Below are 57671 nucleotides of genomic sequence, written 5' to 3' on the forward strand. Positions count from 1 at the left end.
TCGGCCTCCGGCCCGCAGGTGGTGGTCATCGTGACGCCGCCGATGCGGTCGAGTAGTCCGTTGCCGGCGGTTCGGCCAGGGGGTCGAACCCGAACGGGATGCGATGACGTCCCAGCGCGGTGCGGATGCGGTAGCGCAGAAGTCCTGCGAGCACACGAGGGTTGGTCATCATGTCGCCCAGCGACTCGTCCAGGTTGAACACCTTGGCGAAGTGCTCGTCGACCACCGGGTACTCACGAGCTGCACCAACGATGAAGCTGAACGCCGGGCCGGACACCGCCGCGACGAGGCGGCGTTTCCACTCGCTCACCTTCTCGGTGCCTCCGGCGCACGCGTAGCCTCGATCCCTGGCCAGTGCCAGGCGCCACGGCACGGTCAGCAAATTCCTTTGCGCCGCAAGGAACTGCGCGGAGAAAGCCGCGTCGACCCGCTCGGCACGGGAGAGGTGCTCGCGCAGCAACAACGCCGAGCTCGCGGCGGAACTGATGCCCTGTGCGTAGAACGGGTTGAACGCGCAGATCGAGTCACCGACGAACACCAGCCGCCCTGGCGGTGTCGCCCACCGGTCGTAGCGCCGCCACTTGTTGCCGGTCGACCGGGTCAGGTGCACCTCGGAGACGGGAGTGCATCGGTCCATCGCCGCTGCGAACAACGGTGTCCGCACCCGGCGGGCCGATCTGGCGAACGTCTCGGCGGTGCGCGGCATCTCGTGCCCCCACGAGCCCATGCAGGCGATGGCGCGGTTGCCCTCGATGGGGAAGAAGTTGACCAGGAACTCGTGCTCGGCGGGATGCTCGCCCTTGTGCTGCGTCGGCATGATCACCAGGTGCCGCCACCACCACGACGCGGGTGGCTTCTCGGGAAGTTCGTACCAGCGCGAGGTGTAGGTGACCTTGGCGTCGAGCGTCTGCACCTGCGGCTCTGGCCATCCTGCGGCCACCAGCCAGCTGGCGACCGGTGAGCCCCTCCCCATCGCGTCCACGACGAGGTCGGCCTCGACGTGCTCGTCACCGGTGGCTGAGGTGAAGCTGACACCGTTGATCCCGCCGTCACGAGCACTCAGGCCGTTGACCGACACGCCTTCGCGGACGACCACGTTGGCCAGCTTCCGCACCTGGTCGCGCAGCACCCGCTCGATGAGCAGCCGCGAGCCGTAGATCATCGTCATCGAGCCGCGCTTGCGCGCCGACCAACCCTCCCCGTCGAGGTAGGCGGCGTCCATGGACGGCATCAGATGCAACCCGCCCGCGGCGATGAGCTCGTCCTCGAAACCGGGGAACAGCTCCCCGATCGCACGACGCCCCGAGTTCAGCAGGAAGTGCGGGTGCTTGCTCTGCGGCACGCCGCGCCGGTGCTCGGCGTTGGCAGGCAGCTCGTCGCGTTCCAGCACCACCACCTGGTCGAAGTGAGGGGAGAGCGCTCCCGCAGCGCACAGCCCTGCTGCGCTGCCGCCGAGGACGACGGCGGTGGTGCCGAGCCGCATGCCGGCTACCTCTCTCGATCATACAAAGTTGCTTCAAATGTATGATTGGCTGATGCGGGGGTCAAGAAGCCGGATGGTCCCCTGAGGGCTGGCGGTTCGTGCGGCGGCGAGTCGGCGATCGCAGCCGCGTGGGGTTCGATGCGGCCGCGTTGGACTTGCCCCTAAAGCCCGACAACTGACCACAGGGCCCTGGTGGCGCTAACAGGGTCGACACGTTCAGCGTTCGGAGTTCCGGAAGTTCCACTCCAGCCGGACTTCTTTGGAGCGGCGAGACCAACATGATCAGGAGCGCTAGGCTGATCGCCTTCGTTTGGACGGCGACGATCGGAGCAGGTGTTGGGGCTGAAAGCGGACGTCACGCGGGCAGTCCTGCTGGCCGTGTGCCGGTAGCGGGACTGGAGTGCTGGCCTCGGTTACGTGGATGGCGTTGGCCGCCATGAAGTGCTGATCCACCAGGCGATCGCGCGGATGTCGCTCGGTGCCGCCATTGATCGTGGGCACGGGAGCGGGCTGCTGGCATTGATGCTCCTGACCGACGCGCGCCGGGAGGCTGGGCCGACGGCACCGGCCCGGTCGGTCAGGACCAGCTGCAGGCGGCCGTCGACGCCGTGCACGACGAGGCCCCCCACCGCTGCCGCCACCGACTGGCCGCAGATCCTGGCCGTGTACGACGTGCTGGCCCAGGTCGCGCCGGGCCCGGTGGTCGCGCTCGGCCACGCGGTCGCCGTCGCCGAGGTGCACGGCCCACGCGCCGGACTCGCGGTGCTCGGGATGCTGGAGGCGGATGAGCGGATGGCGCACAGCCCCGGCTGGAAGCGGTCCGGGCGCACCTGTTCGAGCGAGCGGGAGATCTCGCTGCGGCCGTGGAGTCGTACGGGCGCGCGGCGAGGATGACGGCCAGCTTGCCCGAACAGCAATGCCTCATGTTGCGCGCGGCCGAGTTGCGCGCACACTGACCGGCCGCCGTCTCGGCGAACTTTCGTGTGTAACGCCTACCGGGTGCTCGGGAACTGAGCCGTCGTGAAAGCCGGACCAGCCCGAGGAGCTGACGAATGCCCAGAATCGTGACCAGCGCCGTGCTCGACGCGCCCGCCGACGAGGTGTGGGAGTTGCTGCGCGACTTCTCCGCCATCGGGTCGTGGCACCCGCACCTGCCGGAAGCGAAGATCGAAGGCGGTGACCCAGGAGACCGGGTGGGCGCGGTACGCGTGTTCCCCGCAGCGGGTGAGCACCGCGAACGGCTCATCGCGCTCGATGATGTCGATCGCAGTACCCGGTACGCGTTCGAGGACACCGCGGGACTGCCGGTGCGCGACTACGTTTCCGGCCTGCGCGTCACGCCCGCGTCACCCACCACGTCGTTGGTCGAGTGGACGGCCGACTTCGATTGCGACGCGACCGATGAACCCCAGGTGATCTACCAGGTCCGGGACGGGATCTTCCTGCCCGGCCTGGCCGCGTTGAAGGAGCGTTTCGCATGACCGGCTACAGCGATCTCCGAGCGATGTTCATCAACTGCACGCTGAAACGGTCGCCTGACCGCAGCAACACCGAAGGCTTGGTGGACGTCAGCCGGGCGATCATGGAGAAGCAGGACGTCCAGGTCGAGGTGGTGCGCGCGATCGACCACGACATCGCGATCGGTGTGTGGCCGGACATGAGAGAGCACGGCTGGGCGACCGACGCCTGGCCGGAGATCTACGAGCGGGTCATGGCCGCGGACATCCTTGTGATCGCGGGCCCGATCTGGCTGGGCGACAACAGTTCCGTGACCAAGCAGGTCATCGAACGGCTCTACGCCTGCTCGCACCTGCTCAACGACGCCGGCCAGTACGCCTACTACGGCCGCGTCGGCGGATGCCTGATCACCGGCAATGAGGACGGCGTCAAGCACTGCGCGATGAACATCCTCTACAGCCTGCAGCACCTGGGTTGCACGATCCCGCCGCAGGCCGATGCGGGCTGGATCGGTGAGGCGGGGCCGGGGCCGTCCTATCTGGACCCCGGATCGGGCGGGCCGGAGAACGACTTCACCAACCGCAACACCACGTTCATGACGTGGAACCTGTTGCACCTGGCCAGGATGCTCAAGGACGCGGGCGGGATCCCGGCGCACGGCAACCAGCGGTCCGGGTGGGACGCCGGCTGCCGGTACGACTTCGAGAACCCCGAGTACCGGTAGCTCAACCCGCCTTCCAGTCGCACCAGGCCCGGATCACGGCTTCCAGTTCGGCCCGCCCCGTCTCCAGGTCGTCAGAGGAGCGGAAGCGCATCGTGCGCGCCAGCTTTCCGTCGCCTTCGAGGCGCGGGTGGTCGCCGGGTATCTCGGCGCCGCGATGGAACAGCAGGCTGACGAAGTGCTTGGACGGATTGAAGCTCACGATGTTGCCCTTGAACGAGAACGTCGGCGTCTGCCATTTGATGGACTCGGTGACGCGGCTGGCCGGGCCCGGGATGCCCGCACGGACCTGGCGCATCAGCGCATCGAGCGGGTGGGCCTTGTCGATGAACCACTGGTCGACCTCGTTCACGGCACCATGGTGCGCCGGGTCGGCGGAACGCGCTCGGGGAGGTAGATTCCGCGAGGTGCTGCCCGCTGACAAGGTGCTGGTCGCTGGACTCCGCTCCGGCGACGAGGCCACATTCGTCTCGCTGCTGGATGCCTGGTCGGGGTCGATGATCCGGCTGGCGCGCGGTTTCGTGTCCACCGACGCCTCGGCCGAGGAGGTCGTGCAGGACACCTGGCTTGCCGTCATCCGCGGCATCGACGGCTTTCGCGGCACTGCGTCGCTGCGCACGTGGGTGTACCGGATCCTGGTCAACACAGCGAAGAAGCGCGGCGTCAAAGAGAAACGCACGGTTCCGTGGACGAGCGTCGATCCCGATGGCGGGCCGACGGTGGACCCGTCCCGGTTCCGGGGCGCGGACGAGGGTTTCCCCGGCCATTGGCGCGAGTTCCCAGAGCCGTGGGTGCTTGACGGCGAGCTCCGGCAGGTGGTGGGACGGGCGCTCGACGACCTGCCGGAACGGCAGCGCGTGGTCGTTGTGCTGCGTGACGTGGAGGGCCACACGTCCGAGGAGGTGTGCGCGATGCTGGAGATCTCACCGGCGAACCAGCGGGTGCTGCTGCACCGCGGTCGTGCGGCGGTCCGGGCTTGCCTGGAGACCTATTTCGCGACGTCAGGAGGAACGGCATGACGTGCGAGGAGTTCGTCGAACTCGTGACGGCGTTCCTGGAGGGAGCACTGGACGAGGCGGCCGAACGCGCTTTCGTCGAGCACCTCGCCGAGTGCCAAGGCTGCGAGCGCTACCTCGACCAGTTCCGTGCGACCATCGCCGAGCTCGGCGAGCTGCCGCCGGAGTCGCTGCCGGACGAGACGCGCGAACGGCTGCTGGACGCGTTCCGGACGTGGGGCCACGCCACTGACGGCCCCGCAGGTCCGCCGGAGCATCACCGCTGATTTCAGACGAACGACGGTTCACACGAGGCGTCCTCTCCTCCTACCTTCGGTAACTGATCGGAAACCCCTGCACCCGTCCGCCCCGGCGGACGGGATTCCGTGAGGAGCCCAACTTCATGAAACCCCTGCGCATGGGGGTGCTCGCCGTGCTCACCGCATCGGCGGTCGCCCTCACGATGTCGGGCGCGTCCGCGCACGATCCCGACACCCCTGAAGGACAGGCGGCGGCCAGAGCGTTCATGGCCGACTACCGGCCGGCCGAACGGCACGCCGTCACCGGCACCGCGGCCGGTGTGCCGTGCGTCAACGGCAAGGCCGACATCTACCCCTGCAAGAACGTCGATCTGCTCAGCGTCTTGCCGCTGGCCCAGATGGGTGGCGGCAACGGCAACGACATCTGGGGCTGGACCGACCCGTCCTCCGGCAAGGAGTACGCGATCGTCGGGCGCACCAATGGCACCGCGTTCGTCGACGTCAGTACTCCCACCGCGCCGAAGTACCTGGGCAACCTGCCGTCCAACGGCGGCAGCAGCACGTGGCGCGACATGAAGGTCTACAAGGACCACGCGTTCATCGTCGCGGACTTCATCAGCGGCCACGGGATGCAGGTGTTCGACCTGACCCGACTGCGCGCCATCACGACGCCGCAGACGCTGACCGCGGACGCGCTCTACAAGGAGTTCGGCCCGGCGCACAACATCGCCATCAACGAGGAAACCGGCTACGCCTACGCGATCGGCTCCAACACCTGCCGCGGCGGCCCTCACATGGTCGACATCCGCACGCCGAAGTCGCCGAAGAACGCGGGCTGCGTATCGCAGGACGGCTACACGCACGACAACCAGTGCGTGATCTACCGCGGGCCCGACGTGGCCTACCGGGGCAAGGAGATCTGCTTCAACTCCAACGAGGACACGCTGACGATCGTCGACGTGACCGACAAGGCGAACCCGGTCCAGATCTCGCGCAAGGGCTACTCGGGCGCGCAGTACTCGCACCAGGGCTGGCTCACCGAGGACCAGCGGTACTTCCTGCTCGACGACGAGTTGGACGAGTCGCGCGGCACCGACAAGCGCACCAAGACCTACATTTGGGACCTCGCGAGCCTCGCCAACCCGGTCCACACGGGCGTCTACAACTCGCCCGCGACGGCGATCGACCACAACCAGTACATCAAGGGCAAGTACTCCTACCAGGCCAACTACCAGGCAGGCCTGCGCATCCTGGACGTCAGCAACGTCGCCTCGGCGCAGCTGACCGAGGCCGGGTTCTTCGACATCTACCCGGCCGCCGACGAAGCGAAGTTCAACGGGGCGTGGAGCAACTACCCGTACTTCGCGAGCGGCATCGTCCTGGTCAACGGCATCGAGCAGGGCCTGGTCGTGGTCAAGCCCAACCTCGGCGCGGTGGAACCACCGCCGGGAGGGAAGTTCGAGAACACCACCGACGTGTCCATTCCGGACGCGGGCGCGGCGGTGACGTCCTCGGTGGCCGTGTCCGGGCTGAGCGGCAAGGCACCGGCGACGCTCAAGGTGAACGTCGACATCAAGCACCCCTACCGAGGTGACCTGGTGATCGACCTGGTGGCGCCCGACGGCACGGCCTACCGGCTCAAGGGTTCGAGCAACGACGGTGGCGACAACGTGATCGCCACCTACGACGTGAACGCCTCCGCCGAGGATGCCGTGGGCACTTGGCTGCTCAAGGTGCAGGACGTCTACCGCTCCGACGTCGGCTACATCGACGCCTGGAGCCTGCAGTTCTGAGGTGAGGTGCCCCGGCCTCGGCCGGGGCATCCCCGCTTGGGGGTGGATCATGCGCAAGCTGGGTTTCATCGACTGGGTGTTCGCACTGCTGGCCGTGGCGATCGTGGCCGGCGGCGGGATCATGCTGTTCCGTCCATCGGCCGCTTCGCCGCACTCGGTGCACCAGCAAGCGACTCAGGACGTCGTACCGGCGAGCCACAGCGACGGTCTGTCCGAGGTGGAGGGTGGATACCGCTTCGAACGCGTTGTTGTGCCGGAGAGCCGGGGAAGCGCGGTACCGGTGGCGTTCCGCATCCTCGGTGGCGATGGCAAGCCCGTGACCAGGTTCCTGGACAACCAGACCAAGCAGATGCACTTCTTCGTCGTTCGCGATGACATGCACGTGTTCCGGCACGTACATCCCACGCTTGACGGCGACACGTGGCGGATCACGATCGACCTGCCCGATGGCGGCGCATATCGCATGTTCGCCGAGTTCATCCCGTTGGACACCAAGGATCCGCGGCACCCCGTGGTGCTGGGCGTCCCGTTCAGTCTCGCGGGTGACACCGCGCTGATGCCGGTCCCCGCACCGGACGCGAGCACTCGAACCGCAACGGGTTACTCGGTCACACGGGTGGATGAGCCGGCCGCACTCCCGTTGCTGAACGAACGCAAGCTGCGATTCGCCATCCGGACCCCGGACGGCGCACCGGTCAAGACCCTGGAACCGCATCTCGGTGCCAACGGTCACATGACCGGTTTCCACACGATGCTGCTCTCCGCGACGCACTTGCACCCCGTCGAGCCGCTCGGTGCACCGGTGATCAACGGCGAGCTGACCTTCCGGTCGGTGTTCGCCGAGCGCGGTGAGTACCGGCTCTTCCTCGAGTTCTCGCACGGCGGACGGCTGCACACTGCGCCAATCACCGTTGCGGTCGAGTGACTGGCCGGCAGATCAGTCGTCCGGTGAACAACGGCTACCGGGTACGGGGCGCGGCGGAGCACGGCGTGGCTGATGGAACCGAGCACTGCCCGCCGTACAGCGCCGCGGCCATGGCGCGATCACGGTTCCAGACTCGATGCGGACCTGGTCCCAGTTGTAGCCACAGTGTTCGGCTCAGCGAGCGCCTCATCGGGATGTCGGACCACGCGTGAACCGCGAGCAGATCGCAATCGCGGCGCGGGGCGAAGTCGAACGCGAAGTCGATCGCCGCAGCGCTGGTGTCCGACCCGTCGACCCGGCCACAACGCGACCGGCGTTCGTTTTCCCACGTGTGCTTACGACCTCCCTACGATCCCACAGGCCTGGCGGAAGTTCGATTGCTCAGCGCAAAGATTGCACTGTCCGTGATGAACGACGGCGGAGATCGGAAGCCAGAACACGGTGAGCATCGGGCTCGCAGCAGGTGGTCGCCATCGACGCGGGCAGGTGGTTGGGCTGAGTGCGTCAGATCCAGCCGAGATCGGCTGAAGTCACCGCGGGTTCGCCGCCGGCCTTGGTGAACGCGGTGAGCGCTTCGACGAGGCCGCGTCGTTCGTCCTCGGACATCTTCGCCACGATCCGGCTGATCGCCGCGCGGCGCCGGCGCGTCACCCCACGTACGACATGGGTGCCTTCCTCGGTCAGTTCGACGATCACCTCCCGGCGTGTCGCCGGGTTGGGCTGGCGCGCGACCATCTCGGTCGCCACGAGCCGGTCGACCATGCGAGTCGCGGTGGACGGGTTGACGTCGAGCAGTTCAGCCAGCGAGCTGAGCCTCATCGCTCCTCTGCTGTCCAGAATCACGAGCATCCGGAACTGCGGCAGCGTGATGGTTTCCTCGACCGCCGCGAGCGACCGCGCGGACACGGCGACCAGCAGGCGCGACGCCGTGAGCACGGCGTCGGTCAGCGCCTCGGCGTGGTTTGCGCCGACCTTGGACCGGGTCATGCGACTGTTGTACCGCAACCGCGCGTTGTGATCACCGCACAGGTTGGTGCACTGCCTGTTTTGTCCTGCATTCGGAAGCAACGACCGTTTCCAGTGCGTTCAGTGCCGCCTCGATCCAGGCGTCGACCGACCTCGCCGATGCACCGGGCGGGCCGGTGAGCTGCACGCTGACCGCGCTGCGGTCGGCGGTGAGCCGCAGAACCCGCAGTGTGCCTGTGCAGCTCGTCGTGGTCTCGCTGCCCCAGGTGATGCGCAGCCGCTCCCAGTCGATGTCCACTTGACGCTCGACGTCGACTTCGGCGTGGAGACCTGGCAGCCACAGGCGGATGAGGTTGGGCCCGGACAGCTCGACCTCCACGGAGTCGGGCAGCCAGGTCGTCATGTTGTCGAGGTCGGAGACGACGTCGAAGACGGCCTCCGCGTCGGCGGGCATGGAACGGCTTCGGGTCAAAACGAGGTCCTTTCGGCGGGCTCCTCCATCCTGTCCGAGTTCGCGCGTCGGTGAACCTGACGAGTGGCTAACGATCGCCCACCGGGGTGGGAGTCGCCGCCGTCGAGACGGCCGGCGTGCTCGAACTGGACGCCGGTGTCGAATGCCGCCGCTGCGTCACAACGGGAGTGGGTGCTTCACCGGACATCGTCGGTGTGCCAAGAGGTTCCGGTTCGTCCTGTGTGGACACCCCGCAAGCGGTGGCCAGCAGGCACACCACGACGGTGATGACGGCCTTCACGCGGCGGCCTCCGGGAGTTCGACGACGAAACGAGCTCCGCCACCAGGTCGGTCCTCGACCCACACGCGGCCGTGGTGGCGGCGGACGTGCTCGGCGACGAGCGCCAGTCCGAGGCCGCTGCCGGTGTCGGTACCCCGGCTGCCCGCTCTGGCGCCGCGGGTGAAGCGTTCGAACACCTGGGTCCGCATTTTGGAAGGCACACCTGGACCCGCGTCGTCGACCTCCAGCCGCACGCGTCCACGGTGATGGAGCACCGCGAGCCGGACGGCGCCTCCCGCGTGCTGCTCGGCGTTCTCGATGAGGTTGCCGACCACGCGGTCCAGGCGGCGACGGTCACCGAGCACCACTGGTGGGGGAGACTCGATGATGATCTCGATGCCGGGGGCGAGCCGAAGCCCGGCGACACCGCGAACGATGCCGGCGACATCCAGCGGTTCGAAGTCGTCTCGGTCGCCGTCCTGGTCGGCACGACTGATCTCCATGAGGTCGACCACCATGCGCGCGAACCTGTCCACTTCGGAGGTGAGCAGCCCGAGAGCCTTGCCCGCGGTGCCGGGCAGCTCGGCCTGTCTGCGGCGGAGCACCGCGGCCGCGTTGACCATCGTCGTCAGCGGTGACCGCAGCTCATGGCTGACGTCGCCGGCGAACCTGGCATCGCGCAGCACTCGTTGTTCCAGCGTGTCGGCCGTGGAGTTGAACGTTCTCGCCAGCGGACCGAGGTCGGGATCATCCTGGTCGGGCAGCCGTGTTTTCAGATCACCGCCGGCGATGCGCGAGGCCGCGGCGGTCAGCTCCGTCAACGGCCGCAGCGCGCGTCTGCTGGCCCACGAGCCGAGTCCTACGCCGATCAGGCCGCTCAGCACCGTTCCAGCGATCAACAAGCCGCTGAGGAACCGGAACGTCCGGTCGAGCTGGACGAGCTGGAACAGCTCGACGTAGACACCTTGCCCGTCGGCGAGCGACTGGGCCACCGCGATCACCGGTATTCCGTCGGCGCGGAGCCGTTGTCTGGCCGGAGTGCCGTGGCGGGCCATGGCGAGAAGGTCGTCGGGTACGACGGCGGGGTCGACCTGCCGCCCGCTCGTCAGCACCTCGTTCGCGCGGAACAGCATGATCGTCGAGTCCGGATTGGTGGTCAGGCCGGTGAGCAGTTCGGTCAGCCCGTCCGAGTTCGTGCGGACGGCCTCCTCCACCAGCCGGAGATTGACCTCCGCTTGACGCGTTGTGGCCTGCACACGCTGCCGCAGCATGTAGTCCGATGCGAGATTCCAGGTGGCGACGGCGAGGAGACTGGTGACCAGCACCGAGCCGAGGCCGAGCGCGGCGGCCACTCTCCACCGCAGCGACGGGCGGCGGACCATCACCTCGGCGGGCCGATCTTGTAGCCGGAGCCGCGCACGGTCAGCACGAACACCGGGTCTTCGGAGTTGTGCTCGACCTTGGTTCGCAGACGGCGAATGTGCACGTCGAGCAGCCGGGTGTCGCCGTAGTAGTCATATCCCCAGACCCGCTGCAACAACTGTTCCCTGGTCACGATCCGGCCGCCCGCCGCCGCCAGTTCGGCGAGCAGGCGGAATTCCGTGCGGGTGAGCCGGATTTCCTCCCCGCCGCGGTGGACGACGCCCTCGTCCGGCCAGATTTCGAGGTCCTCGATGCGGTACGAGACGTTCTGCCGCGGGCCGCCACGCCTGCGCAGCAGCGCCCGGATGCGCGCGGCGAGCTCGCTCGCGACCAGAGGTTTGGTCACGTAGTCGTCCGCACCCGCCTCCAGACCCGCGATCACGTCAGGGGTGTCGGTGCGGGCGGTCACGATGATGATCGGCAGATCTCCTTGCGCGCGTAGCGTTCGGCAGACCTGCAGACCGTCCACTCCGGGCAGCATGAGATCGAGCAGTACGACGTCGAAAGAGTCGCTGTCGAGGCGGCTCAACGCGTCCTCGCCGGAGACGGCCTCGTCGACGTCGAAGCCCTCGTCGGCGAGCGCGAGTCCGAGTGCCTGGCGGATGCGCTCGTCGTCGTCCACGAGCAGCACGGAGAAATCCATGTCCTGCTTTTCCTCGTTGGTTTTCTGTGCTGCTTCTATCACATTGTCATGGTGACCGCATCTTGGCGGTAGTGCTTGCCTTCGGAAGGAGTTCGTAAGGTTGCACAGTGCACGCGTCGGGCATGCTTGTCCCTGCGGGTGAACGCCCGTAGTGGGCGCGTGCCTGCGCGCTTTCCGGGGAAGGCCAGGCGTCGGCCGTCGAGTTTGCGGCCGGCGCTTGCCGCGAGACGACGAAAGGTTGCCTCAAGCCGTGACGGGCATGCCCACCACCGATGAAGGCCTCGCGGGAACCATTCTCGTGTGCGACGGATGCGGGCGGTCTCGCCGAACGAGCGCAACCGGCCCCTTCGCGTGGGAGCTGCTCTGGCTGCAGGCCGACCAGGCGGGCTGGAGCGGCTCGGATCGCCCGTTGGGCCCGCACTACTGCACGGTCTGTGTTGGGTAACGAACACGCAACCATTGCACAGTGCAATAGTCTCAATTTCCCGAATCATCCGTATCCCTCCGTGTCAGCACATGTTCGCCGCTGTTCACGAAGGGAGATCCAACGTGCTCAAACGTCTCGCCCAGGTGGTGTCGGCGCTCGCGATCATCTGTTCGTTCGCGGTCCCGTCGGCCTCTGCGCAGCCCGACTTCGGATCCGAGTACACGCCGACCCAGTTCGGCCCGCTGGGCCCCGCGGGCCGGGACATGCTCGTGAAGGTGCGTCTCGCGGGGCTGTGGGAAGGACCCGCCGGGCGACTCGGACTGCAGAAGTCCTCCAACCCGCGGGTCAAGGAAGCCGGACAACACCTGATCGACGGGCACCGTGAGCTGGACGCCAAGGTCATCGAACTGGGCCGCACGCTGAACGTCCCGCTGCCCAGCGAGGCCAACGCCGACCAGCAGGGCTGGATCGCCGAGATGACGAACGCCCCGGCAGGGAGTGCGGAGTTCGACCGCATCTTCGCCAACCGCCTGCGTGCCGCCCACGGGGGCGTCTACAAGTTCCTCGCGGTCGTACGCACCGGCACCCGGAACACACTGATCCGCGACTTCGCGAAGCGCTGTATGGAGGTTGTGCTCGACCACATCCAGGTTCTCGAAGCCACCGGGATGGTGGATTTCAACGACACGCAGGCGATCCCGCTCGCCGCACTCGCGGCGCCCGCGCCCAGCCCGACACCTGCTGCGGTTCCCACGGTGCCGCAGGCGGCCCCGGTCGTTCCCAGGACGCAGAACATCGCCCAGCAGGACGCGAACGACGACTATTCCGACGGACTGCTCGGAGTCCTCGTGGTCGTGGCTGTGGCCGGCGGGATCTACCTGTGGAGCGGCGGACGGCCACGCCGGTCTTCACGGGAATGACACATCATCGAAAGGGCCTCGCAAGGTTGCACCGTGCGGATTTCCTGCAGACTGTCGGCGCGGACATCACCGGTCGGGGCGGATGTCCGCGCCAAACCACTCCGGGGAGACCGGGTACCGGCTGACGGATCGGCGGCCGGTACCCGCCTGGCGCGGTTGCGGGTGAGGCCGCTCCCGGGACCGTTGCCCGCGCAGCGGCCGGGACGAGGAGCTGGGATGGGTTCGCGCACCGTGCTCATCGGCTACAGCGCCCGCGGTCGTGCGGTCGTCTCGGCGCTACGCGGGGAGGGCCACGCCGCGCAGCTCTCTGTGGTCGACGCCGACCCGGAGCGGGTGGCACAGGCGGCGGTTGACGGTGTTCACGTCGTGACCGGACATGGGTGGCGCCTGAGCGTCTTGTGGTCGGCGGGTGTGCACACGGCGGATCACGTCGTGGTGGCTGTCGCCGATGACGCGATGGCGATCAGAATCACCGCGATCGTGCGGTCGATGAACGAGACCGCCACGGTCATCGGGGTGGTGCGCGACACCGAACTCCACGGACTGGTCGAGTTCCTCGGAGCGGATCACGTCCTGGGCCCCGTCGAGGCCGTGGAGTGGGCCTTCGGTCTGTCTGATGTTCCCTGTGAGGGCAGCGGCCTCCAGGATCTCGAGTGGACGGTGGCGGAACGCGCTGTGATGCGCGAGGAGATCGGCTGTTCGCCTCTGTCGTGCGGCCATCAGGTGCTCGCCGTGGTGCGTGATGGCAGGCGAGTCTGGGTCGATGACCCGTCGGTGGCGGAGTTGCGCGGGGGCGACCGCCTGCTCGTGCTGAGTACGGACTGATCCATCAGCGCGATCGGTAGAAACCTGAAAGGTCAAGCGATGACGGGCACGTGGCAGGCTGGCCGCAGGTGCGCGTGATCGGGAGTTCGGATGACTTCACACATCGTCGTTGTCGGCTACGGCGACGGCGGACGAGTGGTGCTCAGGGCGTTGCAGTTCGACCCCCGGCCGTCGACGACGACGGTGGTCGACGTCAATCCGGCGCGGGCTGATCTGGCCAAAATGGACGGTGCCGACGTGGTGGTCGGTCCGGGCTGGCGGCTGGAAACTCTGTGGGAAGCCGGCGCGCACGAGGCGGAGCACGTTGTCGTCGCGGTGTCCGACGACGCTGCCACTCTGCGGGTGACGTCGGTCGTGCGCAGCCTCAACGAGGAGGCGACGGTCACCGCGATCGTCCGCAGTCCCGAGATCTCCGAGCTGATGCAGTATTTGGGTGCGGATCACGTGCTGACGGAGGACGAGCTCGTCGAGTGGTTCATGGCGCTGCCCGACGATTCCGTCACCTCCGCTACGGCGGACGGACCGGCACTGGTGGTCGTCGAGCGCGCGGTACAGCGCGATGAAGTCGGGCGTCGCCTCTCCGAATGCGGACCGCAGGTGCTGGCGATCATCCGGGAGGGCAGGCGGGTCTGGCCGGAAGATCCCGCGGCGGACCGGTTGCGGCCCGGTGACCTGCTCGTCGTGCTCGGTGACATCCCTGCAGCCGGTTGATACCAGGCGCGGCGCTGAGCTGTCTTCGAGCACCGAGTGCAGGAAGCGGTGTTTGTCGTGTCCGATGTGGCTCCAGCAGTGCAGTGGGGCCCGGACTCGATGATCTGGCCGTCGCAGGACATCAGCCTGCCTGAAGGTCCACAGTGGAACACCGGGTGGCTCAACGCCGGACGAGGATCTCGGCCCAGGTGACCTTGTTGCTCTGCGCGATCTCGACGCCTCAGGACGTGCTGAACGCGCTCACGATGACCAGTCCACGGCCACGCGACGCGCAAAGTCGTGACTGTCCCAGAACCGGAGAGAGGTGAGGACTGCCATCGCTTGCTCCGATGCGCAGTACCTCATCGTCCAGTCGCAGCGAGAGTGTGCGGGGACCTTGTGCGTGGTCGACGGTGCCGAGCACGACCTCGCGGTGGCCGAGATCATCTCCTCGGAGAGTTCGTAAACAACTCGGATGGTCTGGCATCGGGTGGATCATGATCGGCTACGGTGTGCTCCTCTTGGAGGAGTGCCTGGCCTCATCCGCGCCGGGGAGCATGTCCAGTGCATCACCCAGGAGCTCGGCGTCGCCGATGGCGAGCGAAAGACCTCGGTCGGCGTGCGGGCCCAGGTACCAGGCGGCGTCTCCGATCAGCGCGATTCGTCTGTGCACCCATCGATCTGCACGTCCTGGGGTATCTGCACGCACGGCTCACCATCCACGCGCGACAGGAGCTCGGGAACGAGCCAGCCGAGGTCGGCGAACACCTCCGGCCACGGCGTGTCCGACCTGTGACGCCAGGCGAACGACACGGCTGAGCGCTTGTCCCGCAACGGGTGCAGCCGGACAGATCTGCCGGTGAGATCCATCGACACAGCGCACGATGATGTCAGCTCGATCCTGCCGTGAACCGTCGACCAATGCGGCAGATCGCAGTGGGAATGGCCGAGTACCGCGGCTCTGACAGCGGAACACGCGCCGTCGGCACCCACAACGAGGTCGAACCAGTCCTCGTCGCCGTTTGCGAAGGGGGCCCGTGACACCGCAGTCGTCGGCGACGAGGACGGGCAGCTCCGCACCACGGCGATCGACCTCGCCACCGAGAGCGTCGCTCGGCACCGCGAGCATCTCGTCCTGGCCCAGCACCGGGCGGTGCGGGGGAGACTCGGGGTGTACAGCGAGCTGCACCCCGGCGGCGTCGACCGCGACGAGGTCGCAGCGGGGCTGGCGTCGTTCGACGAGCGCCGGCAGCAGTCCCAGCCGCCGCGCGGCGTTGAGGCCGAGGTCGGTGAGGCTGCGGGAATCCCTCCGGGCCGTGCGGGCGTTGCGGCAGCCAGCACGACGACGTCCCGGTCACTGCGCAGCAGAAGGTAGGCGGCCGCGAGGCTACTGACACCGGCGCCCATGACGAATGCTCTCCTGGCGGGCGTGACCGACCCTTCGACCGGAAGGTTGTCACGCCGACCAGGCTTCCCGGCACACCGTTGTCCGGGACAGGTGATGAGACCCTTACCGGAAGGACGCGGAGTCGGAATCGCCTTGCGGGTATCTCGATCTGGCCGGCGTCGAGTCCAGGTACCTCCGTCGTGAGGTCGGCGAACCGCCGGACGGTGCACGTCTCGGCATCATTGCCCGCTCGCGGTCAGATCGGTGAACGAAACGCAGACGCAAGCCTGGACTCTGCTGTCCTAATTGGACCTTGGCATGCCTCGTCTCACGTGCCACGCCCCGACGACGCGAGTTCCACTGGCCTGGCGGAGAACAACAGGAGTAAGGTGATCGGCGGAGTGCCGGGAAGCCTGGTCGGCGTTGTTGTCGTTCGCGTAGACGAGGACCACGCATGGCCACTACGGCTCCGGTGATCGATGCCTCTGAGCTGACCAAACGCTACGGCGATCTCGCTGCCGTGGACGCGGTTTCCCTCCGGGTGGAGCCGGGGGAGATCTACGCGCTGCTCGGCCTGAACGGCGCGGGCAAGACGACGATGATCCGGATGCTGCTGGGCATGGTGCGCCCTACCAGCGGTCAGGTGACGCTGCTGGGTGAGCGTGTGCGGCGCGGCCACGACGAGATGTGGTCGCGCGTCGGGTACCTCGTCGAGACCCCGGCGGCCTATCCGGAGCTGACGGTCGTCGAGAACCTCGCGGTCGTCGCACGTTTGCGAGGCTTGACCGACCCGCGCGCCGTGGGTGCCGTCGTCGAGCGGCTCGGGTTGAGCGCCTACGCCGGCAACCGTGCGGGGACCCTGTCGCTGGGCAACGCGCAACGACTTGGCCTCGCCAAGGCGCTGATCCACCGCCCTGACCTGGTGATCCTCGACGAGCCGGCCAACGGCCTGGATCCTGCCGGAGTGGCCGAGATCCGCGCGCTGCTCCTCGATCTCGCGCGCGAGCACGGGGTCTCCGTGCTGCTGTCCAGCCACATCCTGACCGAGGTGGCACGGCTGGCCACCAGGATCGGGGTGATCGATCACGGCCTGCTGCTGAAGGAGATCGCCACCGAAGACCTGGCGTCGCTCGCGCGGCCCAGGTTGAGCGTGGCCGCACGCGACGGTGACCGAGTCGCGGAAGCGCTGCGTGTGGCTGGGCTGGTCGCGAGCGCCGACGGCGACGGGTACGTGATCGAGGACGAACGTGCCGTGCGGCGTCCCGATGACGTCGCCGCGTTGCTCGTGGCAGCGGGTTGTCCGCCGACGAGGCTCGTCGTGACACAGGACGACCTGGAGACCTACTTCCTGAAGCTGGTCGAGCCGCGGTGAGCGCGATGAGGGCTGCGGTCGCGGTGGAAGCGCTGAAGATGCGGCGCTCGAGGCTGCCTTGGCTGACGGTGCTGGCGCTCAGCGTTGTCGCGCTGGTCGGCGGGCTGTTCATGTTCATCCTCGCGGATCAGCAACGGGCGCGGGCCATGGGGTTGCTGGGCGCGAAGGCGAGCTTGGTGGCGAACGAGGCGGATTGGGCGGCCTACTTCGGGTTCCTGGCCCAGGCGAACGCGGTCGGCGGCATGGTCGTCTTCGGTTTGGCCGTGACGTGGCTGTTCGGCCGGGAGTTCAGCCAAGGTACGGCCAAGGACCTGCTCGCCCTGCCGACCGGACGGGGCGTGATCGTGTCGGCCAAGTTCGTGGTGGGCGCGGTGTGGTTCCTGGTCCTCGGCGGCTACGTCTACCTGCTGGGCCTCGCCATTGGTGCGGCCCTCGGGCTGCCCGGCTGGTCGGGTGTCCTGGCGGTGGCCGGGTTGGGAAAGCTGATGGCCACCTCGGTGATGACGACGTTGTTGGTCGCGCCGGTCGCGCTGGCTGCCAGTGCCGGTCGCGGTTACCTGCCCGGTGTGGGGTTCATGATCGCGGCGGTGTTCCTGGCGCAGATCGTCGCCGCGCTCGGTTACGGACATGTGTTCCCGTGGTCGGTTCCGGCCCTGTTCAGCGGTCTGGCGGGCCCGGAGCGCGAGCAGCCCGGCGTGCTCGGCTACGCACTCGTGCTCCTGGTGGGGGTCGGTGGCGCGTGGGCGACCGCCTCCTGGTGGACGCGGGCTGACCAGGATCGGTAGAGGGAGGCGAGATGGGTCTGATCCGGTTGTCGGAGATCGACCGTTCCATGGTCGATCTAGTGGGTGGCAAGGCCGCCGGGCTCGGTGAGATGGTCAAGGCGGGCGAGCGGGTCCCGGACGGCTTCTGCCTGACTGTCGAGTCGTACCTTGCGCGGGATCTTCCCGAAGCCGATCTGCTCGACGCCTACGAGCGGCTCGGTGGAGGACGTGTCGCGGTCCGGTCCAGCGCCACGGCTGAGGACCTGCCGGACGCCAGCTTCGCCGGCCAGCAGGACACCTACCTGAACATCGAAGGGGCGGACGAACTCTTCGACGCGGTCCGCAGGTGCTGGGTCTCCCTGCATGCCGAACGCGCGGTCGCCTACCGAGCTGCCGCGGGAATCGACGACGCCGCAATGGCTGTCGTGATCCAGCGCATGGTCGATCCGGTTGTCGCCGGAGTCACGTTCACCGCCAATCCGATCACCGGGTGCCGCACCGAAACGGTCATCGACGCCGCTCCCGGTCTGGGCACGGCCGTGGTGGACGGCTCGGTCGTTCCAGACCACTACGTGTTGTCCCACAACGCGCCCGCCACCCCGAATCCGGACGGGTGCCTCGACGGGGCCCAGCTCGAACAGCTGCGGGAGGCGGGGAGGCGGCTGCAGCGGCATTTCGGTGTCCCGCAGGACATCGAGTGGGCGTTCGACGGCGAGGGTCGGCTGTGGTTGCTCCAGTCGCGGCCGATCACGACGTTGTTCCCGCTGCCACCTGACACCGGCGACACCCGGCTGTACCTGGAGATCGGTCACATCCAGGGAATGCTGCGACCGTGCACGCCGATGGGCGTGGCGCTGCTGAAGACGGGTGCGGCGATGTGGTTCAAGTCCGTGGGAGCGAAGGTCGATCCGCGAGACCCGCTGCCTCGGCTGGTGCCGATCGGCGGGCGCCTCTACTTCGATCTGACGGATTTCGTGCGCAACAAGGCGATGCGCAAACAGCTCCCGACATCGCTGGAGATATACGGGCCACGGGTTCGAAGCGCCGTCAACCGCGCGATTGACGACCCGAGATTCGCGCCACGACGGGGCTTGCCATTCCGACCTGGCACCGCCCTCAAAGCTGCAGCACGGCTCACGCTGCCCGCGATCGCCGGGTTCGTGTCCAGCCTGGCCCGTCCCGCCGCCGCGCGCGCCAGGGCGTACCGCGGCGTCGAGGAGATCAAATCCACGCTGACACCGCCGCCGGAGTCCGCCACCGCCGCCGAGCGGCTGCGCTGGGTCGTCGAGGACTCGCACAAAACGGTGATGAGCCCGGACATGAAGGGAATCCTGTGGCCGCTGATGGCCGGCATCGTCGCCGGGACGACGCCGGCAGGATTGCTCGACGAAGTCGCCTCGCCGGAGGAGCTCGACACCGTCCTGGGCGGGATGCCGCACAACGTCACCACGGAGATGGACCTGGCGCTGTGGGACCTGGCCGTGAACGCACGAGCGCATGGCGACCTGTTCTCGAGCACTCCACCTGAGCAGCTCACCGCCAGGTACCTCGCCGGGGAGCTGCCGGACATCGGGATGGCCGCTTTCCTGGACAGGTACGGCATGCGCGCGGCCGCCGAGGTCGATGTCGGCGTACCCCGCTGGGCAGAGGACCCCGCGCCGTTGTTCACCACGATCGCCAACTACCTCCGCGTCGACAACCCGGAACAGGCACCCGATCGGCGGTTCGCAGCCGCGGCGGCCAAGGCGGAGGAAATGATCGAGACGCTGTCCCGCCGGGTGCGGAGTCAGCGGCCGATCCGCGGGCGTGTCGCAGTGTTCTTCATGCGCCGGTCACGTCAGCTCACCGGTCTGCGCGAGATCGGGAAGTTCGCCTGGTTGCCCGCGATCCAGGTGTCGCGCCGCCAGCTGCTCCTCATCGGTGATGATCTGGTCGCACGGGAGCTGTTGGAACGTGCCGACGACATCATGTTCCTGGACCTAGAACAGGTACACGCGGCCGTGCACGGCGGGACCGACCACCGTGAGCTCGTCACACTGCGCCGCGCAGCACACGAGCGAGAACAACGGCGGCCCACAGTCCCCGGCGCGCTGTTGTCCGACGGGACGGACCTGGAGGCGCTCGCCCCTGCGGTACCCGCGGACAACGGTGTGCTGGTCGGCATGTCAGGCGCAGCAGGACGTGCAACCGGCCGGGCACGCGTGATCCACGATCCCTCCGGAGCGCACATCGAGCCGGGCGAGATTCTCGTGGCGCCCACCACGGATCCCGGTTGGACACCGCTGTTCCTGACCGCCGCTGGATTGGTGACAGAGACCGGGTCGCCGGTCGCGCACGGACCCACGGTGGCTCGTGAGTACGGGATTCCCGCGGTGATCTGCGTTCGCAACGCCACCCGTGAGATCAGAACCGGGCAGCTCATCACCGTCGACGGCGCGGCGGGAACAGTCCGCGTGGAAGGGATCCCGCCAGCCGATTCGTGATCGGTTGCGGTGGTTCTGGTGGTCGAGCACGGGAGATACCTGGTTGGCAACTTCTGCCGCAACGCCGATCAGGACCGGTGAGCCCGGCGGCGTTCCCACAGCCACCCGAAGCGGTCGACCCGCCACAGCTGCGCCACCACGACCACGGTCGCACCGAATACCGTCGGCCACACTTCCAGGGCGACCAGACCCCAGAAGATCATGCCGAAGCCGATGACGCCGAGGGCGACCAGCAGGCGCAACACCTTCCGGTGGTCGGGTGGTACGAGGTCGCGGTCCTGTACCCAGACCCGTTCGCCGTAGATGCCACGTGCCGCCCAGCTGCGCGGTTCGCGCACCGGTGGGAACGCCCTGGGGTTGACGAACAACCAGACGACGACGGCGCCAACGGGCAAGAGACTCCACCAGCCGATCCACGTGCGACTCCAGATCGACAGCAGCATCAAGGGAATCGTGGCGAACCTCGTCCAGACGCTCCACGGGTTGGCATGCCGCTGCCACGCCTCGTCCGTCATGCCGAAGGTCTTCGCGATGCGGTCAGCGACGTCCATTGTGGATCCTCTCCAGCTCGTGCACCGCGGCACCGGCACCGTTCTCCGTGCGGATCTTCTCGCCCAGCTCCACGGCGCGCCGCCGCATCACCGAGTCACCAGTGGCTCGCGTGATCGCCCCCGCGAGCGCGGCGACGGCCAGCTTCTTGTGGGGGAGTGGCTGCGGGGCAACGCCGACGGCGTGCATCCGCTTGGCCCAGTGGGGTTGATCGGCGACGAACGGGCAGACGACCTGAGGCACGCCCGCGGCCAGTGCCGCGGCGGTCGTTCCTCCACCGCCGTGGTGCGCCACAGCACAAACCTGACTGAAAAGCCAGTCGTGCGGCGCCTGATCAATGACGAAGAGGTTCTCTGAGGAACGTGCGGCGAGCCCTCCCCATCCGGTCGCGACGATGGCGCGCACCCCGGCCGCCCGGACAGCTTCGGCGACGATGTCACCAGTGCGCTGGGCATCTCGTCCGGCCATGCTGCCGAACCCGAGGTAGACAGGCGCCGGACCGGCTTCCAGGAACGCCTTCAGGGCGGTGCCGGGTGTCCAGGTCGCGGCTCGCGGCAGGTACCAGAAGCCGGTGGTGCGCACGGATTGCGGCCAGGCGGGATCGATCGGCGTGACGAGTGAGCTGAACGCCTGCAACACCAGGGCATGGCTGGGGCCGTGACCGCCCGGTAGTCCGAGATCGTTGGTGCGCCAGGCGTTGACGACACCGGAATAGGCGCGCAGGGTCGCCGAGACCGTCAGATAGGTGGCCCGGTTGAGGAACCGGGGCAGCTCGGGCAGTGGCACCATGGGACACGGGAACGCTGCTGTCGGCACCCAACCGGGTTGGAGCGTGGCAAGAACGGCCGGCACACCGAGCAGTTCCGCCGCGTGTTGCGCCGGCACGCTCGGCGTGTGCACGAGGACATCCGCGCCGGATGACCGTGCGACTGCGCCGACATCGCGCAGCACGTCGGCCATCAACGGCTTGATGCGCCGGATCGTCGAGATCGCCGTGACCTTGCCCCGAAAACCGCGGTAGCCACCTTCGATCGCCTCCTTCAGCAGCGGGTCGTCCAGCAGCCTGTTCGGCCCTTCGTCGAGCGGTGCGAATTCCACGTCGTGCGCCGCAGCGCTGTCGGCGAAGGACTGTGGCGCGGCGAGCACGGCGTCGTGGCCGGCTTGGCGGAGAGCCACCGCGAGCGCCAGGAACGGTTGCACATCACCGCGTGTGCCATGGGTGACCAGCAAGGCCCTCATGGCCGTGTCCTTTCGTCGACCGCGGTGAACGCGGCCAGCCAGCGGTCGTCGGTGAACAGGCCGTGGGTCAGCATCTCCAGACCGGCTCGCGCGCCCCGCACAGCCGTCGCGGTCTCGGCCGGGTCACCGCCCAGCAGGCGACCCACGTGGTCGCCGAGGACCAGTGGCGCCAACAGCCACGACACGTAGGTGACTGCTCGTGCTCGCGTGTCCGCGGACGCGCGCACCCAGCCCTCCTCCTCGCCGGCCGCGAGCCAGGACTCGGTGCGTTCGACGATCTCGACGAACAACGCACCGGCCGCCGGCGTGTCATCGAGCAACGCGCGTGCGAGGTAGCGCCGGACCGGTGTCGCCGCGTGCAGGACCTCGCCCAAGGCCTCGGTGGCGGCCGCCCCACCGGAGCGGATCGCGTCGAGGACGTGGTCGTCGCAGGCTTGTCGAAGTCCTTCCTTGGAGCCGAAGTGATGCACGACCAACGCGGGTGAGACTCCGGCATCCGCGGCCACCGCCCGCACCGACGTCCCCGCGATGCCGTCTGTGCCGAACCTGGCCAGCGCCGCATCGCGGATGCGAGCTCGTGCCGTCAGGTCTGATGTTGAACGCATGTTCGGAGTATTGAACATGTGTTCAGCTGTTGTCCAGTGTGCCGGTTTGCTTCGTGCCGGCATTTACGGCATCTTTGCGCGCGGAGCGCCGGGAAGTCTGGTCGGCAACGCTCGTCACGAATCCCGTGGTGGGCTTGGCCGACGTGGACGGGGTTCGTTGATGGCGCTGGTGCTGGCGTTCGGTCTGGTCCTGCTGATCAGCGTGTCGCTGTCCGGCCTCGCCGCCCGCACGATCTTGTCCACCGCGCTGATGTTCCTCGTCGCGGGGGCGCTGATCGGCCAGGGCGGGCTTGGCCTCGTCGACATCCCGTCCAACAGTGCGTTCGTCACCGTTCTGGCGGATCTGGCGCTGTTCACGGTTCTGTTCACCGACGGGCAGCGAGCCGGACTGCCGGACCTGAAGCAGGGCTGGCGGCTGTCCGGCCGGGCGCTGGGCCTGGCCATGCCGCTGACCATGGTGGGCATTGCCGTTCCGGCGCACTTCCTGACCGGGCTGGACTGGACGACCTCGTTCCTGATCGGCGCGATCCTCTCTCCGACCGACCCGGTGTTCGCCTCCGCGATCGTCGGACGCACCGACGTGCCCGCGCGTCTGCGGCGGCTGCTCAACGTCGAGTCCGGGCTCAACGACGGTCTCGCGTTGCCGTTCGTGCTGATCTTCCTCGCCACCGCGGCGAACAGGGACACCGACTTCGCCACGATCGGCATCGAACTGGCCGCAGGCCTTGCGCTCGGCATCGTCATTCCCGCGGTTGTGGTGCTGGCGTGGCGGTTGCGCGTTTTCACCGCCGAGCCGCGCCTGCAGGCGCTCGGACCCATGGCGATCGCGGTGATGCTGTACGCGACGTGCCACCTCACCCACGCCAATCCGTACCTCGCCGCCTTCGCTGCGGGATCGACCATCGCCACACTCGATCGCGTTGCGGCAGAACACTTCGAGCACTTCGGCGATCTGCTGTCCGAGATCACCAAGTTCGCCGCCCTGCTCGTCTTCGGCGCTCTCATCACCCCGGAACGCATCTCGCACCTGAGCGTGGGGGACTGGGCCGTCGCGATCATCGCGATTCTGCTCGTGCGGCCTGCCGCGATGATGCTGTCGTTGCTGCGCACCCCGTTGCCCGCCCGCGAACGCTCAGTCGCCGCGTGGTTCGGCCCGAAGGGCTTCGCATCGGTCGTCTACGGACTTCTGGTGCTGCAAGCCGGAATCCCGGCGGGGGAACACGTGTTCGACCTCGTGGCCATCACGATCGCGTTGTCGATCGTGCTGCACTCGTCGACCGACGTTCCCGTGGCGAAGGCGCTCAGTGTCGAGCCGCCGGACGGCCTGCCCACCGGAAAACCCGACATGCGGCCGGACCGGGAGCCGCACTGATGGGATCTCCGAGTCCGGTGCTGGTGCTGGTCATGTTGTCCATGGTCTTGCTCGGCGCGATCCCGCGCCGCTACTGGTACGTGCAGTTGCCCGCGGTGCTGGGGTGGGTGCTGGTCTGGGCGGACAGCCAGCTCACCGGACACTGGACGGATGTGCTGGGGCTGGTGGTGACCGGGTTGAGCCTGATGTGGCTGTGGGCGACCCGGACTCCGAAACGTGCCGAGCGGTGGGATCGGTACGACCACGAGCCCTGATCCGGTCGCGGAAGCGGTGTTGCGCGGACGGTGGTCGCGCAGCCAGCCTGACGCTGTTCCCGGCCAGGTGGCTGACCGCGATCGCGTTGTCTCATCGCCGCGACCGCCGCAGTGGCGTTGCGATTGTGGTTCCAGCGTGGGGCTCCGCTCGATCCCGCATCGTGGCTGCCTGCTGCAGTGGTGGTCGCGTAGATCATCGACCGCCGCAAAGCGCTGTGGGCTCTCGGCGCCCGCTGATCTACGCCGCTGACTGCTCGGCGAGCTGGACGGTCAGCTCTGCTCCCTGTGCAGAAGTAGTCACCGAGATCCACAAAGGACACATAGTCCGGCAGGTCTTCAACCAGTGCGAACGGTGGTTCCGGGGCGCAGGTGTCGGTGTCGCTAGCCGTCCGTGGGCCCGCGGTTCTCCGTGGTCGCACCGCTGGCGGTGGGTGCTGTCTGCTGATGCACGTCCGGGATGCCGTCGTTGTCCGCGTCGCGGGTTTCTTCCTCGTGGATCCGGCGGTACACCGTGTTGCGCATCCGAAGGATCACGGTCGCAACGAGTGCGGACAGCACGGAACCCAGCAGCACGGCCACCTTGGCGTTGCTGTAGTCCGCGCTGCCTTCGCCGAACGACAACTCGCTGACCAGGAGCGAGACGGTGAAACCGATGCCGGCGAGGATGGACAGGCCGACGACGTCGATCCACGACAGGTCGTCGTCCAGATCGGCCTTGGTGAACCGTGCGACCAGCCAGGTGGCTGCGGTGATGCCGATCGGTTTGCCCAGCAGCAGACCGAGCACGATGCCGAGGGTCACGCTGTCCGTGAGGGAGGTGACGAAACCGCTCAGGCCTCCGATCGAGACGCCGGCGGCGAAGAAGGCGAAGATCGGCACAGCGACACCGGTGGACAGCGGCTGCCACCGGTGCTGGAAGATCTCGGCCAGACCAGGGCCCTCGCCGGACTTGCGGATCACCGGCACGGCGAACCCGAGCAGGACGCCCGCCACGGTCGCGTGGACGCCGGAGGCGTGCATCAGCGCCCATGTGGCCACCGCCAGAGGGATGAGCAGCCACCACGACCGGACGCGTCGCTGGACGAGCACGGTGAACAACGCCAGTGGGACGAACATCAGCAGCAACGGCAGCAGCGCCAGGTCATCGGTGTAGAAGAGGGCGATGATCACGATGGCGATCAGGTCGTCCACGACGGCGAGGGTCAGCAGAAACGTCCGCAGCGCGGAGGGGAGGCACCGGCCGATCACTGCGAGCACCGCGAGCGCGAAGGCGATGTCGGTAGCGGTGGGGATGGCCCAGCCGGACAATTCGGGGCCGCCGCCGAGGTTGATCGCGGTGTAGATCAACGCCGGCACGAGGACGCCGCCGAAAGCTGCCGCGATCGGGACTGCGGCGCGGCGCGGATCGTGGAGGTCGCCGGCTACAAATTCGCGTTTGAGCTCCAGGCCCGCGACGAAGAAGAAGATCACCAGCAGGCCGTCGGAGGCCCATTCGGCGAGGCTGAGGCGCAGGTGCAGTGACTCGGGGCCGATTTCCACCGACCGCAACATCTCGTAGACCGGCGCCCACGGTGAGTTCGCCCAGACCAGGCCGACCAGCGCCGCGATCAGCATGATGACGCCGCCGACGGTTTCGAGGCGGAGCAGGTCGGCGATCCGCCGGGCCTCAGGCCATGAACCGCGACTGAACAGCCGGGTCTTCACGGGTTCCAAAACTGACTCCAGGTGTCGTCGGCCGCATCGCCGACCAGACTTCCCGGCACACCATGCCGCTCGTCACGGCAACGATCCGACCGTACCTGACGATCAGACACCGAGGACGGTTGATGTGATCTTGTCCGAAGCGCGGATCAGCCTGATGACTCGTCGCTTCCGCGGGTTCGCCAAGCCTGGACGACGATGGCCACCGGGCCGAACGCGGCCACGGCCCAACCGAGCGCGATCAGCACGTTCGACGACAGCGACACGCCCGTGATGACCACCACCAACCCGACCACGTAGATCAGCAGAAGGCTGATCAACCTCAGCACGCGTGGCGGCAGTCGGCGATACAGCGGCGGCGTTGTGGCGAGTTTGGCCGCGAAGGTGGGGTCGTCCTCGGCGAGGCGATGCTCGATGCCGTCCAGCTCGCGCTGCTCGTCCTCCGGCAACCCCACTGTCAGCACCTCCCGAACTCGCCACACCGAACTATCCGCGTCCGCTCAGCGACCTGCCAGCTCCGATTGCAGTGCAGACCGCGCGGCCACCGGTTCGGCGGCGTCTGCCGCGTCCGCGACCGCCAGAGCGGCTGCCTCGCTCGCTTGGGCGACGTCCTTCTCGGCCTGTGCGGTGGCGGCCTCGACTGAGTTGTCGGGCTCGGCGGCGGCCGATCGCGGCAGCGCTTCGGAGAACGCTTTTGAGACGTCGTGCAGCGCGGTGGTGACCTCGCTCGGAATCACCCAGAACGTGTTGCCGGGACCCTGCGCGAGCTGGGGCAGCATCTGCAGGTACTGGTAGGCGAGCAGCTTGGGGTCCGGATCGTTGCGATGCACGGCCTGGAAGACCTGGTCGATCGCGCGGGACTGGCCCTCCGCCTCTAGGATGGTGGCGGCCCGGTGCCCTTCGGCGCGCAACACAGCAGCCTGCTTGTCACCCTCAGCCGTGAGGATCTGCGACTGACGCTGCCCTTCTGCGGTCAGGATCGCGGCCCGCTTGTCACGTTCGGCCCGCATCTGCTTCTCCATCGCCTCCTTGATGCTCTGTGGCGGGTCGATGGCCTTGATCTCGACCCGGTTGACCCGCAGACCCCACTTGCCGGTCGCGTCGTCGAGCACTCCGCGCAACTGGTTGTTGATCGTGTCGCGCGAGGTGAGGGTCTTCTCGAGATCCATCGATCCCACGACGTTGCGCAGGGTGGTGACCGTGAGCTGCTCGACCGCCTGCAGGAAGCTGGCGATCTCGTAGGCGGCGGAGCGAGGATCGGTGACCTGGAAGTACAGCACCGTGTCGATCTGCACGACCAGGTTGTCCTCGGTGATCACCGGCTGCGGCTGGAACGAGACGACCTGCTCACGCAGGTCGATCGCCGGGTAGACGCGGTCGACGTAGGGGATGACGAAGTTGAGACCGGGTGTGAGGGTGCGTTGGTACCGGCCCAGACGTTCGACGTTGCGGGCGCGGGCTTGCGGCACGATGCGTACGGCGCGCAGGACGGTGAACGCCGCGAAGATCGCGAGCACGAGTCCGGCGAGAAGCAGTGTGGACATGGCTCACTCCCGTGGATAGACGACGGCAGTGCTGCCGTCGATGTGCAATACGTCGACCGTGCGCCCGGCAGGGATCACGAGGGACTCGTCGTACGGACGAGCCGTCCAGTCCTCACCGCGGATGCGCACCAGACCGTCGTGGTCGTTCACCTCGCGCAGCACGTAGCCGGACGCCCCGACCAAGGCCTCGACGCCGAACCGCTCAAGCCGCGGCTGCAGCATCATTCGCCGCGCCCACGGCCTGGCGAGCACAACACCGGCGGCGGACACAACGCTGAACACGACGAGCTGGCCTGGGACCGGCAGACCGATCGCCGCCGTCCCCGCTGTCACCACTGCCGCGACCGCGAGCATGCCCAGTGCCGCGGTGAGTGTGAAGATCTCGGCGATGGCCAGCACCAACGCGATGATCAGCCAGATGAGCCAGGGATCCACCGTGCGACCCTCCCTACGTGGAGGTACGCCTCGAACACTCGACGTCTCCTCACCATCGTCGGCCTGATTCCGTCCGGCCGACAGGCGTCCGCCCGGCCGGTTGGACTGCCGTTGTCTGCCGGTGCCCGGCAATCACGCCCAGGGTCCAGCACGTGGCCACCCGAGCAAGCGCGCGCCGAGCACCGCTACCTGGAGCGTGAACGCCTGGGCCGGATCGTCGGCGCGATAGCCGGTCAGCTCTCGGACGCGGTCGAGGCGGTAGGTGACTGTGCGCACGCCGATGCCGAGGGCCTGTGCGGTAGTGGTCGTGACTCGACCGGAAGCGAAGTATGAATCCAGCGTGTCCACCAGGCGCTGAGCTCCTCCACGTGCTCCGCGCAACGGCTCCAGCACGGCGGTGACGAGTTCGCCGAGTGCCGCGCTGTCACGCAGAAGTACTTGGTAGACCAGGAGATCCGCCGCTTTGACGAGTCGTTCGTCCAGATTGAGGCGTTCTGCCATGTCGAGGGCGTTGCGCGCCTGCTCGAAGGAACGGACCGCGCCACCGGGGCCGGACTGAGGCTGGCCCAGGCCGACCCGCCAGACGGTGTTGCGTCCCACGACCTCGCCGACCTGACGCGCGAACTCCTCGGGTGCGCCGCCGAGGTCGTGCGGGACGACACACACCAGGAGGCCTTCACGCGCGGCCACGAGGACGTGACGGGAGCTGAACCGCAGGCTCATCGCGGCCTGGACGCTCGTCGTGGCCGCACCCGATTCGAGGAACGGCCGGGACGCCGACGCCGCCGCGACGACGTTCGTGCCGGCGAGCTGCAACCCGTACCGTTCGGCGCGTTCCGCGAGCTGGCCGAGGTCGCGTCCGGTGAGCAGGTCGTCGATGAACTCGCGACGCAGCGATTCGGCCCTGCGGATGGTCCAGCGCTGGTTTTCCTCGTATCCCTTGGTCAGTTCGCCGACTGCGTCCTCGGCCGCCTGGAACACGGCTTCAGCGATTCGTTTCAGGGCGTCGGTGTTCGCAGCGGCGTCCACACCGGGCAAAGTCGCCCAGGTTCGCCCCATCACCCCGAGATGCTCTTTGATCAGCTCGCGGAGTGGCACACCGCGTTCCGCGGCGTCGGCGCCCGCGTCGTGCAGGTCGCGCCGTTCCTTGGCCGAAAGCGGCCTCTTCGCCTGGCTGATGTCCCGGAGCGCCTGGACGAACACCGGAACACCCGCAGGCATCTCGTCCGGCGGTGGGCCGGTCGATCTCCTGGCCATGTGACCTCCGTGGAGTCAGGCGCTAGTGAGTTCAGCGTGGACCTCGGACGCCGATACCACCAACGCCTCGTGAGTGCGACCTCGGTCGGCGAGCTCGCGGAGGCCGTGGAGATGGAGCAGTCCGCAGTCTGCTCGACGAAGCCGTGCACCACATCGAACACATCGGCCTCGACGTCACGCATGACGTCGCCGGTACTGGCTGGCCGTCAGCCGCAGCGGGAGCGGGGTTGCGCGCATTCGGCACAGGTTCCCGTGACGGTGACGCGGACGAGCACGTCGGTGAAGCCCAGTGCCTTCTCGGGTGTCCAGGCCGGTAGGGGCGACGAGTGCGCCGGGACCTCGACCGTTGAGTGGCAGGCCGAGCAGACGAGGTGGTGGTGAGGTCGGCTGGAGCAGTGGCGGTACCACCGCTGGCCGTGCTCGTCCACCATGACGTCGACGAGGTCTCGGTTCCGGAGGTTCCTGAGTGCTCGGTACACGGTGGAGATCCCGATCGGGTGCTCGAGGCGGGTGATCCGCTGATGCAGGTCGTGCGCCGTGATGAACGCGCTTTCGCGTGCGAGAAAGGCCAGCACGAGCCGCGTGCGGCCGCGCGGCAGGTCCTGGTCCATCCGGGGAACTCCGTGGCAGGCGACCGGTGAAACCGTGGCGCCACCGAGCAGTAGGCGGCGCCACGGCGTGTGGTCAGGGTTGGACGGTGAGGGTGTAGGACTTCTGTCCTGTTGAGACGGCCGTGCCGGCGCTCGTGGTCGCGGTCACCTCGAAGACCAGCGTGTAGGTGCCGGCCGCTTCGAACGCCCAGTTCGCGTGGGAGTGGGTGTTGACGGCGACGGCGCGGCTGTCGGGCAGGCCGTTACCGCTGTCGAACCACACGGTGGGGGTGCCGAAGGCGTTGGTGGTGTAGGTGCTGAAGTCGGCGGGGCCGGTGACGGAGATCAGCTTGGCCGTCACGCTGTTGCCCTGCAGGACTCCGGTGGGCACGCCCTCGGTGCTGAAGCCGGGCCACAGGATTCCGCTGGCCTGGCTCTGCGGCAGGATCCAGACCGGCGAGCCGGGGGAGCCGAGGAACGAGTAGGCGGAGCTTGCCGGCACGGTCGTCTTGCTCGCGGACACCGCCTCCAGCGTCACGGTGGAGGGGTCGCGGTCGACGGCCGGCGACACGGTGTGGTCGCGGATGTCCAGCGTCAGCGCGCTGCCGGTCCAGTCGATGTCGAGGGCGTCGACGTGGCCCTGGGAGATGGTCACGGCAGCCTGGGCGGTGCCGGTGGCGAATAGGGTCAGGCCGGTGGCGAGCGCCGCGGCGGCGAGGGGGCGGAATCTCATGCGATCACCTTGAACCGGTAGGTGGCGGGTGCTGAGGTGACCTTCTTGCCGGTGGCGGCGAGGGTGCCGCTGACCCGGACGGTGATGGCGTAGTTGCCGGCGGCTTCGAACGCCCAGTTGGCGTGCAGGTGGCTCGCGGCGGGCAGGGTGACCGAGTCGGGCAGGCCGTTGCCGCTGTCGACGAGCACGGTGGGAGCGCCGACCGGGTCGGTGGTGAAGATGCTGAAGTCCGCCGGACCGGAGACGCACTCGATCTTGACGGTCAGCGAGTCGTTGGCGAAGACGCCCGATTGCACTTCCTCGCTGGCGATGCCCGGCCACAGCAGCTGCGGGTCCTCCACCTGGGGAAGAACCCAGACCGGCTTGCCGGGGGCGCCGAGGAACGCGTACGCCGGGTCGTTGGGCACCTCGGTACGTGCCGCGGGCTTCACCGCGAACCGTACCTGCGACGGCTCGTATTCGGTGTCGGTGCCCTCGTCGTGGACGTGGACGTGGAACTGGTTGTCCTCAAAGGCGATGCCGATGACGTCCACGTGCCCGCTGTCGAGCGTGATGGTGGTGGCCGCGGTGGCGGGGCCCGCGCCGCCGATCAGCATTGCCGCTGCCAGCGGCAGGAGGGCGAGACGTGCTCTGGTGCGCACGGTGTGGTGCTCCGTTTCGTGAGGACTGAAGGCCCGAGCGGGCCGCGATGAGCGTCGCACATGACAATCATGTTCAATAGCGACTGAACGGCCGCCGGGGCGCTGCTCCGTTCGGTTGTTGGAAATGATTGTCGTTCCGGTTAGGGTCGCTGTGCCTCGCCGGTCGGCGGGTGTCTGAAGGGGGATCCCATGCAGGTGCGTGCGTTCTCGCGCGCGATCGGGGCGGTGCTCGTCGTCCTGCTGGCCGGCTGCGGCGCCGCGGATGGCGGCGCGTCGGATGGTGTAGCGGTCGTGACGACCACGGAGATCCTGGCGGATCTCGTGCGCAACGTCGGGGGTGAGCGGGTCCGGGTGGACTCGCTGGTGCCGCCCGGCGGCGACCCGCACTCCTACGAGCCTGTTCCGGCTGACGCCAAGAAGGTCGCCAAGGCTGATGTCACCTTCACCAATCACCTGCTGCTCGAGGAGCAGCGCCTGATCAAGGCCATCGACGCCAACATCCGTCCCGGTACGCCGAACGCGTCGCTGGCCGAGGCGTCGGAGACCTACGGGGCGCACGTGATCCCGTTGGTGGAGAACATCGGCCTGGACGTGCTGTGGCTGGGTCTGCGGGTGCGGGGTGACGGCAAGGAGAAGGGCGCCACGCGCACGTCCGACATCCGGCTGACGGCGACTGCGGTGGAAGGACCTGGCGCGCTGGTCGCCTACCTCACCGAGACGCTCGGCAAGCCGGTCGTGTACTTCAACTCACAGGACGGTTTGTCCGACACCGATGCCACGACCTTGCCGCCGGCCGCTCACACCCACATCAACTGGGCGTTCACCAAACCGGGCGTGTACAAGCTGACGCTGGCGGCATCCCTCATCCGCGGTGAGGGGGTCGCGCCGACGCCGCTGGGTACGAGCACGTTCACCTTCGCCGTCGGTGTCAATCCCGCCGGTGTCGCGAAGACCGTGCTCGCAGACGGCCACACCGACCTCACGATCGACCTGGACTCCGGTGAGCTGTACACGCTCAACGACATACCGGGTGGCGGGAAGCAGAACGTCGTCGCCGCGGCCGACGCGGTGATCGAAGTGCCCAACAAGGCCATCGTCACCGTCCCGGACGATCCGCGCTTCTCCTTCCTGGGACAGGCGGGCGGCACGGTGCACCAGCTCCCGCAGGCGGTGCTCGGCAAGCACGTCCACGGCGAGATCGACCCGCACCTGTGGCAGAACGTGCGCAACGCCCGCGCCTACGTCGAGTTGATCCGGGACACGATCCGCGGCGCGGACCCGTCCGGCGCCGAGATCTACGACCGCAACGCGCGTGCCTACCTCGACCGGCTCGACGAGCTGGACGCGCACGTGCGAGAGACGGTCGCCCGCATCCCGCGCGAGCGTCGTCAGCTGATCACAACGCACGACGGCTTCGGTTACTTCGCCGCCGCGTACGAGATGACCGTCGCGGGGTTCGTGGTGCCCAACCCCGCTCAGGAACCCAGCGTCGAGGATGTGCGCAAGCTCAGCGAGACGGTGCGCAACCTCAAAGTCCCCGCGGTGTTCATGGAGCCGAACCTCGCGCAACGCGCCTCGGTGCTCAACCAGGTCGCCAAGGACCAGTCGGTCGATGTCTGCGTGCTGTACGGCGATTCCTTCGACGACCGAGTCCAGTCCTATGTGGACATGATGCGGCACAACGCCGATGAGGTGCATCGTTGTCTCGTCTGATGCTGGTACCCGTGCTCGCGCTGCTGCTGATCACGCAGCCTGCCGCCGTCGCGCAAGCAGCCGAACGGGTCGTGATCGAGCACGGTCACGTCGACCTCGGACCACGATTCGTCGACGGACGGTGGACCGTACAACTGCGCGACGACACCGGTGGCGCACCGCAGTGGCGGGATCTTTCCGACGTCGTGCTGCACGTACCCGACGCCGCCAGGACCACCGTGCCGGACGACCAGGCTTACGCCTTCCTCGGCGACCGCGGCAGCGCCGTGTGGGTGCTCCCGCAGGTGGAGCAGAACGGCGTTGTGTGGCCTGGCTGGAACACCCAGGACCCTGAGGTGGCGAAGGCCGTCGATCGCGAGGTCACGTGGCGGCTGCACGGTGTGCGCGGTCCAGGCCGGTTCGCGCTCTTCCTCACCGGCAACTTCGGCGCTCCCCAGCAGATCTTCACCAGCACCACGCCCGCACCACAGGAGACCGGTGTCGAGGTCGGCACGCACGTGCACGGCAACTGGGTGTTCGGCGCGCCCGGCACGTACCTGCTCGACATCGAGATGAGCACCCGCACCAAGGACCGCCGGGAGCTCACCGATCGGCAGGCGCTGCGCATCCACGTCGGCAACACCGATCCCCGTGCCGCGTTCGACGTTCCAGCGGCCCAGCCCGAGCAGCCGAAGGCACAGCCCGCTGGATTCCCGTGGCAGTGGGCCGGGCTGGGCGGCTTGGTGCTGGTGGTCACCGTCGTTGTGGTCGTGCTGCGCCGACGCAGGGGAGAGCGATGAACGAGCCGGTCCTCGACATCCGCGGCCTCACCGTCGACCTGGGCGGCCGCGAGGTGCTGTCCGAAGTGGACCTCCAGCTCCGGCCGGGTGAGCTCGTGGGCCTGATCGGTCCCAACGGAGCGGGCAAGACCACGTTGCTGCGCACGGCATTGGGCTTGATCCCGTCGCGGCTCGGCACGGTGAGCGTTCACGGCCGCGCGGCGAGGCAGGCGCAAGGCACTGTCGGCTATGTGCCGCAACGCCACGAGTTCGCCTGGGACTTCCCGATCTCGGTCGCCAAAGCCGTGGCCACCGGCCGCACGCACCTGACAGGTCTGCTCCGCAAGCGCACCGAACAGGACCGCGCTGCCGTCGACGCCGCGATCGCCCGCGTGGGCATGGACGAGCTGCGCACGCGACCGGTGGGCGAGTTGTCCGGCGGGCAGCGGCAACGCGTCCTCGTCGCCCGAGCGCTCGCGCTGCGGCCACGGCTGCTGTTGTTGGACGAGCCGTTCACCGGCATCGACGCACCAACGCAGGAACTGCTCAGCGGTCTGCTCAGCGAGCTGCGCGACGAGGGCGTCGCCGTGCTGATGACCACGCACGACCTCGCCGCCGCGACCACGTTGTGTTCGCGGCTGTGCCTGCTCAACCGCACGGTCGTGGCCGACGGTGAACCGGCGGCGCTGGCCGACACCGACATCTGGCTGCGCACCTTCGGCCTCGACCGCGCCGAGCAGCTGCTGCGATCCCTGGGAGTGAGTTCATGAACGCGGTCGTCGACCTGCTGGCCGGGCCGTGGGAGTACGACTTCTGGCGGCGAGCACTGCTCGTCGCGCTGCTGTCGGGCCTGGTGTGCGGGGTCGTCGGGACACATGTCGTGCTGCGCGGCATGGCGTTCATCGGCGACGCGGTGGCCCACGCGGTGTTCCCCGGCATCGCCACGGCCTTCGTGCTCGGTACGAATCTCGTGATCGGCGGAGCGGTCGCCGGTGTGGTCACCGCGCTGCTGATCGCCGTGGTCGCGCAGAACCGCAGGCTCAAGGAGGACTCCGTCATCGGGATCTTCTTCGCCGCGGCGTTCGGCCTCGGCATCGTCATCCTCAGCGCCGCTCCGGGCTACGGCGGCTCGCTGGAGTCGTTCCTCTTCGGTTCCATCCTCGGCATCAGCGACGGGGACGTGGTGTCGGTCGCGGTGATCGGCGCGATCCTCCTGCTGACCACCGGCTTGCTCAACGGCAGGCTGGTCGCCGCGACCCTGGACCGCGAACAGGCACGTGCCGTCGGCCTGCCGGTGTTCTGGCTCGACCTCGCGCTCTACGTGATGGTGACGCTGGCGATCGTGATCTCCCTGCAGGCGGTGGGCAACGTGCTGGTGCTCGCGCTGCTGGTCACTCCCGCCGCCGCGGCGCGACTGCTCACCGACCGGCTCGGCGTCATGATGCTGCTCGCCCCGGCCATCGGCGCGGGCGGCAGCGTGCTGGGCCTGTACCTGTCCTACGCCTTCGACCTGGCCGCGGGTGGACTCATCGTGCTCAGCCTGACCGGGATCTTCGTCCTGTGCTGGCTGTTCGCGCCCCGCCACGGCCTGGTGCGGCGCCCACGCCGACCGCAGTCCACATCGGACGATCCGGTCGGCGCTCTCGTGGAGGTGAAGTCGTGATCCGCCTGCGATCCGGCGCGATGGCCGGTGTGGCCCTTTCTCTGCTGCTCGTGGCCGTACCGGCGGCGGTGGCCGAGCCGGAGGTGGTGTCAGTTGAGCTGGCTGTTCGCGATCGCGCGCTGCAGGTGACGCCTCTGGAACAGCCGCTGTCCGTCTTGGCCGGCGAGCCCGTCCGCCTTCGGCTGGACACCAAGGCGATCCCGCCTGGGACGCTGTTCGGCGACGTGGTGCGCATGCGCGCGACCGGGGTGGATGGCGCCGCGGCGGGAACCGAACCCACATCCGTGCCCGCTTCGGGCGGCGCGACCACGGAATGGGTGTTCGCCACCGAGGGAACGCACACCGTCCGCCTGGACGTAGAGGCATACCTGCTCGACGGCACACCGGTGCAAGCGCAGTGGCACCAGAAGGTGGAAGTTCAAGCCGCCCAACAACAACCAATGCAACTGCCCGACGTTGCCACCGCACCACTTGCGGCGGCCGAAGCGCCTCCCGCCGCGTTGGAGGCCCGTGCGGTCGCTGCCGCGGCACAGCCTCCCGTGGCGACCGGCAAGGTCACCGTCGAACGCGGCCACGTCGACGCCCTCGCGCCCCGGCTGATCGACGGAGGGCTTCGGGTCCACGTCAAGGACGGCAGCGCTGTCGGCACCGTGGTCTGGCGCGAGCCGATCGATGTCGAGTTCAAGGTCACCGATGCTGCGCGTGTGGCCTTGCCGGACGCGCCCGCGCTGTCGTTCCTCGGCGCCGCGGGCGGGCAGGTCCACCTGCTGCCGCAACAGGAACAGCCCGGCATCCTGTGGATCGGCTGGTCGACAGAGGAACTCAAGCCCGCCGACATCACCGGACCGGTCACGTGGTCGCTCACGTCCGTCGCCGGGCCCGGACCCTTCGGGCTGTTCACCACGGGCTCGTTCGGCGCGCACTCGGTCATCTTCAACAGCACCGACGGCCTGCCCGACACGCACTCCGTCGCACTCGGCACGCACGCACACGCCAACTGGGCGTTCGGCAAACCCGGCCGCTACAGGCTGGACTTCGCCGTGTCGGCCACCAAGACGGACGGCAGCACGGTCCAGGACAAGGAGAGCTACACCTTCCTCGTCGGCGACACCACCTCGACCGCCACCCCGGACAACAACACCACGCGCGATGGCAGGCGGAACACCACCCTCGCCTCGACTGGGCCCGCGGGCTCTCCGGCTGCTGCCACCGCGCTGGCACTAGGGCTGATCGTCGCCGGAACAGCGGTCATGGTCCTCACCCGCCGCCGCACCGCCAAGGAGACGTCGTGAGCTCGTACCGCAGCGGCCTCGCGCTGGCCGCCGTCACCGTGCTGGCCGGGCTCGCCGTCGCGTCGTTCGCACCCGCGGTGGCCGAGAACTCGACCACGGTGGTCGACCACGGGCACGTCGATCTGATGTCCGGCGTGCTCGTCGACGGCCAGCTCTCCATGCGGTTCAAGGACGGCAGCGTCGAACCACCTGTGCTGCGTGACCCCGAAACGGTGGTCACGCACCTCAAGCCGGAAGCCCGGCTGCAGATCCCCGACCTGCCCGAGTACGCCTTCCTCGGACCCGCCGGCAGCGACATCTGGGTCAGCCCCGAGGTGCAGGACCCCAACCTCGTCTGGGCCGGCTGGAACTCCGAGTCGCTGCCGGCCACGGAGATCACGCCCGGCTCGGTGAAATGGAGCCTCGACGCGGTCGGCGGCACCACACCGGGCACCAAAGCACCCGGCAACGTCACCGTCTTCCAGACCGGCTCCTTCGGCGCACCGCTGCCCAGGATCTTCGACACCGCCCTGCCACTGCCGCAGACTCACCAGCTGGACCTCGGCATCCACGCCCACGCCAACTGGACCTTCTCCGCCGAGGGCGTCTACCGGCTGACGTTCTCCCTGCAAGCCACAACCACGTCGGGCCAGCCCCTCAAGGACACGGCCACTTACGCCATTGCCGTCGGCGCGATCGACCCCACCACGGTGATCCCTGGCGAGGGCAACCCACCGTCATCGAGCACGACAACATCCACCACCACGACGACAACCGTCACAACGACCACCACGACATCGACGACCAGTTCGACGACCAGTTCGACGACCACGTCCACCAGCACAACGCCGACGCCGTGCGCGGTGCTCGCCGACGGACACGTCGACCTCATCGCCCCCGCGTTGGTCGACGGCGCACTGCGCACCAGGGTCAAGGACGGCACCGCAGGGCCCGACAAGGCGGTCTGGCGTGAGCCCGCGGACACCGTGATCCACGTCGTGCCACAAGCCCGCAACACCATCCCCGCGGACCCCGCTTTCGCGTTCCTCGGCACGAGCGGCCAACCGGTGTGGCTCATCCCCCAGACCCAGATCCCCGGCATCGTCTGGGCAGGCTGGAACACCGAATCACTGCGCCCGCAAGACGTGTCCGGCGACATCGCCATCAAGCTCACCGCGGTGGACGGCCCCGGACAGGTCGCCGTGTTCCTCACCGGCCTCCCCCCGACCGTGCTGATCCACACCGGCGACGGGTTGCCCGGCACCCTGTCGGTGGCTCCCGGGACCCACGCCCACGCCAACTGGGCGTTCACCCGCGAGGGAATCTACAAGCTGACGGTTGAGGTGGCCGCCACCCGCGCCGATGGGCGGTCCGCCGTGGACACCGACGTGTTCACGATCGCGGTCGGGGCGGTGGACCCGAAGTCCGCATCCGGCCGCCAATGCACATCACCCACTCCCACAACGGCGACAACCACCGGCACGACACACACCCCGCCCACCATCACCACCTCACCGCGAGCGGCCGCCTCCGGGCTCGCCAGCACCGGTGCCGGACCACTCGGCCTGGTGGTCGGCACCGGCATGCTGCTCTTCACCGGCGGAGTCGTCGTGCTGTTGCTGTCCCGGTCCCGGTCCCGTTCGGAGAGCTGAGGCAATCGATGGAGATCGATCACGTGGTGCTCGCCGCCCGGACGAAGGCCGATGCCGAGGAGGTGCTGAGCCAGGCCGGACTGGGTATCGCCCGCGGCCGAGTCATTCCGGGCCTCGGACTGTCCAACCTCGTCGTACCGCTGGGGCAGGGCCTGCTGGAGATTCACTACCCGAACGGTGAGCCTCCCGCGCCGGCATCCCCGCCGCTGCTCGACCTCGACAAGGAGGCTCTCGCCGCGAACCCATCGGCACCGTTGGTCCCGATGGCGTGGCTGGTGTTGATGGAGGACGAGCGGCGCCTGCGCGAGCTCGCCGCCGCGAACGACATGTCCGTGCTCGAGGTGCCGGCTGAAGGTCCCGGTTTCCCGCCGTACACGCTCGCGGGCTTCGGTGCGAACTTCGACCGGCGATGGCTGCCGTGCCTCATCCACTGGCCGGAAGGCCCGCCTGCACTCAGCGCCGCACACCGACACGAACCCATTGGTATCACTCGCATTGATGTGGCAGGTCCGGCCGACGACATTCGACGCTGGTGCGGAGGAGGGCCTCGTGGACTGAACACGGTGCCTGGCACTGCGGGACCGCTGCGGGTCGAGATCGGCTTCGTCGACGGAACGACCCTCACCTTGGGGCCGGCCACCGGCCAGTAGGCAGCGATCACCGACGCCCTGGCGCTTTCAGCGGCAGGGTCACACCCATTCGGGGTGCAAATACCGCGGCATGTGGTGTATTTGCGCGTGCCATCCGCCCTCTTCGAGTTATCCGCACAAAGGGGGCCCACGATGGCTGGACCGGTCAGACGGAACATTGCCCACCTCACGCCAGCCGAGCGGCAGGCGTTCATCGATGCCCTGCTGCAGGCCGACCTGCACGCCTTCCCCGGAGGAGTGTCCTACTGGGACAAGCAGGACGAGATTCACCAGTCGACCCACAACCACGGCGGCAACTCCTTCCTGCCGTGGCACCGGGAGCTCTGCAACCGCTTCGAGGCGCTGCTGCAGCAGTCGAACCCCGATGTCGCCCTGCACTACTGGGACTGGACACAGGACCCGCGCGCCGCGTCCGACGGCCAAGGCGGCACCGTCGACCTCTCGTCCAGCACCCTCTTCGGCACGATGAACGGAATGGTCGACGGACCGTTGGCGGCGCTGCACAACGGCGGCGTGCTCGCGGGCAGCCGCGAACAGACCGGAAACCCGGCCGATCCACCGCAATCCGTCCAGCGCAACGCGGACGCCGGAGCACCGGGGATCAGCTCCGACGCGTCGATCATCGGCAGCGCCGACGCCCTGCCCCGAGCTCAGCAGTGGGAAGCGTTCCGAAACGAGCTGGAGGGATGGCACGGCAGTGCGCACGGCTACGTCGGCGGTGACATCGGTGGCCAGCACCAGGCTTTCGAAGATCCGTTCGTGTTCCTGTTGCACAGCAACGTCGACCGGTTGTTCGCGATGTGGCAGGCGCAGCCGGGGCAGGACTGGCGGCTCGATCCCGACCAGGTGTACGGCGACCAGTCCGGCACCACAGGGCAGGGCAGCATCCTGGATCCGATGCAGCCGTGGAACGGCACCGTCCAGTTCGGTTCACCGATCGACCCGTGGGTCGGCGCGTCACCCAGCATCGAGAGCAAGAACTGCCGCCACCCTTCGGTGGTTCGGCCGCCCTGTTACGACACCCTCCCGCTGACCGTGGAACAGGTCTCGCCGGCGGTCGGTGACCCGATCCGGTTCCTCGACGTGATCGAGCACCTGCCGACCGCTCGCGCGCTGCGGCTGCGGGTGCGCGGCTGCACCGAGGTGACCGCCACCGCCTCGGTGACCGCCCCGTTCACCGTCCTGTCCGCCTCCGTCACCTCGCCGCACCCCGAGGGCTTCGAAACCAACGAGCTGCTGGTCTGGGTGCTCTACACGCCGGGCGCTGCCGGTTCGTCGGACTCCGGCACGCTGACCGTCACCATCACCGAGACCGGTGATGTCTTCACGGTCCCGGTGACCGCGACGGTAGTTGCCAACCCGACCGTCGCCACCTCGCTGGTTCTGGACCGCTCTGGCAGCATGAGCGCCACCTCCGGCCTGCTCGGCAAGACCCGCATGGACGTGCTGCACGACTCCGCGCCGCTGTTCGTCGCGCTGCTCGACGACAACGACGCCATCGGCGTCGTTCGTTTCGACACCGATGCCGCCGAAGCCGCACCGGTCGCAGACGCCGGCCCCATGATCGGCGGAGCCGGCCGTCTCGCGGCCTCCACCGCGATCACCGGAACGCTGACCAACCCGAACGGGCTCACCGCCATCGGCGACGGCCTGGAGAGCGCCGCCGCCCAGCTTGCACCGATCGCGGTGGACTACGACCACATCGCCACCGTCGTGTTCACCGACGGCCACGAAACGGCCGACAAGACCATCGCCGCTGCGGCTTCTTCCGTGCACAGCCGCATCTTCGCCATCGGCCTCGGTACCGCCGACCAGCTCAACCCCGGCGCCTTGTCCGACATCGCCAACGGCACCGGCGGCTACCTCCTGCTCACCGGCAACCCCGGCGCGGACGACCAGCTCCTGCTGCAGAAGTACTTCGCCCAGGTGCTGGCCGGAGCGACGAACGCCGCCATCGTGGTCGATCCGGACGGCTTCGTACCGGTCGGCGGCAAGGTCGTCGTGCCGTTCCTGCTCACCGCCGCCGATATCCGCGCCGACGTGCTGGTGCTCGGTGAGACGGCGCGGGCCCTTCGCGTGGAGCTCATCGCACCGGACGGCTCCACCGCGAGCGCGGTGGAGGTCGTCGATGAGGCCTACCGCGTGCTGCGCGTGGCAGGCCAGGCGGGGGAGTGGCAGGCCGTGCTGTCCGTGGACGACCGCCAACTCGACAACTGGATCACCGAACTGCGCAAGCGCCTCGCCGACCGCAAACGCGGCGGGCAGCTGTTCGAGCGGATCGTGACGGCGATCAAGGCCAACGGCGTGCCGTTCACGCTGTCCGTCCAGGCCCGCAGCGCGCTGCGGCTCGGCGTGGCGCTGAGCCAGAGCTCCCGGCTGCCGGGCACCCCGGCACAGCTGACGGCGACGTTGACCGACAGCGGGATCCCGTTGTCCTCCGCGGCCGTGAGCGCGGTGGTGACCGGTCCCAGCGGAGGTCAGGCGGTCATGCCACTGTCCGGGCAGGAGCCCGGAGTCTTCGCTGTCTCGATTCCCACCGCCGAGTCTGGGGTGTATCGCGTGCTGGTCCGTGCGAGCGGTGCGGATCTGCGCGGCACGGCGTTCACCCGCGAGGAACTCCGGACCTTCGCCGTCTGGGCGCGAGGTGACGAAGCGCCTCCGCTGGTGATCGACCCTCGACCCCGGCCCGGCCACGATCTGGACGGCTGCGCGTTCCTGCTCTGCCTGCTGGAGAACGACGGTGTGCGCCGGCTCCTGGAACGGAACAAGATCGACCCCGACCGCGTTGCCGCCTGCGTCAAGTCCGCTTGTCGTTAGGCGACAGCGTCGCTGATCCTGCGAGCAACACTTTGAAACAGGTCACCGTGCTCGACGCCACCGTCGAGCACGTCGGCCGTTCGTCGTTCGCCTTCGGGCGGCCTCCAAGCTGCTCAACAGGCGCGACCACAAGTGGTGGTACCTGGGGACGATCGAGCCGAGGCGAGTGGCTCGGCGTGATCCGCGACGTCGGCCTACGCTCGATGCTTCGAGGATGACGGTGGCGACTTCGCGTTCGAAGAGTGACGTCCTGTTGATCACGTGAACGCCGGCGCGGCAGGCGGTAGCCACTCCCAAAGCACGGCCTGCCGCGCCACCCTCGAAACCTCAAGCCTCTCCCAAATGAGCTGTGCGGGCGGTCACACCGTTCCTACCCTTGGTACATGAGGCTGTTGCTGTGGTTCATGCTGGCGTGCTTGTGCGCGCTCAGCGGTGACCACTTGCTCGCCGTCATCACAGCGATGTTGCTCCTCGCGTGCGCGACTGATCGCGCGCGCTACTGAGGGCTTGTACGGGTGCCCGGAAGGTGCGTCAAAAGCAGAATGGGTGCTCAGGAATCCCTGAACACCTTTTCAATGTGGTGTGTTTGCCACATTTCATGTGTCCGGGGCCGGAGTTGGCCACTGCACCCACCTGCTCTACCAGCGCCTTTTGCTGAAGCTCGGCGAATGACAGTGCGCGGCTCGATGGCCTGTGCGTGTCAGGCTGGTCGTGGCCAGTGTGCCAGCGCTGGCGGTTGAAGGGGACTTGAACCCCCGCAGGTGGCAAGCTAGCGCAGTTTGTGTGTTCATGCGCTATCGGACAGCTTGAATCTACTGTGGAGGGCCATTCGGTGCGATTCAATCGCTCGCCGCCAAGCTTTGTTGCGGTTTCCCGGTCTCCAGATCGCCCAGGTGAGCGCCCTGGAGGCAGGAGAGTGCTGCCACAGCGGGGTGCTGGATCAGCCGTCCTCAATGGGGACGTGCAAGCACTACGGCCACCGGCTGACACAATGGACGGATGGCTCTGGGTTACCTCCTCGCTGTGCTGGCGACCCTGGCGTCAGGCAGTGGTTCGGTCCTGGAGTCTGTGGGTGTCCGGCGTGCGGGCGCGTACGGCGGAAGGTCTCTCGATCTCATCGCTCTGCGGCGTCAGTGGCTGTACTTCCTCGGTCTCGGTGTGAACCTGCTGGGATTCGCCTGCGCCTCTGCGGCATTGCATCGGCTGCCGTTGTTCCTCGTCCAGTCGATGCTCGCGTTCAGCGTCGGTGTGACCGCCATGATCAGCGCCTTGATGGGCTTCCGCCTGCGTGCACCAGGATGGGGCGCGCTGGTTGTCGGCGCGACCGGTCTGGTCCTGCTGGGCGTGTCCGCAGAGCCGAGCCCTGCACAGGCGCTGCCATCACAATGGCGGTGGATCCTGGTGGCCGCAGCGATTCCGGTGGCGGCGATCGGCCTCTACGCCCGGCGCCACAACCACGTCTGGGCGACGGTGGCACTGGCATTCGGCTCCGGTGTCGCGTACAGCGTCGTCGGCATCTCGGCACGCACACTCCATCTCCCGGACGCCGCGTGGCAGCTCGTCCTGGAACCGGCGGCCTGGTCGATCGTCCTCCATGGATGCACCGCGGCGGTGCTGTTCGCGATGGCGTTGCAGAAGGGCGGCCCGACCGGGGTAAGCGCGATCATGTTCACGACCAACACGGCGCTTTCGTCGTTCGTCGGATTCGTCTATCTCGGCGATCACGTGCGCGACGGTTACGTGACCGCCGCGGTAGCCGGGTTCGTCCTGGCGATCGCCGGAGCGATCGCCGTCGCCCACTATTCGGCGAACACTCGGCAGAAAGAGCTCACGGCGGCCGGTATGCGGGCGTGAGGCGTCGGCGTCCTTGCATTGCCCGCTACGGCCGTTCTTCTGCTGAGACCAGGATTTCGCCTCGGTGACTTCGTCCTTCGTGGCGCGCACGCATTGAGTGCGTGCAGAGCGGCCTGACCGCGCAGCTGGAGCCAGCCGGTGATCGGTTGAACTGCCGCGTGTCGGGGAGCAAGGTCCAGGCCTCGGGCGCGCACAGCGTCGCGGATGATTTGAACGACCACACGACCGCGATCTCCGACCGCGTGGCCGGACTCTTCGTTCTGCTCCCTGCGCGGATCACGGAGCTGACCACCAAACACGTGATCGTCACCGACAACGGCCTGGAACTTCTCCTCGCCGGCACTCCGATCGACCTGCCTCCGGTGCCCGGAAACCTTGTCCTGGAACTGCTTGCCGACCGGCGATGTGCAACTGCATCTGCGCCCGACCACGGAGTGTGGCTCTGTCCCGCAACACGACTCAGCCAGCCGCTTGCTCCGCGCGACCTGCTGGGACGGGATCAGCCTCGGCCGCGCCACCCGGTGGACACAGGATGCTGGCAACACCCGACCCGGCCAGGCCGCAGAGCTTGTAGGCGGCACAGGTGACAAACACATTTCCGTGTTCTCGCCCTACGACGTGTTCCATGAGCTCAAGCGGCGCGCCGAGGCCCAGGATCGAACAGTGGCCTCGTGAATCCGCGCTGCTGAGCACGAGCTCAACCGGACGGCGTGACCGAGGACCACACACCGAACCACTGCTCGGCGCCGTACGCTTCGAACCTCTCCACCTCAGTGAACCCCAGCTTCGCCGCAAGGCGCATCGCGCGGTCGTTGGCAGTCTGGGTGCAGAGCGCCACTGGCGCGCCGGGAAGCGCGTCGACAATCCAGCCGAGCGCTGCTACGCACGCCTCGGCGGCGTACCCGCGTCCCCACGCCTCCGGCAAAAGCAGATAACCGAGCCATGCCTCCCCGGCATCAGGAGAAGCGGGTCCCGGACGTTCCGCGTCGCGCCGATCGAACGTGATTATGCCAATCACCGTTCCTTCGAGATCGATCACGAAGAAGCCAGGGCGTCGCCCGGGCACCTCAGGCACCGTGCGTTCGAGCTCATCGCGCGGTCGAGGACCACCGATGTAGGTGCCAACCTCCGGCGAGGAGAACAGGTCGATGAGCGCCGCGCGATCCCCGGCCTCGGACTCGCGGAGCACGAGCCGCTCGGTCCTGATCGGGGCCGGTGGCCAGGCGACGGGTCCGAGCTCAGTCATGACGGGCAAGCTATCGCACGCCCACTGCACGATCAGCGCGCCGGCCAGGACGAGTGCGGTGTGGCCTCTGTACGCACGTCGCGGTGGGGCCGGATCGTGGAGAGGCTGTGTCATCGAACTCGTCCAGTGTGGTCGCGAAGGGTGTCGGCGTCCTGATGGGGACGCCGTCCGAGCGGTGCCCCCATCAGGTCTCGGTCAGACGCGGCGGCGGGTGAAGCGCTGGTTGGCGTTGCCGGTGTAGGTCCACTGGGAGATGCGGGCGCCGTCGGCGGTGGAGACCTCCCACACGTCGAGGGCCAGGCCGGTCTGCCGGTTGACGAGGCTGACCACGTCGTTGCCGTGGTCGACAACGCGCCATTGCTGGCCGGTGCCGGCGGCGTCGGGCTGTTGGACGACGTCGGCGCCGGTCGCGGTGCCGGTGGGCTGGAGGAACAGGCCGCTGTGCCGGGCCTTGAGGCGGACGTGGCCGTCGCCGGTGTCCACGAACTCGAACTGCTGGCTGGGGCTGCTCGTGGTGGTCCGCTGGACGAGCCGTGCGCCGGCGGCGGTGGAGGCCGCGTCGATCTCGGCGGCCTTGCCGCTGTGCTGGGCCACCAGGGTGTAGTTGCCGGGGACCGGCATGGTGTCGCCGAGCTGGGCTTCCCAGCGGGTGTTGGACCCGGCCGCGTCGGAGGGGAGGCGGTCGCGTGCGGCGGTGTCGCCGTACATGGTCCAGCGGGCCCAGTCGACGACGGTCCTGGGGAAGCGCTGGTCGCTCCAGAAGCTGGTGTGGCTGCCGCCGATGAAGGTGAGGAAGGCCTTGGGCCACCTCATCTCGGTGTAGGCCTGGCGGGCCGAGGAGTAGGACGTGGTCGAGTCGCGATCGCCGTGGACGAACAGGACCTTGGCGGTGACGGAACTGGACGGGTTGCCCATGTCGACGCAGGACTGCGGGTTGGCGGAGATGATCCGGCTGTCTGGCCAGGAGGTCAGCAGGCCGTGGGTGACCATGCCGCCCAGGGAGTGGCCCGAGACGCCGACACCGATGCCGGTGTTGATGCGGCCGGCCAGCGGCCCGCTCGCGTTGAGCGCGAGGGTGTTGGTGAGGACCTGTGAGACGTCCTTGGAGGTGTTGCCGTTGTTGACGTCGCCGAAGTTGTGGTTGAAGTGCGGTGCGGGCACGACGAAACCCGCCGCGGCCAGGGCCCGGATGATGAACAGGGAGTTCTGCGGGCTGCTGCCGAGGCCGTGGGTGAAGTTGTAGACGGGGAAGACGCCGTTGGCGGCCGGGGCGTTCGTCATCGGGTTGCCGCCGGGGGTGCCGGTGGCGGGGTAGTAGACGTAGGTGTTGATCCGGCGGCTGCCGCGCGTCCAGCTGTACTGGCGGACACCGACGGCGAACGGAGTGGTCGGCGCGGTCCCCGCGGGGCGGGCCGGAGCGGCACCGGCCAGGCCGGCACCGAGCAAGGTTGCGCCGCCCAGGGTCGCCGCCGCGGCCGTGCTCAGCCTCAGGAAGGTGCGTCGTTCCATCGACACGATGACTCCTTGCAGGGGTGGTCGGGGACCAGGGTTCAGCGGACGTGGATGTTCGGCTGCGGTGGCGTGCTCATACCGTTGCCGAGGAAGAAACTCGGGTGTGGTGGTTGGTTGTAGGCGGTGTTCTGCCAGGCGAGAGCGACGCGGTACTGGGCATCGTGCAGCAGGGTGTGGATGCGTCGGTCGGTCTGGGCCGGGGTGGCGTAGATGCGCAGTGCGGCGTTGTCGTCGCGGGGCAGGATGACTTCCTCGCGCCAGTCACCGAAGAGGTCACCGGACAGTGACGGGGTGGACTTGGTGCCGTTGATCGAATGCGCGCCGGCACCGGTGAGCAGCCTGGTGTCGCCGCCGGTGCCGTACTTGTCCACGTGGTTGCCGTCCAGCAGCTCCCGCACCGGGTCCGCGTCCCACCAAGCGAGGAAGTTCGCGCTGGAGGGAGCTCGTCCCACGCTGCCGCCGGAAGCGTTGAACGCGCTCGTCAGACCGGTGCCCTTGCCCCAGAACTCGGCGCCTGGATTGCCCGCGTAGATGTCTCCGGCCACCCCGCGAGCCGGGCCTTCGCAGTTGCAGGTGTTGTTCTTCTGCATGATCACGGTACCGGTGTTCGCATCACGCAGGGTGGCGGCGGCGCCGGAGCTCTGCTCGTGGATCTGCCAGATCTCCTGACCGGGGCGGCTGGGCACGAAGTCGCTCACGTGCAACGCGTCGCCGTGGGCGTAGAAGTTGGTGGTGTAGCGGCCGGTGCCGTTGGAGTTGATGGTCATGCCGCCGTAGATGATCTCGTCGGTGCCGTTGCTGTCCACGTCCGCAATGGACAGTGAGTGGGTGCCGCGGCCGGTCCACTGCCTGCCCGCGCTGCCCGAGTCGAACCTCCAGCGCAGGGCCAGCCGGCCGTCCCGGAAGTCCCAGGCCGCGATCGTGCTTTTCTCGTAGTAGCCGCGGCCCATGATGATGCTGGGCCGTTGCCCGTCGAGGTAGGCGGTGCCGGCGAGGAACCGGTCGCCCCTGTTGCCGGTGCAGTCGCCCCAGTCGCAGATGTTGCCGCGCGCGGGCTCGAAGTTCACCGTGGACATGACGGCGCCGGTGAGCCCGTTGAACACGGTCAGGTACTCGGGTCCGGTGATGATGTAGCCGTTGCTGTTGCGGTGCAGCGCGTTGCCGTTGCCGATCACCTGTCCGGTGCCGGAGATCGAGCCGTCGCCCGTCTTGACGGCGAGCTCGGCCCGGCCGTCGCCGTCGTAGTCGTAGACCTGGAACTGGGTGTAGTGCGCGCCGGCACGGATGTTTCGGCCGAGGTCGATGCGCCACAGCCGCTGTCCGTTGAGACGGTAGGCGTCGATGTAGACGTTGCTGGTGACCCCGGACTGGGAGTTGTCCTTCTGGTTGTCGGGATCCCACTTGAGGAAGATCTCGTACTGGCCGTCGCCGTCCACGTCACCGACGCTCGCGTCACCGGCCGTGTAACTGCTGCCAGGCCGGGAGATCGGCACGTCGAGGTAGTTGCCGCCGGTGAAACGCAGTGACGGCTTCGACGCTTCCTGCTCGATCCCGTTCACGACCGCGCGGACGGTGTACGAGGCGTCCGCCGATGCGCCGGAGTCCAGGAAGTTCGTGGAGCTGGTGATCGGTGAGGAGGTGAGCTTCGTGGTGCCGCGGTACACGTTGAACCCGGTCGAGGCCGGTTCGGTCCCGAACAGCCGCCACGAGACCAGGTTGCCCGACCCTGAACGCACGCTGACCAGACCGCGGTCGAGATCCTCCAACTGCTTGCCCTCGACCGGCGGAGCGCTGCCGGTCTCGAGGTCGAGGTAGTCGATGTTCGCCAGGCCCGCCGCGGTGGCTGGGTCCAGCCGGATCGTGTTCGTACCCGCGTGCACCGCTACGGCGAACGTCTTCGTGGCCCACGCGGTCCAGGCGCCGGTCGGGTCGAACGCGGTGTTCGCGTGGGCGAGCGCTCCGTTGACGAGCACGTCGGCAGGTCGGTTGCCGGTTGTGCCGTTGGCGTACCGGATGGCGATGGTCGCCGTGCCGGCCGCGGATGCGGTCACGGTGAACTGCGCCGCCGCGTCGATTGTGTTGTCACCGTTGCAGAACCCGTTGCCGGAGTAGCCGGTGTGGTTGGACTCGATCGAGCCGGTGCAGGTGGCCGGCTCGGCTTCCGCTTCGTACCGGGTCGCCGCAGCCGAAGCCGCCAAGACGACGAGACCGTTGCCGGCCAAGGTCAAGGCGACGACGCCTGCGGCGAGTGGTGTGGCGCGCCGTCGATGCATGAGCATGGTTGACCTCCGTCAGGTGAGTCGAACGCTCAGGTCAGCGCAGATGGGCGGTGAGCGGAGCCCGGCTGAAGGTGGAAGGGCGGCAACGTCGCGGGTGGCGCGACGTCCGCCGGCGGAACGGCGCCCCCGCGCGGCGAATCCCCGTACGCGGTCATTCGATCTCCTTTGATCGAGTGAATCAGGGTTCGTGCTGGGTGTGAGGCTGTGAACGTGCACAGACTCGGTGGCGAACCATTTGCTTGGATGGAACCGCAGATAGGAGATCCATTGCAATGGGTTCCTACCGATTTTCTGTGAACGTGCACAGTTGCGTCGAAATTCGACTGCGCATTCGACGTCCAACTCATCGAGATCGACGGTGACCGGGTCCTCAGAGCACGTCGACGACCGCCGTGACCTTGCCCAGCGCCGTCGTCCCGCCGACGACCACCTCGCCCGGCCTGTCAGTCGCTCCATCCGGAAGTGCCTGCCAGCGAACGGGAACCGTGCTGATGCGGTTGTTCGCGGTGGTCAGCACGCGCACCGCGGAGGGGAGCGCCGGTGCCCTGCCCACGCGGGTGGTGACGTGGACTGTGTCTTCGAGGACGTGCCTGGCCCGGCTCGCGTTGAACACGTTGATCGACGCGTGCGGCTCCCAGGTGTCGGGCATCCCGGGTACGACACGGAACATCGACTGCCAGCCCGCCGGTTCCCAGACCAGCACGCCGGTGCCCTGGTTGCCGACCACGTCGTTGGCGGCCTGGAAGATCCGCTGGATCGCGTCCGCCTGGCCCTGGACGGTGCGGGGGAACGGTGAGTTCGGCATCGGCGAGCCGTTGCCACCGGATGCCGGGTAGGAGGTCTCGGCGATCTCGATCTCGTAGCCGGGGTACGTCGTCGCCATCGTGTGCAGGTTGACTTCCAGAGCCTCGGGCGTGCCGTGCCACTCCGGGTAGTAGGAGATCGCGAGCACGTCGGGGTTCTGGCCCTTGGCTTTCACCCTGGTGAGGAACTGGTGCCAGAATTCCATGGTCTTGGCGAGCCGCCCGGTGCCGACGATCACGTGGATCTCGACCTTGGTCTTCGGTGACGTGTCGCGGACGGCCTTGATCCCGGCCGTGGCGAGCGTGGTGAACCGGTCCCAGGCCTCGTTGTAGAGCCGCTGCTCTTCCGGGTCGGTCGACTGCCAGTAGCGCCACAGCAGGCCGCCGCCGGGCTTCGACTGGTAGATGTCGGCCTGGTCGACGAAGTAGGGCGGGGCGGTCGTGCCGATGAGGGCCGCCTCGCTGCCGTACATGAAGCCGTTGATGATCTCGTTCCCGACGGCGACCTTGTCGGGCTTGGTGCCCTGCCGGATCAGGCGGCCGAGGTAGTCGCGGGTGTAGCTGTAAACCGCCTTGGTCAGATCGCCGAACTCCAACTGGGCCCAGGCGCGTGGTTTCGGTTGCTTGGACGGGTCAGCCCAGGAGTCCGCGTAGTGGAAGTCGATGCCGAGGCCCATGTTCCGCTCCTTGACCCACCGTGCGGACTGGAGCGAGCGTTCCGGTCCCTGGCGGGGGATCGCCGCCGGCTGGCCGGTGCTCTCGCTCCTCGGCTCGTTGAAGATCCGCAGCCGGGAGTACTCCATGCCGCGGTCCTTGGCAACGTCGAGCAGGTGCGGCCCGGCGCCCTTGTCGGCGGACTGCGGGTTGACCCAGTACTGCCGGTTCTGGTGATCGTCCATCCAGGACATGTCAGCGCCGAGGACGAGGTCGTCACGCAGGTAGTTGAAGACCTGGAGCTCACTCACGCCGATCCTGGGGTGGCCCGACGTGCCGATGATCGAGAGCCGGACGTACCGCGTTCCCGGCCTCGTGAAGAGATGCGCCGCGCCCCGTTCGGCGGCGCGGTTGCGGGACTTGTCGGCGATCTCGTTCCACCGCCGGCCGTCGGCCGAGACCTGGATGGTGTACCGGTACTCCACCCCGCGGTGGGCGAAGAGCACCTTGACCTTCCGCAGGTTGTCGTAGGCTCCGCCGAGGTCGACGGTCAACTGCTGGCGGGCGCTGGGACCGTCCGCGTACCAGGAGGTGGCCGGGTTGCCGTCGATGGCCGATCGGGCGGTGGCCGAGCCGCTGCTCGCCGTGGCGGTAGCCCAGAACTTGGCCGCGATGTTGCTCTCGATCGGCTTGATGTCGGCGGTGCCGTAGATCGCGTGCGCCTGAGGGGGAGCTGTCAGCACCCCGGCCGCCACAGTCGCGAAGGCTGTGAGTGCCGCTGTGACTCTGGACCGGAACCGAGCGATCACGTCTCTCTCCCGACATGTGTGTCGCCGGTGGCCTCGTTGATCCAGTCCTCGGTGTTGACGAGAACCAGAATTCTCATCACCGGTTTCCTTCGAACGGAAGGGGCGCGAGGCCGGCCGACGTTGGACATCGGGTAGTCACGATGAACCGTCTCAATCTCCGGCGCAAGGGCTGAACCTGGTGCGACAAAGGCAGGTAAGCGTTTTCCCAACGGTCCAGCGGCTCGGTGGAGCGTCGTGGACGCAGGTAGTCTTGAAACGATTCAAGCAGCTCGCTGGGCATGGCCCGGACATCGAGCCCCGTGGAGAAGTCCTATTGGGATGATCAGTCCACCGCCGCGCGAAGCTCGGTCGCGGGCGATTTCGCGCCAGTCGAATCGACGTGATGTTCGACAGACTCAACGTCGAAGATGGTGAACCGGCGGTGTACGTGCCGAGAGCACGTCCGTGCAGTTCAGCTCGCATCGGCGGGTTGTCGGCCACCATCCCGCGTGATCGCGGCCGTGCTGGCCCATCCAGGGAGAAAACTGTCCTCCTCACAAGAGGGGCATCCGATGCCACGATCCGAGGACGTGACCGCATTTGTCGAGGAGCACGAATTGTCCGGCTCTCCGAACATCGCCGTTGTGCGCCGTCTGTACGACTCCAAGGGGCGACCCGGCGGTCGCCGCGCAGATCATGATTCTGGTCCGCGAACGCGACTACGACTCGATCAACATGGGGCACATCGCGACCAAGGCGGGACTGGCGCGCAACACCCTCTACAACTACGCCAACGACAAACGCGCGCTGGTCCCGCAGCTGGCCCGGCGGGCGAGCCTGCCGCTGACCGAGGACGTGACCGCGATCGCCGCGCGGTTCGCCTAGCCTGCCGCGGACAGATGCGGGAGATCATCGAGGTGATCCCTTCCACGTCCACGAACCACGCGATGCGGTTGATGTTCCTCGCCAACGCCACTCCGCTGATGGCCGATCTCCCGGACCGGCCGGACATCCCGTTCACCGCACTCGTCGCCGAGGCGGAGAACGTGGTTCGAGACGGCTTCACCGACGGCGAGCTCTGCGGATTGGGTGATGTCCAGCTGACCGTGGAACTGCTTTCCGGCACAATGCGCGCCGGGATGGAGCGCATCAGCCGCGATCCTGACGCACTGTCTCAACTGTCCGAAGCGCAGGAGATCGTCCTCGCAGCGATCACCCGCGACAAAGGCTGACCACTCTGGCACAGGTTTCACGCATACGAATGAGTCTGCTTAGGACAATGATTCGACAGGGCTAACAACAATCACTCGTACGGTCATCCCATCGCTAGTCCGATCCAGTGATTGTGCAACTGGCCGTCGAACGATCACGTGAGGTTCCCTCGGATGTGTAAGAGTGAAGGCAGGGGTGTCAAATCCAGACACTCACTGGGGGAAGGCTTTACCGAATGCGACACGCGTGGTCGCGCGGCTTTGTGCTGCGCGCGTTAAGTGTGGGAACAGTTGTGGCGATGACTGCATCCGTCCCGATCCCGGCTTTGGCGGCCGAACCGGCGGTGACGGTGCCCGCCTCGGCCTGGACTCCCGGCCAGGTCAACCGGACGGTGGTGGGCGGGGCACCGCCGGAGGCTCCGCAGGAGATGAAAGCCCGGCGGTGGTCCTGCCGCTCGTCGGACTGGGGCGTGCTGCCGGACTACCCGATGGAGCGGTTCCGGATCAGTGACCGGCTGCAGTTCGGGGTCAACCTGTCGAGCGGCAGTCTGTGGATCGACCACCGGGCGTTGACCATCCCGGGCGCCGGGCAGGCCATGACAGTGCGCCACTCCCGCGGCTACGACGACAAGTGGCACTTCAACGCGGGCGAGTCGATGCGGCTGGACACCTCGTTCACGGGGCAGGTCCACATGCCGATGGACGGTGGGGCGTGCGCCGAGTTCATCGAGACCAACGGCACCTATGGCATGGGCAGCAACGGAATCCGGGCCAAGCTCACCAAGAACGCCGGCGGCTCCTACACGGTCAGGTTCATCGACACCGGGGAGACGTGGTCGTACAACGCCGGCGGCTGGCTGCTGAACCGGGCCGACCGCAACGGGAACACGATCACCTACTACTACAACAGCAACGGCTCGATCGCGTCCGTCGCCGACACGCAGGGACGGGTCACGACCTTCACCACCGACACCTCCGGCCGGGTCACCAAGGTCACCGACCCGAGCGGCACGACGGTCGGTGAGTACACCTACGACGACCGGGACAACCTCACCCGTTTCACCGACCGCGCGGGCAACTCGGTGAGCATCACGTACAACGAGCACACGAGCCCGCTGACGCTGACCGACCAGTTGGGCCGCACTTGGTCGTTCGCGTACGACGACTGGGGCAATGTCTCGAAGGTGACCACACCGCGGCCGGGTGGCGCGGTGGACACGCTGTTCACCTACGACAGTGACACCCAGACGACGATGACCGACCCCAACAGCAACAAGACCGTCTACACGTTCGACGACGAGAACCGGCAGATCTCGGCCAAGGACGCCAACGGCAACACCCAGTCCCGCACGTGGACGGCGAACAGCGACATCCAATCCGTCACGAACGGACTGAACAACTCCACGACCGCGACGTACGACACGCTGGACAACCTCATCTCGACCAAGCTGCCGACGGGGGCGTCCACGACGGTCGGCTACACCAACACGTCCCTGCCGAACCTGCCGACCTCGGTGAAGGACCCGGCCGGCAACGAGATCACCCGCGACTACGACAGCGCGGGCAACCTGACGAAGATCCGGTCGGTGCCGCTGGCGGCCGATCTGGAGGTCCGGTCCTACTCCGGGCCGAAGAAGCTGCTCGACTACGTGAAGGACGCCAATGGCAACGTGACCTACTTCGACTACGACTCGGCGGGCAACCTGGTCACCACGACACCGCCGGCGCCACTGGGCCCAACCCGCTACACCTATGACTCGCTGTCCAGGATCACCAGCATCACCGACGGGGCGGGCAAGCGCATCGACTACAGCTATGACCGGCTGGACCGCATCCTGTCGATCAGCCACAACGGCGCCGTGCTGCAGGCGATGCACTACGACGCCACCGGCGCCTTGACCACGCGGGAGACGCCGCAGGTCAAGACCACCTTCACCTACGACACGCACCCGACGGGCCGCCAGCCCGCGGTCGTCACCAGGACCCAGTCCGGCGCGACCGAGACCGTGTCGTACGCCTACGACAAGACGGGCAACCTGAAGACCCTGACCGACCCGGCGGGAACGGCCACCTACGGCTACGACCCCGGCAACCGGCTGACGAGCCTGCGGGATGCGTTCGGCCAGACCACCACGTTTGCCTACGACCGAGCCGATCGGCGGACCAGCACCACCTGGCCGGGAGCGGGCAGCCAGGCCACCGGCTACGACAACTCCGGACGGCAGACAAGCCTCGTCGTGAAGAACGCGGGCGGCACCGAACTGCTCAAGGCGACGTACTCGTTCACCACCGCGTCCGGCGCCGACAGCGACCGGATGCAGTCCAAGACGGTCGCCGGGACGACCACCACCTACACCTACGACCAGCTGCACCACCTGTCCAAGGCGGGGTCGGTCGGCTACACGGTGGACAAGCTGGACAACATCACCAACTTCGGTGGCACCGCCCACACCGTGAACGCGGCCAACCAGCTCACCGCCGCGGGTGCCACCACACTCGGCTACGACGCCGCGGGCAACATGACCACCGAGGCCAACCCGGCCGGCACGTACGCCTACTCGCCGACCAACCAGCTGATCAGCGGGACCAGGGACGGCGCGCCGTCGTTCAGCGCCTCCTACGACACCGTGAACCAGGCACAGCCGCGCACGATCACCGAGACCATCGCGGGCACGGCGACGACCCACATCTTCACCCACACCGCGCTCGGGATCAGCAGCACGGTCGACAACGGCGTGCGCTCCAGCGTCAGCCGCGACCCCGACGGCAAGCTCGTCACGCAGAAGGCGGGCACCAGCCGGTACAACTTCGTCACCGACTACCAGGGCAGCGTGCTGGCACTCGTCGACACCACCGGCGCGATCGCGGCGACCTACACCTACAACCCGTACGGCAGCGTCACGGCCACCGGTCCCGCCGCCGCGGCCAACGCCTACCGCTACAACGGGGGCTACACCCTGCAGGGCGGACTGGTCCTGTTCGGGTACCGCTACTACAACTCCGGCCGCGGCCGGTTCACCTCGCCCGACCCTACCAACCAGGAACGCAACGCCTACGCCTACGCCGAGTCCGACCCGATCAACAACAGCGATCCCACCGGGGCCAGCACCGGGTCGTCGGTCGGTGCGTTCATCGGTGGCACCCTCGGCATGGCCGTCGGCGTGGGCCTGACCCTGGCCTGTCCGGCCACCGCTGGCCTCGGCTGCGCGGGCGCCGCCGCGGTGATGGGCGGCCTGGGTGGCGGCGCGGGCGCGGCCCTCGGTTCGAAAATCGGTGGCGGCACCAGCCAGGACGTCTCCACCGACGGACTACTCGGCGTCGCGGGTGGCGCACTCAAAGGCGTCGCGCGGCTCCCAGGAGAGATTGCGAAACTGTTCTGATGGTCGACCAACCACCACCTCGCCATGCCAAGCGCTACTACCTGATCGTCGGTCCGCTGCTGCTGGCCGCGACCGTGATCGGGTTCGTCTTCATCGAAGAAGCCGGCTGGGCGCTGGTCCTGATCGGCTGCGCCATCGGCGGGTTCCTCGCTGAGGGGATCGCGGACCTGGTGCGGTACAACCGGTCCAAGCGCTGAGCACCTACCGGGGCTGGGCGGGGTTTCCCCGTCCGGCCCCCGGCTCGGTCGCGGGTGGTTCATCAAGCGCGACACCAAACCCCTCCGCGACCCGACCACCCGATCGCAGAGCCCGGCTGCAGTTCCGTACATCGCCGACGAGTACTGGGTGGCCTGATCAACTGCGGACCTCGCGCCAGCCCTTCAAACCCGGCCAGATCGAACGCCTCACCGTAGATCGACAGGACCGTCTCGGCGGAGTCATCACGAGTATCACGATGCCGCTTAACCTGCACGGATGCGGTTTTCGGCACGCACAACCCCACCTGACAGGGCAGGGTTGATCTCAGTCAGCCGGGGTTTCGGGGCGGAGTGCTCGGCGGAGGGCATCGTGCCGGTATCCGCGGATTCGGCGGCTCAGTTCGGCTTCGGGCGCGAGATTCTCACCGCCGTGGATGCCTCCCGGATACACGTGCAACTCCACAGGAACGCCAGCCCAGGACAGCCGGCGGGCGAAATCGACTGCCTCGTCACGGAACAGGTCCAGGTCGCCGACGTCGATGTAGGTCGGCGGCAGGCCTGTGAGGTCGGTTGCGCGTGCCGGTGCGGCGTACGGTGAGACTCGGTCGGTTCCGAAGTCCTGGCCGAGGAGTGCTTGCCAGGATTGAATGTTCGCTTCGCGGCTCCAGGCGCCGAAGCCGGTGTTGGTGATGGCTGACGGGCTTGAGGACTGGTCGTCGAGCATTGGGGAGACCAGCATCTGGTAGGCGATGGCCGGTCCGCCGCGGTCGCGCGACAGCAGTGCCACTGCCGCGGCCAGGCCGCCGCCCGCACTGGTGCCGTACAGACCTGTCCGGTCGGGATCGATCCCGAGTTCCCGGTGCCTGCCGGTGATCCCTGTCAGTCCCGCGTAGCAGTCGTCCAACGCTGCTGGGTAAGGGTTTTCGGGTGCGAGCCGGTACTCGACCGAGGCGACCACGCAGCATGTCGCCTGCGCGAGCCTGAGGGTCTTCGGGTGATCGCCGGTGGCGCTGCCTGTCACCATGCCGCCACCGTGGATGTAGTAGATGCAGGGCGCGGACCGGGTGCTCGCGCGAGGCCGGTACACATGCACGCGCACCGGCTCGCCGTGAGGAACCGGGAAGTCATGCACCTCAACGTCTTCCGGAGCGACCGGTCCGGCCAGCTCGGCCTGCCTCCGGCGTCGCTCAGCAATGTCCTTGATACCGCTCAGGCCCTCGGGACCGACCAGTTGCCGGTACTGATCGAGGCGCGCACGTACCTCAAGGTCGATGCGCTCACTGATGTCCACGATCCGTGCCTCACTCGCCAGTGCCGGGTTGTCGTCACGCAACCTAGGGACAGAGAAGGCGACCGGACAACGGCGGAAAGGGGACCTTTCAGAAAACGAAAGGACGTGCTAGCCGATCCGTTCTGTCAGCCGTGCGGCCAGATGCTCGACCAGGTTGCTGATCCGCCGAGGCACGTGAACGTCGTCGGACAGGAGTGCGTAGATGTCGGCGGGTGGGGTCGGTACGTCGGGCAGTACGCGCACCAGTGCGCCGCTCTTGAGGTGAGACCGGATCTGCCATTCCGACCGCATGATCACCCCGTGCCCCTGCAGCGCCCAGTCGGTGACGATGTCCCCGTCATTGCTCGACAGACGGCCGCGCACGCGTACCTGACGCGGGTTGCTGGCGTCGCCGAAGTGCCACAGGGCGAAGTCTCCCTCGTTCTCGCGGAGCACGATGCAGTCGTGGCCGGCCAGGTCCTCGACGCGTTCCGGCGCTCCCTTTCGTTCCAGATAGGACGGTGCGGCGCAGGGCACCCGGCGGTTACGGGCCAGTCGGCGCATTCGCAGTGAGGAGTCCGGTGGTGCTCCGACGTGGACGGCCATGTCGAACTCACGCCGGTGCGGGCGCAGCGGGAGAGCCGACGTGCGGAGTTGGATGCTCAGCCGGGGATGCAGGGCGGTGAACTCGCCGAGCAGCGGCGCCACGTGGGCGCGTCCGAGGCCGAGGGTCGCCTGGACCACGATGGAGCCCCGCAGGTCGCCGGA

At 67.9% G+C, this 57671-nt stretch carries 54 protein-coding genes and 1 pseudogene (2 of these 55 only partly in view); 29 read left to right on the forward strand and 26 right to left on the reverse strand.

The annotated features are described in order from the left end of the window. Positions 1–29: the beginning of a hypothetical protein gene (locus C8D87_RS18065; protein WP_112227542.1), read on the reverse strand. 1039 nt of this gene lie to the left of the window's left edge; the window shows 29 of its 1068 coding nt (coding positions 1–29); the start codon lies at positions 27–29; the stop codon falls past the left edge of the window. After that, entirely contained in the window at positions 26–1483 is a 1458-nt protein-coding gene (locus tag C8D87_RS18070; RefSeq protein WP_112227543.1) for an FAD-dependent oxidoreductase, read from the reverse strand. The genes C8D87_RS18065 and C8D87_RS18070 overlap by 4 nt, the downstream gene beginning before the upstream one ends. Before the next feature lie 417 nt (positions 1484–1900). Here C8D87_RS18070 and C8D87_RS18075 point away from each other — a divergent pair, with 417 nt between their 5' ends. From C8D87_RS18075 to C8D87_RS18085, 3 genes are all read left to right on the forward strand, one after another. After that, positions 1901–2377, forward strand: a complete 477-nt coding sequence (locus tag C8D87_RS18075) for an RNA polymerase sigma factor (protein ID WP_215732363.1) — start codon at positions 1901–1903, stop codon at positions 2375–2377. Positions 2378–2535: 158 nt separating this feature from the next. After that, positions 2536–2964, forward strand: a complete 429-nt coding sequence (locus C8D87_RS18080) for an SRPBCC family protein (protein WP_112227544.1) — start codon at positions 2536–2538, stop codon at positions 2962–2964. Next, positions 2961–3665, forward strand: a complete 705-nt coding sequence (locus C8D87_RS18085) for a flavodoxin family protein (protein WP_112227545.1) — start codon at positions 2961–2963, stop codon at positions 3663–3665. Before C8D87_RS18080 ends, C8D87_RS18085 begins: the two co-directional genes overlap by 4 nt. A 1-nt stretch (position 3666) precedes the next feature. On the opposite strand, the gene C8D87_RS18090 is transcribed toward C8D87_RS18085, so the two are convergent. After that, positions 3667–4014, reverse strand: a complete 348-nt coding sequence (locus C8D87_RS18090; protein WP_146771756.1) for a DUF1801 domain-containing protein — start codon at positions 4012–4014, stop codon at positions 3667–3669. 55 nt (positions 4015–4069) lie between these two features. On the opposite strand from C8D87_RS18090, the gene C8D87_RS18095 reads away from it, so the two are divergent. From C8D87_RS18095 to C8D87_RS18110, 4 genes are all read left to right on the forward strand, one after another. Continuing rightward, positions 4070–4681 carry an RNA polymerase sigma factor gene (locus C8D87_RS18095; RefSeq protein WP_233442161.1) on the forward strand — a complete coding sequence of 204 codons (612 nt, stop codon included), beginning with the start codon at positions 4070–4072 and terminating at the stop codon, positions 4679–4681. Continuing rightward, a complete protein-coding gene (locus C8D87_RS18100; RefSeq protein WP_109636637.1) occupies positions 4678–4944 on the forward strand; it encodes an anti-sigma factor family protein in 267 nt (88 codons plus the stop codon). Before C8D87_RS18095 ends, C8D87_RS18100 begins: the two co-directional genes overlap by 4 nt. A 116-nt stretch (positions 4945–5060) precedes the next feature. After that, a complete protein-coding gene (locus tag C8D87_RS18105; RefSeq protein WP_112227548.1) occupies positions 5061–6710 on the forward strand; it encodes a choice-of-anchor B family protein in 1650 nt (549 codons plus the stop codon). A 49-nt stretch (positions 6711–6759) separates the two neighbouring features. Next, a complete protein-coding gene (locus tag C8D87_RS18110; protein ID WP_112227549.1) occupies positions 6760–7635 on the forward strand; it encodes a hypothetical protein in 876 nt (291 codons plus the stop codon). Positions 7636–7670: 35 nt separating this feature from the next. Here C8D87_RS18110 and C8D87_RS49185 read toward each other — a convergent pair. From C8D87_RS49185 to C8D87_RS18135, 5 genes and pseudogenes are all read right to left on the reverse strand, one after another. Then, positions 7671–7739 (reverse strand): annotated as a pseudogene (locus C8D87_RS49185) (hypothetical protein); the annotation flags it as partial. Positions 7740–8139: 400 nt separating this feature from the next. After that, positions 8140–8622, reverse strand: coding sequence for a MarR family winged helix-turn-helix transcriptional regulator (locus tag C8D87_RS18120; RefSeq protein WP_112227550.1), 483 nt, complete (start codon positions 8620–8622; stop codon positions 8140–8142). A 31-nt stretch (positions 8623–8653) separates the two neighbouring features. After that, positions 8654–9073 (reverse strand): SRPBCC family protein, encoded by a 420-nt coding sequence (locus tag C8D87_RS18125; RefSeq protein ID WP_146771757.1) that lies wholly within the window; start codon positions 9071–9073, stop codon positions 8654–8656. 276 nt (positions 9074–9349) lie between these two features. After that, positions 9350–10714 carry a sensor histidine kinase gene (locus tag C8D87_RS18130; protein WP_112227552.1) on the reverse strand — a complete coding sequence of 455 codons (1365 nt, stop codon included), beginning with the start codon at positions 10712–10714 and terminating at the stop codon, positions 9350–9352. Next, on the reverse strand, positions 10714–11397 hold the full coding sequence (locus C8D87_RS18135; protein WP_112227553.1) for a response regulator transcription factor: 684 nt from the start codon (positions 11395–11397) through the stop codon (positions 10714–10716). Before C8D87_RS18135 ends, C8D87_RS18130 begins: the two co-directional genes overlap by 1 nt. 549 nt (positions 11398–11946) lie before the next feature. On the opposite strand from C8D87_RS18135, the gene C8D87_RS18140 reads away from it, so the two are divergent. The 3 genes from C8D87_RS18140 (at position 11947) to C8D87_RS18150 (ending at position 14280) form a co-directional block, all read left to right on the forward strand. After that, positions 11947–12744: a DUF4142 domain-containing protein gene (locus C8D87_RS18140; RefSeq protein ID WP_170166473.1), complete on the forward strand. Its 798-nt coding sequence runs from the start codon at positions 11947–11949 to the stop codon at positions 12742–12744. 216 nt (positions 12745–12960) lie between these two features. After that, entirely contained in the window at positions 12961–13569 is a 609-nt protein-coding gene (locus C8D87_RS18145; protein WP_112227555.1) for an NAD(P)-binding protein, read from the forward strand. Between the two features lie 90 nt (positions 13570–13659). After that, a complete protein-coding gene (locus C8D87_RS18150; protein ID WP_112227556.1) occupies positions 13660–14280 on the forward strand; it encodes a potassium channel family protein in 621 nt (206 codons plus the stop codon). A gap of 484 nt (positions 14281–14764) precedes the next feature. Here the strand turns inward: C8D87_RS18150 and C8D87_RS45970 are convergent, their stop codons facing one another. After that, complete coding sequence (locus C8D87_RS45970; RefSeq protein WP_170166474.1) at positions 14765–14932, reverse strand: hypothetical protein; 168 nt, start codon at positions 14930–14932, stop codon at positions 14765–14767. 498 nt (positions 14933–15430) lie between these two features. Between C8D87_RS45970 and C8D87_RS18160 the strand changes: the two genes are divergently transcribed. The 4 genes from C8D87_RS18160 (at position 15431) to C8D87_RS18175 (ending at position 20265) form a co-directional block, all read left to right on the forward strand. Then, positions 15431–15634 (forward strand): hypothetical protein, encoded by a 204-nt coding sequence (locus tag C8D87_RS18160; protein WP_112227558.1) that lies wholly within the window; start codon positions 15431–15433, stop codon positions 15632–15634. Positions 15635–16100: 466 nt separating this feature from the next. Then, positions 16101–17018 carry an ABC transporter ATP-binding protein gene (locus C8D87_RS18165; RefSeq protein WP_112227559.1) on the forward strand — a complete coding sequence of 306 codons (918 nt, stop codon included), beginning with the start codon at positions 16101–16103 and terminating at the stop codon, positions 17016–17018. Positions 17019–17023: 5 nt separating this feature from the next. Then, positions 17024–17803 (forward strand): ABC transporter permease, encoded by a 780-nt coding sequence (locus C8D87_RS18170; protein ID WP_112227737.1) that lies wholly within the window; start codon positions 17024–17026, stop codon positions 17801–17803. 11 nt (positions 17804–17814) lie between these two features. After that, positions 17815–20265 carry a PEP/pyruvate-binding domain-containing protein gene (locus tag C8D87_RS18175; protein ID WP_112227560.1) on the forward strand — a complete coding sequence of 817 codons (2451 nt, stop codon included), beginning with the start codon at positions 17815–17817 and terminating at the stop codon, positions 20263–20265. A 68-nt stretch (positions 20266–20333) separates the two neighbouring features. Here the strand turns inward: C8D87_RS18175 and C8D87_RS18180 are convergent, their stop codons facing one another. The 3 genes from C8D87_RS18180 to C8D87_RS18190 are packed head-to-tail and all read right to left on the reverse strand — an operon-like array spanning position 20334 to position 22658. Then, on the reverse strand, positions 20334–20816 hold the full coding sequence (locus C8D87_RS18180; protein WP_112227561.1) for a DUF6653 family protein: 483 nt from the start codon (positions 20814–20816) through the stop codon (positions 20334–20336). Continuing rightward, positions 20803–22053, reverse strand: a complete 1251-nt coding sequence (locus C8D87_RS18185) for a glycosyltransferase (RefSeq protein ID WP_112227562.1) — start codon at positions 22051–22053, stop codon at positions 20803–20805. Before C8D87_RS18185 ends, C8D87_RS18180 begins: the two co-directional genes overlap by 14 nt. Further along, entirely contained in the window at positions 22050–22658 is a 609-nt protein-coding gene (locus C8D87_RS18190; protein ID WP_112227563.1) for a TetR/AcrR family transcriptional regulator, read from the reverse strand. Before C8D87_RS18190 ends, C8D87_RS18185 begins: the two co-directional genes overlap by 4 nt. Before the next feature lie 160 nt (positions 22659–22818). On the opposite strand from C8D87_RS18190, the gene C8D87_RS18195 reads away from it, so the two are divergent. Next, the gene (locus C8D87_RS18195; protein WP_112227564.1) at positions 22819–24030 is read left to right on the forward strand and encodes a cation:proton antiporter; all 1212 of its coding nucleotides are present in this window, start codon (positions 22819–22821) and stop codon (positions 24028–24030) included. Continuing rightward, entirely contained in the window at positions 24030–24284 is a 255-nt protein-coding gene (locus C8D87_RS18200; protein ID WP_146771760.1) for a hypothetical protein, read from the forward strand. Before C8D87_RS18195 ends, C8D87_RS18200 begins: the two co-directional genes overlap by 1 nt. 381 nt (positions 24285–24665) lie before the next feature. Here C8D87_RS18200 and nhaA read toward each other — a convergent pair whose 3' ends face one another. The 8 genes from nhaA to C8D87_RS18240 all read right to left on the reverse strand — a co-directional run bounded on the left by nhaA (position 24666) and on the right by C8D87_RS18240 (position 31185). Next, positions 24666–25997: a Na+/H+ antiporter NhaA gene (gene nhaA / locus C8D87_RS18205; RefSeq protein ID WP_112227566.1), complete on the reverse strand. Its 1332-nt coding sequence runs from the start codon at positions 25995–25997 to the stop codon at positions 24666–24668. A gap of 137 nt (positions 25998–26134) precedes the next feature. Next, positions 26135–26434 carry a DUF3040 domain-containing protein gene (locus C8D87_RS18210; RefSeq protein ID WP_170166475.1) on the reverse strand — a complete coding sequence of 100 codons (300 nt, stop codon included), beginning with the start codon at positions 26432–26434 and terminating at the stop codon, positions 26135–26137. 51 nt (positions 26435–26485) lie between these two features. Beyond that, the gene (locus C8D87_RS18215; RefSeq protein WP_112227568.1) at positions 26486–27529 is read right to left on the reverse strand and encodes an SPFH domain-containing protein; all 1044 of its coding nucleotides are present in this window, start codon (positions 27527–27529) and stop codon (positions 26486–26488) included. Positions 27530–27532: 3 nt separating this feature from the next. Beyond that, a complete protein-coding gene (locus C8D87_RS18220; RefSeq protein WP_109639427.1) occupies positions 27533–27964 on the reverse strand; it encodes an NfeD family protein in 432 nt (143 codons plus the stop codon). A gap of 132 nt (positions 27965–28096) precedes the next feature. Continuing rightward, complete coding sequence (locus C8D87_RS18225) at positions 28097–29221, reverse strand: PucR family transcriptional regulator (RefSeq protein ID WP_112227569.1); 1125 nt, start codon at positions 29219–29221, stop codon at positions 28097–28099. A gap of 206 nt (positions 29222–29427) precedes the next feature. Next, complete coding sequence (locus C8D87_RS18230) at positions 29428–29832, reverse strand: Fur family transcriptional regulator (RefSeq protein ID WP_112227570.1); 405 nt, start codon at positions 29830–29832, stop codon at positions 29428–29430. Between the two features lie 73 nt (positions 29833–29905). Continuing rightward, positions 29906–30544, reverse strand: a complete 639-nt coding sequence (locus C8D87_RS18235; RefSeq protein ID WP_112227571.1) for a choice-of-anchor M domain-containing protein — start codon at positions 30542–30544, stop codon at positions 29906–29908. Continuing rightward, positions 30541–31185, reverse strand: a complete 645-nt coding sequence (locus C8D87_RS18240; protein WP_211337544.1) for a choice-of-anchor M domain-containing protein — start codon at positions 31183–31185, stop codon at positions 30541–30543. The genes C8D87_RS18235 and C8D87_RS18240 overlap by 4 nt, the downstream gene beginning before the upstream one ends. Positions 31186–31374: 189 nt before the next feature. On the opposite strand from C8D87_RS18240, the gene C8D87_RS18245 reads away from it, so the two are divergent. The 9 genes from C8D87_RS18245 (at position 31375) to C8D87_RS18285 (ending at position 43563) form a co-directional block, all read left to right on the forward strand. Continuing rightward, complete coding sequence (locus C8D87_RS18245) at positions 31375–32898, forward strand: anchored repeat ABC transporter, substrate-binding protein (protein ID WP_112227572.1); 1524 nt, start codon at positions 31375–31377, stop codon at positions 32896–32898. Beyond that, a complete protein-coding gene (locus C8D87_RS18250; RefSeq protein ID WP_215732364.1) occupies positions 32886–33677 on the forward strand; it encodes a TIGR03773 family transporter-associated surface protein in 792 nt (263 codons plus the stop codon). The genes C8D87_RS18245 and C8D87_RS18250 overlap by 13 nt, the downstream gene beginning before the upstream one ends. Next, positions 33674–34426, forward strand: a complete 753-nt coding sequence (locus C8D87_RS18255) for an anchored repeat-type ABC transporter ATP-binding subunit (RefSeq protein ID WP_112227574.1) — start codon at positions 33674–33676, stop codon at positions 34424–34426. Before C8D87_RS18250 ends, C8D87_RS18255 begins: the two co-directional genes overlap by 4 nt. Continuing rightward, complete coding sequence (locus C8D87_RS18260; protein ID WP_112227575.1) at positions 34423–35319, forward strand: anchored repeat-type ABC transporter permease subunit; 897 nt, start codon at positions 34423–34425, stop codon at positions 35317–35319. Before C8D87_RS18255 ends, C8D87_RS18260 begins: the two co-directional genes overlap by 4 nt. After that, positions 35316–36611: a choice-of-anchor M domain-containing protein gene (locus C8D87_RS18265; protein WP_112227576.1), complete on the forward strand. Its 1296-nt coding sequence runs from the start codon at positions 35316–35318 to the stop codon at positions 36609–36611. Before C8D87_RS18260 ends, C8D87_RS18265 begins: the two co-directional genes overlap by 4 nt. Further along, positions 36608–38242 (forward strand): choice-of-anchor M domain-containing protein, encoded by a 1635-nt coding sequence (locus C8D87_RS18270; protein WP_112227577.1) that lies wholly within the window; start codon positions 36608–36610, stop codon positions 38240–38242. The genes C8D87_RS18265 and C8D87_RS18270 overlap by 4 nt, the downstream gene beginning before the upstream one ends. 8 nt (positions 38243–38250) lie before the next feature. Further along, the gene (locus C8D87_RS18275; protein WP_170166476.1) at positions 38251–38892 is read left to right on the forward strand and encodes a VOC family protein; all 642 of its coding nucleotides are present in this window, start codon (positions 38251–38253) and stop codon (positions 38890–38892) included. 132 nt (positions 38893–39024) lie between these two features. Then, positions 39025–41709: a tyrosinase family protein gene (locus C8D87_RS18280; RefSeq protein ID WP_112227579.1), complete on the forward strand. Its 2685-nt coding sequence runs from the start codon at positions 39025–39027 to the stop codon at positions 41707–41709. Between the two features lie 999 nt (positions 41710–42708). Continuing rightward, complete coding sequence (locus C8D87_RS18285) at positions 42709–43563, forward strand: hypothetical protein (protein ID WP_112227580.1); 855 nt, start codon at positions 42709–42711, stop codon at positions 43561–43563. A 697-nt stretch (positions 43564–44260) separates the two neighbouring features. Here C8D87_RS18285 and C8D87_RS18290 read toward each other — a convergent pair. The 4 genes from C8D87_RS18290 to C8D87_RS18305 form a co-directional block, all read right to left on the reverse strand. After that, the gene (locus tag C8D87_RS18290; protein WP_233442162.1) at positions 44261–44752 is read right to left on the reverse strand and encodes a GNAT family N-acetyltransferase; all 492 of its coding nucleotides are present in this window, start codon (positions 44750–44752) and stop codon (positions 44261–44263) included. A 252-nt stretch (positions 44753–45004) separates the two neighbouring features. Next, positions 45005–46318 (reverse strand): RICIN domain-containing protein, encoded by a 1314-nt coding sequence (locus C8D87_RS18295; protein WP_215732365.1) that lies wholly within the window; start codon positions 46316–46318, stop codon positions 45005–45007. Between the two features lie 41 nt (positions 46319–46359). Continuing rightward, positions 46360–48600, reverse strand: a complete 2241-nt coding sequence (locus tag C8D87_RS18300) for a rhamnogalacturonan lyase family protein (RefSeq protein WP_215732366.1) — start codon at positions 48598–48600, stop codon at positions 46360–46362. 370 nt (positions 48601–48970) lie between these two features. After that, complete coding sequence (locus tag C8D87_RS18305; RefSeq protein WP_112227583.1) at positions 48971–50866, reverse strand: glycosyl hydrolase 53 family protein; 1896 nt, start codon at positions 50864–50866, stop codon at positions 48971–48973. Positions 50867–51541: 675 nt separating this feature from the next. Here C8D87_RS18305 and C8D87_RS46950 point away from each other — a divergent pair. From C8D87_RS46950 to C8D87_RS18320, 4 genes are all read left to right on the forward strand, one after another. After that, positions 51542–51730 carry a TetR family transcriptional regulator gene (locus C8D87_RS46950; protein WP_215732367.1) on the forward strand — a complete coding sequence of 63 codons (189 nt, stop codon included), beginning with the start codon at positions 51542–51544 and terminating at the stop codon, positions 51728–51730. Positions 51731–51801: 71 nt separating this feature from the next. Further along, positions 51802–52077, forward strand: coding sequence for a hypothetical protein (locus C8D87_RS46955; RefSeq protein WP_215732368.1), 276 nt, complete (start codon positions 51802–51804; stop codon positions 52075–52077). Between the two features lie 278 nt (positions 52078–52355). Continuing rightward, positions 52356–55436 (forward strand): RHS repeat protein, encoded by a 3081-nt coding sequence (locus tag C8D87_RS18315; protein WP_170166478.1) that lies wholly within the window; start codon positions 52356–52358, stop codon positions 55434–55436. Continuing rightward, the gene (locus C8D87_RS18320; protein ID WP_109639406.1) at positions 55436–55633 is read left to right on the forward strand and encodes a hypothetical protein; all 198 of its coding nucleotides are present in this window, start codon (positions 55436–55438) and stop codon (positions 55631–55633) included. Before C8D87_RS18315 ends, C8D87_RS18320 begins: the two co-directional genes overlap by 1 nt. Positions 55634–55958: 325 nt before the next feature. On the opposite strand, the gene C8D87_RS18325 is transcribed toward C8D87_RS18320, so the two are convergent. After that, positions 55959–56966 carry an alpha/beta hydrolase gene (locus C8D87_RS18325; protein ID WP_233442163.1) on the reverse strand — a complete coding sequence of 336 codons (1008 nt, stop codon included), beginning with the start codon at positions 56964–56966 and terminating at the stop codon, positions 55959–55961. Between the two features lie 66 nt (positions 56967–57032). Further along, a protein-coding gene (locus C8D87_RS18330; RefSeq protein ID WP_112227585.1) for a LysR family transcriptional regulator crosses the window boundary here: on the reverse strand, positions 57033–57671 show its 3' portion. The gene runs 267 nt beyond the window's last position; the window shows 639 of its 906 coding nt (coding positions 268–906); its start codon lies beyond the right edge, outside the window — the gene reads right to left on this strand; it ends in the stop codon at positions 57033–57035.

Origin of the sequence: Lentzea atacamensis (assembly GCF_003269295.1) — a bacterium.
Taxonomy (GTDB): domain Bacteria; phylum Actinomycetota; class Actinomycetes; order Mycobacteriales; family Pseudonocardiaceae; genus Lentzea; species Lentzea atacamensis.

What these genes read in the sequence shown, in the direction of transcription:
- C8D87_RS18245 (WP_112227572.1), top strand. Translation starts at nt 31,375, where the DNA reads ATGCAGGTGCGTGCGTTCTCGCGCGCGATCGGGGCGGTGCTCGTCGTC.
- C8D87_RS18100 (WP_109636637.1), top strand. Translation starts at nt 4,678, where the DNA reads ATGACGTGCGAGGAGTTCGTCGAACTCGTGACGGCGTTCCTGGAGGGA.
- C8D87_RS18185 (WP_112227562.1), bottom strand. Translation starts at nt 22,053, where the DNA reads ATGAGGGCCTTGCTGGTCACCCATGGCACACGCGGTGATGTGCAACCG.
- C8D87_RS18255 (WP_112227574.1), top strand. Translation starts at nt 33,674, where the DNA reads ATGAACGAGCCGGTCCTCGACATCCGCGGCCTCACCGTCGACCTGGGC.
- C8D87_RS18130 (WP_112227552.1), bottom strand. Translation starts at nt 10,714, where the DNA reads ATGGTCCGCCGCCCGTCGCTGCGGTGGAGAGTGGCCGCCGCGCTCGGC.
- C8D87_RS18215 (WP_112227568.1), bottom strand. Translation starts at nt 27,529, where the DNA reads ATGTCCACACTGCTTCTCGCCGGACTCGTGCTCGCGATCTTCGCGGCG.
- C8D87_RS18320 (WP_109639406.1), top strand. Translation starts at nt 55,436, where the DNA reads ATGGTCGACCAACCACCACCTCGCCATGCCAAGCGCTACTACCTGATC.
- C8D87_RS18230 (WP_112227570.1), bottom strand. Translation starts at nt 29,832, where the DNA reads ATGGACCAGGACCTGCCGCGCGGCCGCACGCGGCTCGTGCTGGCCTTT.
- C8D87_RS18260 (WP_112227575.1), top strand. Translation starts at nt 34,423, where the DNA reads ATGAACGCGGTCGTCGACCTGCTGGCCGGGCCGTGGGAGTACGACTTC.
- C8D87_RS18135 (WP_112227553.1), bottom strand. Translation starts at nt 11,397, where the DNA reads ATGGATTTCTCCGTGCTGCTCGTGGACGACGACGAGCGCATCCGCCAG.
- C8D87_RS46950 (WP_215732367.1), top strand. Translation starts at nt 51,542, where the DNA reads ATGATTCTGGTCCGCGAACGCGACTACGACTCGATCAACATGGGGCAC.
- C8D87_RS18120 (WP_112227550.1), bottom strand. Translation starts at nt 8,622, where the DNA reads ATGACCCGGTCCAAGGTCGGCGCAAACCACGCCGAGGCGCTGACCGAC.
- C8D87_RS18085 (WP_112227545.1), top strand. Translation starts at nt 2,961, where the DNA reads ATGACCGGCTACAGCGATCTCCGAGCGATGTTCATCAACTGCACGCTG.
- C8D87_RS18190 (WP_112227563.1), bottom strand. Translation starts at nt 22,658, where the DNA reads ATGCGTTCAACATCAGACCTGACGGCACGAGCTCGCATCCGCGATGCG.
- C8D87_RS18150 (WP_112227556.1), top strand. Translation starts at nt 13,660, where the DNA reads ATGACTTCACACATCGTCGTTGTCGGCTACGGCGACGGCGGACGAGTG.
- C8D87_RS18300 (WP_215732366.1), bottom strand. Translation starts at nt 48,600, where the DNA reads ATGCTCATGCATCGACGGCGCGCCACACCACTCGCCGCAGGCGTCGTC.
- C8D87_RS18070 (WP_112227543.1), bottom strand. Translation starts at nt 1,483, where the DNA reads ATGCGGCTCGGCACCACCGCCGTCGTCCTCGGCGGCAGCGCAGCAGGG.
- C8D87_RS18105 (WP_112227548.1), top strand. Translation starts at nt 5,061, where the DNA reads ATGAAACCCCTGCGCATGGGGGTGCTCGCCGTGCTCACCGCATCGGCG.
- C8D87_RS18165 (WP_112227559.1), top strand. Translation starts at nt 16,101, where the DNA reads ATGGCCACTACGGCTCCGGTGATCGATGCCTCTGAGCTGACCAAACGC.
- C8D87_RS18225 (WP_112227569.1), bottom strand. Translation starts at nt 29,221, where the DNA reads ATGGCCAGGAGATCGACCGGCCCACCGCCGGACGAGATGCCTGCGGGT.
- C8D87_RS18295 (WP_215732365.1), bottom strand. Translation starts at nt 46,318, where the DNA reads ATGGAACGACGCACCTTCCTGAGGCTGAGCACGGCCGCGGCGGCGACC.
- C8D87_RS18175 (WP_112227560.1), top strand. Translation starts at nt 17,815, where the DNA reads ATGGGTCTGATCCGGTTGTCGGAGATCGACCGTTCCATGGTCGATCTA.
- C8D87_RS18110 (WP_112227549.1), top strand. Translation starts at nt 6,760, where the DNA reads ATGCGCAAGCTGGGTTTCATCGACTGGGTGTTCGCACTGCTGGCCGTG.
- C8D87_RS18195 (WP_112227564.1), top strand. Translation starts at nt 22,819, where the DNA reads ATGGCGCTGGTGCTGGCGTTCGGTCTGGTCCTGCTGATCAGCGTGTCG.
- C8D87_RS18145 (WP_112227555.1), top strand. Translation starts at nt 12,961, where the DNA reads ATGGGTTCGCGCACCGTGCTCATCGGCTACAGCGCCCGCGGTCGTGCG.
- C8D87_RS18315 (WP_170166478.1), top strand. Translation starts at nt 52,356, where the DNA reads ATGACTGCATCCGTCCCGATCCCGGCTTTGGCGGCCGAACCGGCGGTG.
- C8D87_RS46955 (WP_215732368.1), top strand. Translation starts at nt 51,802, where the DNA reads ATGTTCCTCGCCAACGCCACTCCGCTGATGGCCGATCTCCCGGACCGG.
- C8D87_RS18200 (WP_146771760.1), top strand. Translation starts at nt 24,030, where the DNA reads ATGGGATCTCCGAGTCCGGTGCTGGTGCTGGTCATGTTGTCCATGGTC.
- C8D87_RS18235 (WP_112227571.1), bottom strand. Translation starts at nt 30,544, where the DNA reads ATGAGATTCCGCCCCCTCGCCGCCGCGGCGCTCGCCACCGGCCTGACC.
- C8D87_RS18275 (WP_170166476.1), top strand. Translation starts at nt 38,251, where the DNA reads ATGGAGATCGATCACGTGGTGCTCGCCGCCCGGACGAAGGCCGATGCC.
- C8D87_RS18080 (WP_112227544.1), top strand. Translation starts at nt 2,536, where the DNA reads ATGCCCAGAATCGTGACCAGCGCCGTGCTCGACGCGCCCGCCGACGAG.
- C8D87_RS18285 (WP_112227580.1), top strand. Translation starts at nt 42,709, where the DNA reads ATGGCTCTGGGTTACCTCCTCGCTGTGCTGGCGACCCTGGCGTCAGGC.
- C8D87_RS18280 (WP_112227579.1), top strand. Translation starts at nt 39,025, where the DNA reads ATGGCTGGACCGGTCAGACGGAACATTGCCCACCTCACGCCAGCCGAG.
- C8D87_RS18180 (WP_112227561.1), bottom strand. Translation starts at nt 20,816, where the DNA reads ATGGACGTCGCTGACCGCATCGCGAAGACCTTCGGCATGACGGACGAG.
- C8D87_RS18170 (WP_112227737.1), top strand. Translation starts at nt 17,024, where the DNA reads ATGAGGGCTGCGGTCGCGGTGGAAGCGCTGAAGATGCGGCGCTCGAGG.